General features: G+C 73.0%; 56 protein-coding genes and 1 tRNA gene (2 of these 57 cut by a window edge). 21 read left to right on the top strand and 36 right to left on the bottom strand.

Annotation, left to right across the window (positions count from 1 at the left end; translation table 11 throughout):
* Positions 1–577, bottom strand: the beginning of a protein-coding gene (locus tag ACZ56L_RS07320) for an NAD(P)-binding protein (protein ID WP_471062371.1). Its footprint begins 614 nt before the window's first position; the window shows 577 of its 1,191 coding nt (coding positions 1–577); its start codon is at positions 575–577; the stop codon falls past the left edge of the window.
* 131 nt (positions 578–708) lie between these two features.
* On the opposite strand from ACZ56L_RS07320, the gene ACZ56L_RS07315 reads away from it, so the two are divergent.
* Positions 709–1,383: a pentapeptide repeat-containing protein gene (locus ACZ56L_RS07315; protein WP_345221479.1), complete on the top strand. Its 675-nt coding sequence runs from the start codon at positions 709–711 to the stop codon at positions 1,381–1,383.
* Positions 1,384–1,416: 33 nt separating this feature from the next.
* Here the strand turns inward: ACZ56L_RS07315 and ACZ56L_RS07310 are convergent, their stop codons facing one another.
* Positions 1,417–1,917: a hypothetical protein gene (locus ACZ56L_RS07310; RefSeq protein ID WP_345221477.1), complete on the bottom strand. Its 501-nt coding sequence runs from the start codon at positions 1,915–1,917 to the stop codon at positions 1,417–1,419.
* Between the two features lie 134 nt (positions 1,918–2,051).
* On the opposite strand from ACZ56L_RS07310, the gene ACZ56L_RS07305 reads away from it, so the two are divergent.
* Positions 2,052–2,663, top strand: a complete 612-nt coding sequence (locus ACZ56L_RS07305; RefSeq protein ID WP_471062369.1) for a Uma2 family endonuclease — start codon at positions 2,052–2,054, stop codon at positions 2,661–2,663.
* Positions 2,664–2,681: 18 nt separating this feature from the next.
* Here ACZ56L_RS07305 and ACZ56L_RS07300 read toward each other — a convergent pair whose 3' ends face one another.
* Together ACZ56L_RS07300 and ACZ56L_RS07295 are read right to left on the bottom strand one after the other, a co-directional pair.
* Entirely contained in the window at positions 2,682–3,314 is a 633-nt protein-coding gene (locus ACZ56L_RS07300) for a response regulator transcription factor (RefSeq protein WP_345221473.1), read from the bottom strand.
* Complete coding sequence (locus ACZ56L_RS07295; RefSeq protein WP_471062367.1) at positions 3,311–4,849, bottom strand: sensor histidine kinase; 1,539 nt, start codon at positions 4,847–4,849, stop codon at positions 3,311–3,313. Before ACZ56L_RS07295 ends, ACZ56L_RS07300 begins: the two co-directional genes overlap by 4 nt.
* 363 nt (positions 4,850–5,212) lie before the next feature.
* Between ACZ56L_RS07295 and ACZ56L_RS07290 the strand changes: the two genes are divergently transcribed.
* Positions 5,213–5,770: a GlcG/HbpS family heme-binding protein gene (locus ACZ56L_RS07290; RefSeq protein ID WP_345221468.1), complete on the top strand. Its 558-nt coding sequence runs from the start codon at positions 5,213–5,215 to the stop codon at positions 5,768–5,770.
* 387 nt (positions 5,771–6,157) lie between these two features.
* Here the strand turns inward: ACZ56L_RS07290 and ACZ56L_RS07285 are convergent, their stop codons facing one another.
* Both ACZ56L_RS07285 and ACZ56L_RS07280 read right to left on the bottom strand, forming a co-directional pair.
* Entirely contained in the window at positions 6,158–6,640 is a 483-nt protein-coding gene (locus ACZ56L_RS07285; RefSeq protein ID WP_471062365.1) for a GNAT family N-acetyltransferase, read from the bottom strand.
* The gene (locus tag ACZ56L_RS07280; RefSeq protein WP_471062363.1) at positions 6,637–7,560 is read right to left on the bottom strand and encodes an aminoglycoside phosphotransferase family protein; all 924 of its coding nucleotides are present in this window, start codon (positions 7,558–7,560) and stop codon (positions 6,637–6,639) included. Before ACZ56L_RS07280 ends, ACZ56L_RS07285 begins: the two co-directional genes overlap by 4 nt.
* A gap of 73 nt (positions 7,561–7,633) precedes the next feature.
* On the opposite strand from ACZ56L_RS07280, the gene ACZ56L_RS07275 reads away from it, so the two are divergent.
* Positions 7,634–8,356 carry a rhomboid-like protein gene (locus tag ACZ56L_RS07275; RefSeq protein ID WP_345221461.1) on the top strand — a complete coding sequence of 241 codons (723 nt, stop codon included), beginning with the start codon at positions 7,634–7,636 and terminating at the stop codon, positions 8,354–8,356.
* On the opposite strand, the gene ACZ56L_RS07270 is transcribed toward ACZ56L_RS07275, so the two are convergent.
* Positions 8,277–9,455 carry a hypothetical protein gene (locus ACZ56L_RS07270; RefSeq protein ID WP_468686567.1) on the bottom strand — a complete coding sequence of 393 codons (1,179 nt, stop codon included), beginning with the start codon at positions 9,453–9,455 and terminating at the stop codon, positions 8,277–8,279. The genes ACZ56L_RS07275 and ACZ56L_RS07270 overlap by 80 nt on opposite strands.
* Positions 9,456–9,636: 181 nt before the next feature.
* On the opposite strand from ACZ56L_RS07270, the gene ACZ56L_RS07265 reads away from it, so the two are divergent.
* A complete protein-coding gene (locus ACZ56L_RS07265) occupies positions 9,637–11,043 on the top strand; it encodes an NAD(P)/FAD-dependent oxidoreductase (RefSeq protein ID WP_471062360.1) in 1,407 nt (468 codons plus the stop codon).
* An 80-nt stretch (positions 11,044–11,123) separates the two neighbouring features.
* On the opposite strand, the gene ACZ56L_RS07260 is transcribed toward ACZ56L_RS07265, so the two are convergent.
* Positions 11,124–11,200, bottom strand: a tRNA-Thr gene (locus ACZ56L_RS07260).
* Positions 11,201–11,383: 183 nt separating this feature from the next.
* On the opposite strand from ACZ56L_RS07260, the gene ACZ56L_RS07255 reads away from it, so the two are divergent.
* The 3 genes from ACZ56L_RS07255 (at position 11,384) to ACZ56L_RS07245 (ending at position 14,059) form a co-directional block, all read left to right on the top strand.
* Positions 11,384–12,520 carry an ABC transporter ATP-binding protein gene (locus ACZ56L_RS07255; protein ID WP_345221450.1) on the top strand — a complete coding sequence of 379 codons (1,137 nt, stop codon included), beginning with the start codon at positions 11,384–11,386 and terminating at the stop codon, positions 12,518–12,520.
* 276 nt (positions 12,521–12,796) lie between these two features.
* On the top strand, positions 12,797–13,213 hold the full coding sequence (locus ACZ56L_RS07250) for a hypothetical protein (protein ID WP_345221448.1): 417 nt from the start codon (positions 12,797–12,799) through the stop codon (positions 13,211–13,213).
* Positions 13,214–13,306: 93 nt separating this feature from the next.
* Positions 13,307–14,059 carry a nucleotidyltransferase family protein gene (locus tag ACZ56L_RS07245; RefSeq protein ID WP_468686561.1) on the top strand — a complete coding sequence of 251 codons (753 nt, stop codon included), beginning with the start codon at positions 13,307–13,309 and terminating at the stop codon, positions 14,057–14,059.
* Positions 14,060–14,150: 91 nt separating this feature from the next.
* Here ACZ56L_RS07245 and ACZ56L_RS07240 read toward each other — a convergent pair whose 3' ends face one another.
* The 11 genes from ACZ56L_RS07240 to ACZ56L_RS07190 form a co-directional block, all read right to left on the bottom strand.
* Positions 14,151–15,818 carry a DoxX family protein gene (locus ACZ56L_RS07240; protein ID WP_471062357.1) on the bottom strand — a complete coding sequence of 556 codons (1,668 nt, stop codon included), beginning with the start codon at positions 15,816–15,818 and terminating at the stop codon, positions 14,151–14,153.
* 166 nt (positions 15,819–15,984) lie between these two features.
* Positions 15,985–16,941, bottom strand: a complete 957-nt coding sequence (rlmB, locus tag ACZ56L_RS07235) for a 23S rRNA (guanosine(2251)-2'-O)-methyltransferase RlmB (protein WP_345221444.1) — start codon at positions 16,939–16,941, stop codon at positions 15,985–15,987.
* Between the two features lie 131 nt (positions 16,942–17,072).
* Positions 17,073–18,470, bottom strand: a complete 1,398-nt coding sequence (gene cysS, locus ACZ56L_RS07230; protein WP_345221442.1) for a cysteine--tRNA ligase — start codon at positions 18,468–18,470, stop codon at positions 17,073–17,075.
* Positions 18,471–18,552: 82 nt separating this feature from the next.
* Positions 18,553–18,957 carry a PPOX class F420-dependent oxidoreductase gene (locus tag ACZ56L_RS07225; protein ID WP_345221440.1) on the bottom strand — a complete coding sequence of 135 codons (405 nt, stop codon included), beginning with the start codon at positions 18,955–18,957 and terminating at the stop codon, positions 18,553–18,555.
* A gap of 50 nt (positions 18,958–19,007) precedes the next feature.
* A complete protein-coding gene (locus ACZ56L_RS07220; RefSeq protein ID WP_471062355.1) occupies positions 19,008–20,537 on the bottom strand; it encodes an MFS transporter in 1,530 nt (509 codons plus the stop codon).
* A complete protein-coding gene (locus ACZ56L_RS07215) occupies positions 20,534–22,300 on the bottom strand; it encodes an ABC transporter permease subunit (RefSeq protein ID WP_471062353.1) in 1,767 nt (588 codons plus the stop codon). The genes ACZ56L_RS07220 and ACZ56L_RS07215 overlap by 4 nt, the downstream gene beginning before the upstream one ends.
* The gene (locus ACZ56L_RS07210) at positions 22,297–23,823 is read right to left on the bottom strand and encodes an ABC transporter substrate-binding protein (RefSeq protein WP_468686551.1); all 1,527 of its coding nucleotides are present in this window, start codon (positions 23,821–23,823) and stop codon (positions 22,297–22,299) included. Before ACZ56L_RS07210 ends, ACZ56L_RS07215 begins: the two co-directional genes overlap by 4 nt.
* 30 nt (positions 23,824–23,853) lie before the next feature.
* Entirely contained in the window at positions 23,854–24,429 is a 576-nt protein-coding gene (locus ACZ56L_RS07205; protein WP_471062350.1) for a GNAT family N-acetyltransferase, read from the bottom strand.
* Positions 24,430–24,529: 100 nt separating this feature from the next.
* Positions 24,530–25,027 (bottom strand): 2-C-methyl-D-erythritol 2,4-cyclodiphosphate synthase, encoded by a 498-nt coding sequence (ispF, locus tag ACZ56L_RS07200; protein ID WP_345221433.1) that lies wholly within the window; start codon positions 25,025–25,027, stop codon positions 24,530–24,532.
* Complete coding sequence (gene ispD, locus ACZ56L_RS07195; protein WP_401754707.1) at positions 25,017–25,841, bottom strand: 2-C-methyl-D-erythritol 4-phosphate cytidylyltransferase; 825 nt, start codon at positions 25,839–25,841, stop codon at positions 25,017–25,019. The genes ispF and ispD overlap by 11 nt, the downstream gene beginning before the upstream one ends.
* 278 nt (positions 25,842–26,119) lie before the next feature.
* A complete protein-coding gene (locus tag ACZ56L_RS07190; protein ID WP_003953493.1) occupies positions 26,120–26,602 on the bottom strand; it encodes a CarD family transcriptional regulator in 483 nt (160 codons plus the stop codon).
* 569 nt (positions 26,603–27,171) lie between these two features.
* Here ACZ56L_RS07190 and ACZ56L_RS07185 point away from each other — a divergent pair.
* Positions 27,172–27,903 (top strand): copper chaperone PCu(A)C domain-containing protein, encoded by a 732-nt coding sequence (locus ACZ56L_RS07185; RefSeq protein ID WP_471062347.1) that lies wholly within the window; start codon positions 27,172–27,174, stop codon positions 27,901–27,903.
* 171 nt (positions 27,904–28,074) lie between these two features.
* Here the strand turns inward: ACZ56L_RS07185 and phoP are convergent, their stop codons facing one another.
* Entirely contained in the window at positions 28,075–28,755 is a 681-nt protein-coding gene (gene phoP, locus ACZ56L_RS07180) for a two-component system response regulator PhoP (RefSeq protein ID WP_189822183.1), read from the bottom strand.
* A complete protein-coding gene (phoR, locus tag ACZ56L_RS07175; protein WP_345221423.1) occupies positions 28,752–30,068 on the bottom strand; it encodes a two-component system sensor histidine kinase PhoR in 1,317 nt (438 codons plus the stop codon). The genes phoP and phoR overlap by 4 nt, the downstream gene beginning before the upstream one ends.
* A 231-nt stretch (positions 30,069–30,299) precedes the next feature.
* Between phoR and phoU the strand changes: the two genes are divergently transcribed.
* Positions 30,300–30,980 (top strand): phosphate signaling complex protein PhoU, encoded by a 681-nt coding sequence (gene phoU, locus ACZ56L_RS07170; protein ID WP_345221420.1) that lies wholly within the window; start codon positions 30,300–30,302, stop codon positions 30,978–30,980.
* Between the two features lie 159 nt (positions 30,981–31,139).
* Positions 31,140–31,289: a hypothetical protein gene (locus tag ACZ56L_RS07165; protein ID WP_345221418.1), complete on the top strand. Its 150-nt coding sequence runs from the start codon at positions 31,140–31,142 to the stop codon at positions 31,287–31,289.
* Between the two features lie 185 nt (positions 31,290–31,474).
* Here ACZ56L_RS07165 and ACZ56L_RS07160 read toward each other — a convergent pair whose 3' ends face one another.
* Both ACZ56L_RS07160 and ACZ56L_RS07155 read right to left on the bottom strand, forming a co-directional pair.
* Complete coding sequence (locus ACZ56L_RS07160; protein ID WP_468686538.1) at positions 31,475–31,690, bottom strand: hypothetical protein; 216 nt, start codon at positions 31,688–31,690, stop codon at positions 31,475–31,477.
* Positions 31,691–31,837: 147 nt separating this feature from the next.
* Complete coding sequence (locus ACZ56L_RS07155) at positions 31,838–32,599, bottom strand: phosphoglyceromutase (protein ID WP_345221413.1); 762 nt, start codon at positions 32,597–32,599, stop codon at positions 31,838–31,840.
* 159 nt (positions 32,600–32,758) lie between these two features.
* On the opposite strand from ACZ56L_RS07155, the gene ACZ56L_RS07150 reads away from it, so the two are divergent.
* Positions 32,759–34,042: an MDR family MFS transporter gene (locus tag ACZ56L_RS07150; RefSeq protein WP_345221411.1), complete on the top strand. Its 1,284-nt coding sequence runs from the start codon at positions 32,759–32,761 to the stop codon at positions 34,040–34,042.
* A gap of 148 nt (positions 34,043–34,190) precedes the next feature.
* Here ACZ56L_RS07150 and ACZ56L_RS07145 read toward each other — a convergent pair whose 3' ends face one another.
* Positions 34,191–34,703, bottom strand: a complete 513-nt coding sequence (locus ACZ56L_RS07145; protein ID WP_345221409.1) for a type III secretion system chaperone family protein — start codon at positions 34,701–34,703, stop codon at positions 34,191–34,193.
* Positions 34,696–36,045 carry a D-inositol-3-phosphate glycosyltransferase gene (gene mshA / locus ACZ56L_RS07140; RefSeq protein WP_401754718.1) on the bottom strand — a complete coding sequence of 450 codons (1,350 nt, stop codon included), beginning with the start codon at positions 36,043–36,045 and terminating at the stop codon, positions 34,696–34,698. The genes ACZ56L_RS07145 and mshA overlap by 8 nt, the downstream gene beginning before the upstream one ends.
* 156 nt (positions 36,046–36,201) lie before the next feature.
* Between mshA and ACZ56L_RS07135 the strand changes: the two genes are divergently transcribed.
* The 3 genes from ACZ56L_RS07135 (at position 36,202) to ACZ56L_RS07125 (ending at position 40,088) form a co-directional block, all read left to right on the top strand.
* Positions 36,202–37,044 carry a class I SAM-dependent methyltransferase gene (locus tag ACZ56L_RS07135; RefSeq protein ID WP_471062342.1) on the top strand — a complete coding sequence of 281 codons (843 nt, stop codon included), beginning with the start codon at positions 36,202–36,204 and terminating at the stop codon, positions 37,042–37,044.
* A 463-nt stretch (positions 37,045–37,507) separates the two neighbouring features.
* Positions 37,508–38,476, top strand: a complete 969-nt coding sequence (locus tag ACZ56L_RS07130) for a C40 family peptidase (RefSeq protein WP_468686947.1) — start codon at positions 37,508–37,510, stop codon at positions 38,474–38,476.
* 268 nt (positions 38,477–38,744) lie between these two features.
* The gene (locus ACZ56L_RS07125) at positions 38,745–40,088 is read left to right on the top strand and encodes a PP2C family protein-serine/threonine phosphatase (RefSeq protein WP_471062340.1); all 1,344 of its coding nucleotides are present in this window, start codon (positions 38,745–38,747) and stop codon (positions 40,086–40,088) included.
* Here the strand turns inward: ACZ56L_RS07125 and ACZ56L_RS07120 are convergent.
* From ACZ56L_RS07120 to ACZ56L_RS07105, 4 genes are all read right to left on the bottom strand, one after another.
* Positions 40,070–40,408 (bottom strand): DUF2516 family protein, encoded by a 339-nt coding sequence (locus ACZ56L_RS07120; protein WP_345221399.1) that lies wholly within the window; start codon positions 40,406–40,408, stop codon positions 40,070–40,072. The genes ACZ56L_RS07125 and ACZ56L_RS07120 overlap by 19 nt on opposite strands.
* Before the next feature lie 237 nt (positions 40,409–40,645).
* On the bottom strand, positions 40,646–41,269 hold the full coding sequence (locus ACZ56L_RS07115; protein ID WP_471062338.1) for a hypothetical protein: 624 nt from the start codon (positions 41,267–41,269) through the stop codon (positions 40,646–40,648).
* Between the two features lie 24 nt (positions 41,270–41,293).
* The gene (locus ACZ56L_RS07110) at positions 41,294–41,704 is read right to left on the bottom strand and encodes a helix-turn-helix domain-containing protein (protein WP_345221395.1); all 411 of its coding nucleotides are present in this window, start codon (positions 41,702–41,704) and stop codon (positions 41,294–41,296) included.
* A gap of 240 nt (positions 41,705–41,944) precedes the next feature.
* Positions 41,945–42,544: a TetR/AcrR family transcriptional regulator gene (locus tag ACZ56L_RS07105; RefSeq protein ID WP_468686526.1), complete on the bottom strand. Its 600-nt coding sequence runs from the start codon at positions 42,542–42,544 to the stop codon at positions 41,945–41,947.
* 62 nt (positions 42,545–42,606) lie between these two features.
* On the opposite strand from ACZ56L_RS07105, the gene ACZ56L_RS07100 reads away from it, so the two are divergent.
* From ACZ56L_RS07100 to ACZ56L_RS07085, 4 genes are all read left to right on the top strand, one after another.
* Positions 42,607–43,437: a class I SAM-dependent methyltransferase gene (locus tag ACZ56L_RS07100; protein WP_471062336.1), complete on the top strand. Its 831-nt coding sequence runs from the start codon at positions 42,607–42,609 to the stop codon at positions 43,435–43,437.
* 213 nt (positions 43,438–43,650) lie between these two features.
* The gene (locus tag ACZ56L_RS07095) at positions 43,651–44,355 is read left to right on the top strand and encodes a hypothetical protein (protein ID WP_471062334.1); all 705 of its coding nucleotides are present in this window, start codon (positions 43,651–43,653) and stop codon (positions 44,353–44,355) included.
* Positions 44,356–44,414: 59 nt separating this feature from the next.
* Positions 44,415–44,855 carry a helix-turn-helix transcriptional regulator gene (locus tag ACZ56L_RS07090; RefSeq protein WP_345221386.1) on the top strand — a complete coding sequence of 147 codons (441 nt, stop codon included), beginning with the start codon at positions 44,415–44,417 and terminating at the stop codon, positions 44,853–44,855.
* Positions 44,856–44,865: 10 nt separating this feature from the next.
* Positions 44,866–45,279, top strand: a complete 414-nt coding sequence (locus ACZ56L_RS07085; protein ID WP_401754763.1) for a VOC family protein — start codon at positions 44,866–44,868, stop codon at positions 45,277–45,279.
* A 42-nt stretch (positions 45,280–45,321) separates the two neighbouring features.
* Here the strand turns inward: ACZ56L_RS07085 and ACZ56L_RS07080 are convergent, their stop codons facing one another.
* Both ACZ56L_RS07080 and ACZ56L_RS07075 read right to left on the bottom strand, forming a co-directional pair.
* Entirely contained in the window at positions 45,322–45,831 is a 510-nt protein-coding gene (locus tag ACZ56L_RS07080) for a cupin domain-containing protein (RefSeq protein ID WP_471062331.1), read from the bottom strand.
* A gap of 91 nt (positions 45,832–45,922) precedes the next feature.
* Positions 45,923–46,291 carry a MerR family transcriptional regulator gene (locus ACZ56L_RS07075; protein ID WP_345226355.1) on the bottom strand — a complete coding sequence of 123 codons (369 nt, stop codon included), beginning with the start codon at positions 46,289–46,291 and terminating at the stop codon, positions 45,923–45,925.
* A gap of 76 nt (positions 46,292–46,367) precedes the next feature.
* Between ACZ56L_RS07075 and ACZ56L_RS07070 the strand changes: the two genes are divergently transcribed.
* Both ACZ56L_RS07070 and ACZ56L_RS07065 read left to right on the top strand, forming a co-directional pair.
* Complete coding sequence (locus tag ACZ56L_RS07070; RefSeq protein ID WP_468686516.1) at positions 46,368–47,639, top strand: MFS transporter; 1,272 nt, start codon at positions 46,368–46,370, stop codon at positions 47,637–47,639.
* A gap of 282 nt (positions 47,640–47,921) precedes the next feature.
* Positions 47,922–48,419 carry a hypothetical protein gene (locus tag ACZ56L_RS07065; protein WP_471062329.1) on the top strand — a complete coding sequence of 166 codons (498 nt, stop codon included), beginning with the start codon at positions 47,922–47,924 and terminating at the stop codon, positions 48,417–48,419.
* A gap of 179 nt (positions 48,420–48,598) precedes the next feature.
* On the opposite strand, the gene ACZ56L_RS07060 is transcribed toward ACZ56L_RS07065, so the two are convergent.
* The 5 genes from ACZ56L_RS07060 to ACZ56L_RS07040 all read right to left on the bottom strand — a co-directional run.
* Positions 48,599–49,261, bottom strand: coding sequence for a TetR family transcriptional regulator (locus ACZ56L_RS07060; RefSeq protein ID WP_345221375.1), 663 nt, complete (start codon positions 49,259–49,261; stop codon positions 48,599–48,601).
* A 116-nt stretch (positions 49,262–49,377) separates the two neighbouring features.
* On the bottom strand, positions 49,378–51,660 hold the full coding sequence (locus tag ACZ56L_RS07055; protein ID WP_345221373.1) for an aminoglycoside phosphotransferase family protein: 2,283 nt from the start codon (positions 51,658–51,660) through the stop codon (positions 49,378–49,380).
* 174 nt (positions 51,661–51,834) lie between these two features.
* On the bottom strand, positions 51,835–52,701 hold the full coding sequence (locus ACZ56L_RS07050; protein ID WP_471062327.1) for a winged helix-turn-helix domain-containing protein: 867 nt from the start codon (positions 52,699–52,701) through the stop codon (positions 51,835–51,837).
* Positions 52,702–52,960: 259 nt separating this feature from the next.
* On the bottom strand, positions 52,961–53,695 hold the full coding sequence (locus tag ACZ56L_RS07045) for an HAD family hydrolase (protein WP_345221369.1): 735 nt from the start codon (positions 53,693–53,695) through the stop codon (positions 52,961–52,963).
* Positions 53,695–54,487: the 3' portion of a winged helix-turn-helix domain-containing protein gene (locus ACZ56L_RS07040; RefSeq protein WP_468686506.1), read on the bottom strand. The gene runs 95 nt beyond the window's last position; the window shows 793 of its 888 coding nt (coding positions 96–888); its start codon lies beyond the right edge, outside the window; it ends in the stop codon at positions 53,695–53,697. The genes ACZ56L_RS07045 and ACZ56L_RS07040 overlap by 1 nt, the downstream gene beginning before the upstream one ends.

Genomic DNA, 54,487 nt, shown 5'->3' with positions numbered 1-54,487 from the left:
CCGCCCGCGCGACGAGCCGCACCACGACCGAACTCCAGCCGCCGACCGGATACCTGGCCTCCGGCGGCAGGGCCAGCACGCGCCGCAGCCGCTCCTGCACGAAGCGGGCGGAGAGCGCGCCGGGGTCGTGGTGGAAGAGGGCGACGGCGACGGCGTTGGCGGCGTACCGGGCGTGCCGCTCGCCGATGAGGGAGGCCGCCCAGGAGAGGAAGTCGCGGTCGACCGGGGTCTGTCGGGGGTCGCGGCGGCCGAGCCGGAGCACCGGGAGCGGGGGCGTGCGGCGCAGCGAGCCGTCGCGGTGGAAGCGGGTGCGGGCGGCGGCGGAGAGGGGCACGGCCGCGACGGGCCCGACGAGGTCGCGCTGCTGGAGCCAGGTCCACAGGGGGCCGCGCGAGTAGAGGGCGTGGGGGCCCTCGTTGGTCAGGTACGGGCTGCCGTCGGCGGTGCGGGCCCGGCCGCCGGGGTCGCGGTGGGACTCGTGCAGGGTGACGCGGGCGCCGGACTCGGCGGCGGTGACGGCGGTGACGAGCCCGGCGAGGCCGCCGCCGACGACGGTGAGGGGGGTGCTGCTGGTCATGGTGGGTGCTCCCGGTGGCTGGGGTCGTGCTGCCTGTGGGAGTGGGACGGACGGGGGCCGCCGGGATGTGACATCGGGCCGGGGAGAGCCGCGCGCGGGGCGTTGTCAGTGGGGTGGGGCAGCATGGGGGCATGGCACGCGCAGCGAAGAAGGACGGGGTCCCGGCCGTACGGCGCCCCGAGGTGCGGCTTCCGGAGCTGGAGCCGTTCGGGGGCGGGGAGCTGGAGCCGGAGGGGGACTACGACGGCCTGGAGTTCCGGGACCTGGACTTCGCGGGGCAGGAGGGCCGGGGCTCGCGCTTCCTGGACTGCGGGCTGTACGGGGTGGCGCTGGACGGGACGCGGCTCGGGCGGGCGCGGCTGATGGACTGCGTGCTGGAGCAGGTGCGGGGTGTGGGGACGCAGCTCGCGGAGGCGTCGCTGCGGGACGTGGAGGTGGTCGACGCCCGGCTGGGCGGGACGCAACTGCACGGGTCGGTGTGGGAGCGGGTGATGGTGCGGGGCGGGAAGCTCGACTTCGCGAACCTGCGGAAGGCGAAGCTGACGGATGTCGTCTTCGAGGGCTGCGTACTGGTGGAACCGGACTTCGCGGAGGCACGGCTGACGCGGGTGGAGTTCCGGGACTGCGTACTGAAGGGGGCGGACCTCACGGGGGTGACGATGCGGGACGTGGACCTGCGGACGGTGTCCTCCCTGGACATCGCCCGGGGCGTGGACCGCCTGCGGGGCGCGGTGATCAGCCCGGGGCAGCTGCTGGACCTGGCTCCGGTGTTCGCGGGGGCGATGGGGGTGCGGGTGGAGGGGTGAGGGCCCCCGGGCCCCCGCCCCGGGTCCCGGCCGTCAGCTCACGCGGGGGAACTTCGCCTGGAGGGTCCAGAGGGCCGGGTTGTCGGCGAGGCCCTCGTGCATGTCCGTGAGGTCGGCGATCAGGTCGTGCAGGAAGTCCCGTGCCTCCCGCCGCAGCAGCCGGTGGCTGAAGGTCAGCGCGGGCTCCTCGGCCGGCATCCAGTCGGCCTCCACGTCGACCCATCCGAAGCGCCGCTCGAAGAGCATCCGGTCGGTCGACTCCGTGAAGTCGAGTTCCGCGTACTGCCGGAGCGCCGACCGGTTCCCCCGGGGGTCCTGGTCGATCTGCTCCACGATGTCGCACAGCGCCCACGCGAAGTCGAGCACCGGCACCCATCCCCAGGCTGTGGAGATCTCCCGGTCCGCCTTGACGTCCGCGAGGTACACGTCCCCGCAGAACAGGTCGTGCCGCAGCGCCCGTACGTCCGCACGGCGGTAGTCCGTCTGCGGGGGATCGGGGAAGCGGCGGGAGAGGGAGTAGCCGATGTCGAGCACGTTCCCGATGGTCGCACGGGGAGGGGCGGGACGGAGAAACGTATCAGCGCACACGTTCGAGTGAAGGGGCTGAGGTTCCGGGATGCTAATCCGGCCTACGCTGGGAGAGTCGCGCTACGCGAAGGAGGTCCGCCATGGCACTGCCCGCACCGGAGTGGGACGCGTTCGAGGACGAGTCCGACGAGTTCCAGGACAAGAACCCGGCCATGTCGGTCGAGGAAGCCTTCGACATGTTCAGCGCCGTCGCCCCGAAGGGCTGGCGCGTGGAATTGATCGAAGGGGACATCCACGTGACACCTCCCGCCAACGGCGAGCACGAAGAGCTGGTCTCCGGAGTCGCGGAGCAGGTGATTCTGCGGCGCGAGGACCGTGTCCTCCGCCCGTACACCGGCATCGGCCTCGCCGTCCCCGGCGCTTCCCGGACCGGCAAGGTCGTGCCCGACCTCGTGATCGCCCCCAAGGGCAGCTTCGACGACGACCTGGAATGGCACGAGCCGTCACCGGTCGTCCTGGTCGCCGAGGTCACCTCCTCCTCCACCGCGGGCAACGACCGGGTGAAGAAGCTCCGGGGCTGTGCCCGCGCCGGAATCCCCGCCTACCTGCTCATCGACCGCGAGGCGGGCCGGGCCGTGCTGTGCACGGAGCCCGCCGGGGACGACTACGTCAACAAGGTCGCGTACGACATGCCGGGCAAGATCCCGCTGCCCGAGCCGCTCGGCTTCGACCTCGACACGAGCGAGTTCTGACCGCGCCTGCACCGAGGCTCAGGGCAGCAACCGCTGCTCCTTCGCCACCGCCACCGCGCCCGACCTCGTGTCCACCCCGAGCTTGGCGTAGATGCGGCCCAGGTGGGTCTTGACGGTCGCCTCGCTGATGAACAGCGCGCGGGCGATCTCCCGGTTGCCGAGACCGTGGGCGAGCTGGGCCAGGATGTCGGACTCACGGTCGGTGAGGGCGGGACGGCCGGCGCCCCGCAGTTGCGCCATGACCCGGCTGGCGACCGGCGGCGAGAGGGTGGTGCGCCCCTGGGCGGCGGAGCGGATCGCGGCGAACAGTTCCTCCGGCCGCTCCGCCTTCAGCAGATAACCGGTGGCCCCGGCGGCGATCGCCCGGGTGATGTCGGCGTCCGTGTCGTACGTGGTGAGGACGAGCACGTGGGGGCCGGTCCCGGCGATGCGGCGGGTCGCCTCGACGCCGTCGATGCCGTCCCCGAGCTGGAGGTCCATCAGCACGACGTCGGGCGCGAGCCGGGCGGCGGTGGCGACCGCCTCCTCCCCGCTCCCGGCCTCGCCGACGACCTCGATGTCCGGTTCGCTGGAGAGCAGGGCCAGCAGGCCCGCCCGTACGACCGCGTGGTCGTCGCAGAGCAGGACCCGTACGGCGGGAGGGGTCGTCATGGCTGGGGCTCCAGGGGTACGGCGAGGGGGATCGCGGCGGACAGGACCGTGCCCTCGCCGGGGGCGGACTCGACCGCGAGGGTGCCGCCGAGCTGCTGGACGCGGGCGCGGATCGCGGGCAGGCCGTGGCCCCGCACGCCCGCCGCGCCCCGCGGCGCCCGGGGGTCGAAGCCGCGGCCGTCGTCCGCGATGTCGAGGACCACCTGGTCGTCCAGGTAGGTGAGGGTGAGCGCGGTGGTGGTCGCCCGCGCGTGTTCGCGGACGTTGGCCAGCGCGCCCTGCGCGATGCGGAGCAGGGCGGACTGGACGCGGTCGGGGAGGGGCGCGGCGGGGGCGGCGCCGTCGATGTGGAGGCGGGCGTTCTCGCGGGCGGCGACGGCGCGGAGGGCCTCTTCGAGACCTCCGCTGCCCGCCTCCGCGAGGTCCGCGGGCGCGAGGTCGTGCACGAACCGGCGGGCCTCGGCGAGGTTGCGCTCCGCGATGGAGGTGGCGGTACGGACGTGGCGGCGGGCGGTCGCCGGGTCGGTGTCCCAGGTGCGGTCGGCGGCCTGGAGCAGCATCTGCTGGCTGGACAGGCCCTGCGCGAGGGTGTCGTGGATCTCGTACGAGAGCCGCTGACGCTCCGCGAGGGTGCCCTCGCGGCGCTCGGTGGCGGCGAGTTCGCGGCGGGTGCGGATCAGGTCCTCGATGAGGGCGCGCTGGCGGGCGGCCTGCCGCTGCATGTGGACGAAGGTCCCGGCGGCGACGGCGGCCACGGCGGGCGGCGCGAGCAGCAGCGTGGGGTCGAACTGCCCCTTGGCGAGCTGGAGTTGGGCGGCCACGACGAAGACGGTGAGGAGGGCGACGAGGGCGAGGGCGGTACGGGTGGGGAGGGTCCTGAGCCCGGTGTAGAAGAGCGGAACGGCACACCAGGCGAAGCTGGGGGCGAGGACGACGAGGACCACCCAGACGCCGACGACGATGCCCAGGTGAACCCGGGGCCGGGCCCGCCCGGGCCCCCGGCCCCTGCGGACCACGTAGAACAGCACGTGCAGGACGGCCAGCGCGACGCTCAGCCCGATGATCCACGGGGTGCGGGCCTCCCCCGGGTGACGCAGGAGGAACCGGGCGAGGGAACCGCCGAGGAGGAGGAAGAAGGCGACGTGCAGGAGAAGCGCGAGGGGCCGCGCGTCGGGATCACCGGCAGGCGTTCCCGGGGCGGCCGGGGCGGGGGTGTGGTGCGGGGTGGCCGGGGCGCCGGGGGTGGGGGTGCCGGGAGGGGTGGCTGAGGCGTCACCTGCGGCGGAAGTCCCGTGCGGGGCGGGCGGGGCGCCGCCCGGGGCGGAGGCCCCGGGCGGGATGGCCGAGGCGTCGCCCGGGGCGGGAATTCCGTGCGGGGTGGCCGGGCCGCCCGGGGCGGGAGTCCCGTGCGGGGTGGCCGGGCCGCCCGGGGCGGGAGTCCCGTGCGGGATGGCCGAGGCGTCGCCCGGGGCGGAAGTGCCGTGCGGGGCGTCGCCCGGGGCGGAAGTCCCGTGCGGGGTGTCGGGGTCGGGCATCGGATCCGTGTCCTCGTTCCGGTCGTGCGTGGTTCGGGTCGCGCCGCGCGAGGCCGTTCCCGGCCGGCCGGGAGCCCGCGTACCCCTCCAGCCGCGGACTCCGCTGCGCTGCGCGAGGCCGGCCATACCGTCCGCCGTACCCGGGACCCGGCGGGGCCGACAGGGCGGGCCGCACATCCATCCTCCCCCCATCCGGGACCACCCCCGCATCAACCGATCGGTCGACCCCCGTGTCGGCCGGGCGGCCCGCCGGGGGCAGCCGGTGCACCGACCGTACGGGCACGGTTCCCCGCCCAGGATTGAGGTCAGAAGGAGCCCGGCACTCCGCCGCTCCGGCAGCACCCCCCTCCCCTGGAGTCCACCATGCGCAAGCTCTCCGTCCGTGCCCGTGCCCTGACCGCCTCCGCCGTGCTCGCCGCCGTCGGCGCGGGCACGTTCGGCGCGGTGAGCGCCAACGCCTCCGCCCCGGCCGCCGAGTCGATCGCCGCCGTCAAGGCCGACGCCTCGAACCGCAACCTCCAGCAGTCCACGCACCTCACCGTCGCCGCCGCCACCAAGGCCGCCGAGGCCGTCCTGGACGCCGCGAAGAAGGAGAACCAGCGCGTCTCCGTCGCCGTCGTGGACCGCAACGGCAACACCATCGTCTCCCTGCGCGGCGACGGCGCCGGCCCGCAGTCGCCCGAATCGGCCGCGAAGAAGGGCTACACCGCCGTCGCCTGGAACGCCCCCACCTCCGAGCTGGTCAAGCGCCTCGCCCAGGCCCCGAACCTGAAGGACATCCCCGGCACCCTCTTCCTCGGCGGCGGCGCGCCGGTCCAGGCCAAGGGCGCGCCGATCGCGGGCATCGGTGTCGCGGGGGCTCCGAGCGGCGACCTCGACGAGAAGTTCGCCCAGGCCGGTGTCGCCGCTCTGGGCCGCTAGTCGCGGACGGCATCAACGGCGTACGGCCCGCACTCCGTGCCGGGGCACGGGCCTCCGCCTCCGCCCCCTTGGGCGACGGGGCCGCCCCAAGGGGGCGAGGGGGGTACCCCCTGCTCGAGCGAAGCCGAGAGCTTGGGGGAGGGCGGGCAAGGGGGCGGCCCCTCCCGCTCCCGGCCCGCCCGGGTGCCGCCCCCTGCGCAAGCGCCTGCGCCGGACGCACGACCCCGCCCAGGCCGAGACCCCAGCCCCGTACCGGACGCACAGCCCCGCCCGGCTCGGGCAGGAGAGGCCCCGGACCCGCCCCTCCACCTAAAGCGCTCGCCGCGCGGCCAAGGGGAACGGCTCCGTGCAGATCCGTCGTGGTTGGTCGCGCAGTTCCCCGCGCCCCTAAAGGGGCGTCGCCCCGCCCAGCCTCCCCAGCGCCTCGTCCGTCAGCCGGTACACATCCCACTCCCCCTGCCGCCGCGCCCCCACCGCCTCGTAGAAGTCGATCGCCGGCCGGTTCCACTTCAGCACCGACCACTCCAGCCGCTCGTACCCCCGCGCCACGCACACCCGCGCCAACTCCCCGAGCAGCGCCTTCCCGTACCCGCCGCCCCGCGCCGCCGGCCGCACGTACAGGTCCTCCAGGTAGATCCCGTGCACACCCCGCCACGTCGAGAAGTTCAGGAACCACAGGGCGAAGCCGACGACCTTCCCGCCCCCGTCCTGCGCCACATGCGCGAAAGCCGCCGGGCGCGCGCCGAACAGCGCCTCCCGCAGCTGCTCCTCACTCGCCCGGACCTCGTCCAACGCCTTCTCGTACTCGGCCAGTTCCCGCACCATTGCGTAGATCTCCGGAACGTCCCCGACCGTCGCTTCGCGAATCATGCCCGCACCCTAAGCAGGGCCTTCGCGACGACCACATGGACGTCCGGCATCCGGACCTCCCCCTCCGCCAGCTCCCACAAGCAGTCCTGCAGCACCCGCCCCAGCGTCCACGCCACCGCCCGGTCCCGCTCCAGCCCCATGACCTCCACCAGCACATCGAACCGCCGCACCACCTCCCCCGCGTCGAACCGGTTCCGGATCGCCGGGAGGAGTTCGAACCCCGGGTCTCCGGCGAGCGGCTTGGGGTCGATCACCACCCACGGCTCGCTCCGCCCCGAACCCGCCCTCGGCGCCAGCACGTTCTCCGCGTGCAGGTCCCAGTGCAGCAACCGGTCCCCGGCCTCCCCCGCCACCTCCCGCACCGCCCCCGCGCACCGCTCCAGCAGCCGCCGCTCCGCCCCGTCCGCCAGCGCCGGAAGCAGCCCCGGTGCGTCGTCGAGCAGGGCGGCGGCGATGTCCCCCAGCCGCCGCATCCCCGCCGGAGCGGTCACCGCGTTCAGCCTCGCCAGCGTCTGCGCGATCACCCGTACGCCGTCCAGCGCGTCCCGCACCCCGTCCAGCGGCCTGCCCTCGTCCAGCCGCTCCAGCAGCAGCGCGCCCCGCGCCTCGTCCGCCGCCAGCACCTCCACCACCCCGAGCCCCGCCCACGCCCGCAGCGCCGCCGCCTCCCCCGCGTTCTCCTCGTCCCGGAGCTGGAGCTTGAGCACCGCCGCGAGCCCGTCCCCCTCCCGCACCACCGGCACCACCAGCGCCGCCGCCCCGTGCATCACCGGGCCGTCCGGCCGCAGGCCCCACCCCGCCAGGCACTCCCGCACCCGCCCCGGCAGCCCGGCCACCCAGGCCCGCCCCGCCTCCCCGTTCCACCGCAGTTGCGCCGCCGCCAGCCCGGCCGGCACCCGCACCTCGTACCGCTCGCCCATCCCCGCACCACCTCACTCGCCGTACGGGCGGAGAATGCCCGAGCGAATCAGCTCATACCGCAACAATCGGACCATGCTCCGCCCCCTCCGCAGCGCCCTCGCCAGAGCACTCCACCACCTCCGCTCCGCCCCCGGCACCCACCTCTGGCTCCTCGTCCTGCTCCTGACCACCGTCGCCACGCGTCACATGGACCCCGCCTTCACCGACGCGTTCCTCCGCCAGCGGTCCACCAACATCCACCACCTCTCCCAGGACCCCAGCCGCGTCCTGATCACCTCCGCCCTCTGGCTCGACGGCGGCGGCTGGCTCCCGTACGCCGTCCTGTACTCCCTCTTCCACGCCCCCGCCGAACGCCGGCTCGGCACCCTGCGCTGGCTCGGGGTCGTCCTCGCCGCACACGTCGGCGCGACGTACCTGAGCGAAGGAGTCCTCGGCTGGGCGATCAGGCACGGCATCGCCCCGCCGGAATCCGTCAACACCCTGGACGTGGGGGTGAGTTACGCACTGGCCGGCGTCGTCGCGGTCCTCACCCACCTCATCCCGGCCCCCTGGCGGTACCCCTACCTCTTCGCCGTCCTCACCTTCTACGCCCTCCCCCTCGTCAACGGCCGCACCTTCACCGACGTCGGCCACCTCGCCGCCGCCCTCATCGGCCTCGCCTGCTACCCCCTCACCAGGAACCGCGCGACACACCGCGGCGGGCACGGCCGAGACCTCACAGGGAATCCAGCGCCGCGGCGTCCCCGGCAGCCCCGTACTCCTCCATCAGCTCCGCCCAGAACCCCAGCTCCCTGACCTCCGCGTGCCGCAGCCGCCTGCCCCCCGCCGTCGGCCGCAGCGCCTCGTACGCCTCCCGCAGCCCCTCCGCCACCCCCGCCGTCAGCAGCTCCAGCCGGTCCCGCACCAGCAGGTCCCAGTCCACCGCGCCCGGCCCCCGCCCCTCCCGGTGCAGCTCCACCAGCGGCAACTGCCGCCCCACCGCCCACACCGCCAACTGCGGCACGTCCCGCCACAGATGAGCGTGCCCATAACGCTTCCCGCGCCCCTTGCGCGCCACCACGCCCCGCACGCACCGGGCGATCTCCACCGCCCGCAGCACCCCCACCGCCTCCGTGTTCTCGTTGAACACCGCGCGGTACGACTCCCCGCTCCGGTCCGCCCACAGCCGCTCCCGCCCGGCGGCCCCGTCCGCCGCGTGCGCCACCTCCAGCCGGGCCCCCGGCGCCAGGCACGCCAGCGCCGACGTCGCCTCCTCGACCGACACGCACCGCCCGGCCCCGTACGGCTCCCGCACCTCCCCCCGGCGCACCGCGAAGCTGACCCCGTCCGCGCGGAACTGCCGCATCACCCGCAGCACGTTCGGATCCCGCACCAGCTCGTCCTGAGCGGTGGCCGGATTGCGCCGACGGTCCTCCGCGTCGAGTTCCCCCCGTACGACATCCACGGCAGGCCCCGTCACCAGTTCCACCCGCAGCAGCGACCGCTCCAGCGAACCGGCGGGCAGGCCCTCCGCGACCGCCCGCGCCAGCACGCCCAGCCGCTGCACCCCGTCCAGGACTTCGGGACCGGTCACCTGGACGGTCCCGCCGCCCCGCGGCCCCGTCGGCAGCACCCGCACCTCGTGCGCGCTCAGCACCACCGACCCCACCACCCCGAAGTCCCACGGCCGCTGCCACAGCAACTCCGTCAGCTCGACGTTCGCCGCGCTCGCCCCGAGGAAGCCGCGCCGGCCCCCCACCCACTCCCGGTCCACCAGCCGACCGGCGCCCACCCACACCGACCACCGGTGGTCACCGATCCGCTCCACCCTCTCCGACCTCAGAACCAGCCCGTCGAACGACGCGGGCACGGACGCCGCCACGAGCTGCGGCGGCAGAAAAAGAACCTCACTCATGCCCCGTCCAACGCCCCCGCCACCCACAAGGTCGCGCCCGCACATCCGCACCCCGGCCCCTCCCCCACCCCCCGACACACCGTCGAGCCGCACCCCCCGACCGCGCCCCCGACGCCCATTGCGCCCCCCACCCCCTCCCGTTAGCGTCCCGGCACCACCGCCGAACAGGACGAAGGCCACCATGCGCAGCGCCCCCACCTCCCGCACCACCAACGGAGGCATCTCCTTCTGGTACGCCGACCACGGCACACCCGACCCCCGCGAACCCCTCCCCGGCGACACGACCGCGGACGTGTGCGTCGTCGGCGGCGGCTACACGGGCCTGTGGACGGCGTACTACCTGAAGAAGGCCGCCCCCCACCTCGACATCACCGTCCTCGAAGCCGCGTTCTGCGGTTACGGAGCCTCCGGGCGCAACGGCGGCTGGCTCTACAACGGCATCGCGGGCCGCGACCGCTACGCCCGACTGCACGGCCGCGAGGCCGCCACCCGCCTCCAGCACGCCATGAACGACACCGTCACCGAGGTCGTCGACACCGCCGCCGCGGAAGGCATCGACGCCGACATCCACCGCGGCGGCGTCCTCGAAGTCGCCTACACCCCCGCCCAGTTGACCCGCCTGCGCGCCTTCCACGCGACCGAGACCGCCTTCGGGGAGAAGGACAGGGTCCTCCTCGGCGCCCGCGACACCGCAGCCCGCGTCAAGGTCGCCGGCGCCGTCGGCTCCACCTGGACCCCGCACGGCGCCCGTCTGCACCCGGCCAAGCTCGTCACGGGCCTCGCCGACACGGTCGAGGCCCTCGGCGTGACCATCCACGAGTCGACGCCCGTCACCGAGATCGCGCCCCGGCGCGCCCGCACCCCCTACGGCACGGTCCGCGCCCCGTACGTCCTGCGCTGCACCGAGGGCTTCACCCCGAACCTCAAGGGCCAGAAGCGCTCCTGGCTCCCCATGAACTCATCCATGATCGTCACCGATCCCGTCCCCGCCCACCTCTGGGAGACCATCGGCTGGGACGGCCGCGAGAACCTCGGCGACATGGCCCACGCCTACATGTACGCCCAGCGCACCGCCGACGACCGCATCGCCCTCGGCGGCCGGGGCGTCCCGTACCGCTTCGGCTCCCGCACCGACAACGACGGCCGCACCCAGCCCGCGACCGTCGCCGCCCTCCGCGCGGTCCTCACCCGCTTCTTCCCCACCCTCGCGGGCACCGGCATCGCCCACGCCTGGTCCGGCGTCCTCGGCGTCCCCCGCGACTGGTGCGCCACCGTCACCCTGGACCGCTCGACCGGCCTGGGCTGGGCCGGCGGCTACGTCGGCTCGGGCGTCGCCACCGCCAACCTCGCCGCCCGCACCCTGCGCGACCTCCTCCTCCAGGACTCCGGCCAGGGCGCCGCCACCGCCCTCACGACCCTCCCCTGGGTCGGCCACCGGGTCCGCAAGTGGGAACCCGAACCCTTCCGCTGGCTCGGCGTCCAGACCCTGTACGCCGCCTACCGCGAGGCCGACCGCCGCGAACTCACCGCCCGCACCGCCACCACCCACCCCATCGCCACCCTCGCCAACCGCATCGCGGGCCGCTGAGGGCCCGAGGGCGCGAAGGCAGCGCCTCTTCGCAGAAAGAAATCACCCCGCACGGCAGCCGTGCGGGGTGATTTCCCAGGTGGAGCCCCCTATCGGATTCGAACCGATGACCTACGCATTACAAGTGCGTTGCTCTGGCCAGCTGAGCTAAGGAGGCATGCAGCAGCAGTCTAACCGGACCGGCCGTCCCCGTGGACAGCGGATTTCCCGGGCCAGGACTACTGACAGATGCCCGCCGCCCGGGTAGCGTCACACCCGGTCCCGCACATTGGACCAGACCACTTCACTCCCTTACTCGGATCGTCCGGCACGTTCCTGCCGGTGAAGGAGACGCATCGCCATGGCGACAGTCACGTTCGACAAGGCCACCCGCATCTACCCGGGCTCCACCAAGCCCGCCGTGGACCAGCTCGAGATCGCGATCGAGGACGGCGAGTTCCTCGTCCTCGTCGGCCCGTCCGGCTGCGGGAAGTCCACCTCCCTGCGCATGCTCGCGGGCCTGGAGGACGTCAACGGCGGTGCGATCCGCATCGGCGACCGCGACGTCACCCACCTGCCGCCGAAGGACCGGGACATCGCCATGGTGTTCCAGAACTACGCGCTCTACCCGCACATGTCCGTCGCCGACAACATGGGCTTCGCCCTGAAGATCGCGGGCGTGAACAAGGCCGAGATCCGCAAGAAGGTCGAGGAGGCCGCGAAGATCCTCGACCTCACCGAGTACCTCGACCGCAAGCCGAAGGCCCTCTCCGGCGGTCAGCGCCAGCGTGTCGCGATGGGCCGCGCCATCGTGCGCGAGCCGCAGGTCTTCCTCATGGACGAGCCGCTGTCGAACCTCGACGCCAAGCTCCGCGTCTCGACCCGTACGCAGATCGCGAGCCTCCAGCGCCGCCTGGGCATCACCACCGTGTACGTCACGCACGACCAGGTCGAGGCCATGACCATGGGCGACCGGGTGGCCGTGCTGAAGGACGGCCTGCTCCAGCAGGTCGACTCGCCGCGCAACATGTACGACCGCCCGGCCAACCTCTTCGTCGCCGGCTTCATCGGCTCCCCGGCCATGAACCTGGTCGAGGTCCCGATCACCGACGGCGGCGTGAAGTTCGGCAACAGCGTCGTCCCGGTCTCCCGCGAGGCGCTCAGCGCCGCCGCCGACAAGGGCGACACCACCGTCACGGTCGGCGTGCGCCCCGAGCACTTCGACATCGTCGAGCACGGCGGCGAGGCCGCGAAGACCCTGACGAAGGACTCCGGCGACGCCCCGGCGGGCCTCGCCGTCTCCGTCAACGTCGTCGAGGAACTGGGCGCCGACGGTTACGTGTACGGCTCCGCCGAGGTCGGCGGCGAGCACAAGGACCTCGTCGTCCGCGTCAACGGCCGCGCCGTCCCGGACAAGGGCACCGAGCTGCACGTCGTCCCGCGTCCGGGCGAGCTGCACGTCTTCTCGACCAAGACCGGCGAGCGTCTCAGCGACTGATTCCCGCACCGCACACGGAAGGGCCCCGCACCGGACTGCGGGGCCCTTCCGCATGTGTGCCACCGCCTCACCGGACCGCCGACCCGTCACCCCGCCCACGCGCTTCCCCAAGCGCGTCCCGTCCCACGTTTAGCCGCCACCCACTCGAAATACCCCGGCACACTGGGCATTTCGAGCCCCGTACGTCAACCCCTCATTCGAAAAAGGACATCGAACCATCCCCCATGAGGGTGACTGAATGTCGCCAAATCGTCACCGGCCGCTACGCTCACTCGCGTGACCCACTCAGCACGCCGTATCGGCCGAACCCTCGCCCTCGTCCTGCCCGTCGTCCTGGTTCTCTCCGGGACCCTGGCCGTCACCCGCGTCCCGTGGGTCGCCGGCACTCCCGAGTCCCAGATGCTCACCGCATCCGCCGAAGGTGTCTCCCAGCAGGCCAAGTCCCGTGCCCCGCAGGATATTCTGCGCGACCGGCTTCTGGTGGAACTTCAGGAGAAGGACCCCGGAACGGCCCTCACCCACCTCCAGCGCGAGGTCGAGCGCCGCCCGTCCCTCGCCAAGCACTGCATGAACATCGCCCGCGCCCTCGGCCGCGCCGCCGTCACGCACTACGGCCCGACCCGCGCCCAGTCGTACTCGCGGCCCGTCTGCGACACCTCCTTCGCCTCCGGCGTCGCGAACCACCGCCCCTGACCCGCCCGAGACCACGGACCCGGACACGACCGACAGAGCTGACAGTCCTGCCCCTCGCCGGCGGCGCCCCGCGCGCCGCATATCGTCCCCTGCATGACCCCCACCCCCAGCCCCCTCACCGCGACGTCCGCCGTACCGACGCAGGCCGTCGTCCTGGCCGGTGGCCAGGGCTCGCGACTGCGCCCGTACACCGACGACCGCCCCAAGCCGATGGTCGAGATTCCCGGCACCGGAACCCCGATCATCGGCCATCAGCTGTCCTGGCTCGCCGCCGAGGGCGTCACTGACGCCGTCGTCTCCTGCGGCCACCTCGCCGAGGTCCTCCAGGACTGGCTCGCCGACCGGGCCTCCGAACTCCCCCTGCGCGTCACGACGGTGGTCGAGACGGAGCCCCTGGGCCGGGGAGGCGGCCTGAAGCACGCGGCGCAGCACCTCCCCGAACCCGGACAGCCCTGGTACGCCGCCAACGGCGACATCTGGACCCGGTTCTCCCTGCGCGACATGGCCGCCTTCCACGCCGAGCGCGACGCCACCGCCACCCTGGCCCTGGCCCGACCGCGCATCCCGTGGGGCGCCGTCGAGACGGACACCTTCGGCAACGTCACCGACTTCATCGAGTCGCCGCCCTCGCCGTACCTCATCAACGCGGGCGTGTACGTCTTCTCCGCCGCCTTCACCGCCCTGCTGCCCGACCTCGGCGACCACGAGCGCACCACGTTCCCCCGCCTGGCCCGCTCCCGCAGCCTGGCCGGCTACCCGATCCCGCAGGGCGCCTACTGGCGTGCCATCGACACCGCGAAGGACCTCACCGAGGCCGCCAAGGAGCTGGCCGCCCAGCGGGGTTGAGGCTCCCACGCACGCACGCACGCATGCGGGAGGGGCCCGGCACCATCGCGGTGCCGGGCCCCTCCGTTCAGCCGTGCGTACGCCTGTCGGCCTACCCGAGCAGTCCGCCGATCACCTTGTCCGCACCCGAACCGCCGCCGGAGCTGCCGCCGTTGGAGCCGCCGCCCGAGGACGAGCCGCCCGAGGAGGACCCGCCGGTGCTCGAATCGCCGGTGCTGCCGCCACCGGAGGCGGTGCCGCCGCCGCTGGAGGACGGTCCCGCCGTGGCGGTCGGACCGGCGGTGCTCGCCGCCGGGGGGGTGTTCCGGGTGGGCGTGCGGCCCGTGGAACCCTGCTTCCGGCTCGGGCCCGCGGTCGTGCCCGCGGTGGCCGTGGCCCGCGGACCGGCCGACGTGCTGGGCCTCGCCGACGGCTTGACCGAGGCGGAGGCCGAGGGCCTGGGCGCCTTGCGCTCCGGGGTCTTGGGGGTGCGCTGGACGCCGGGCTCCTTGGGGAGCGGACGGCCGGGCAGGTGGTTCGCCGGGTCGTCCTCGGGTCCGGGCACGACGACCTCCGCCGAGCGGACCGCTCCGCCGAGCACCGAGCCGACCAGCAGGGTGAGGCCGACGACCAGCGTGACCATCAGGAAGCCGCGCCGCAGCACCCGCCGCCGCAGCTCCCACACCTCGCTGCGCGGGCCCAGCGTCCGCCAGGCCTCGCCCGTGAGCCGGGAGTCCATCGAGTAGACCGGAGCGCCCGCGATGATCAGCGGCGACCAGGCGGCGAGGTAGATGATGTCCGGCGCGTCGTAGGCCGGGACGCTCTTCCAGCTCACGGTCAGCAGCAGCGCCGCCGACAGCAGCGTCCCGACGACCGCCGCGACCCGCTGCCACAGCCCCAGCACGGTGAGCACGCCCACGATGACCTGGAGGAAGGCCACGCTGAGCCCCGCGCCCACCGGGTGCTGGAGCGCGAAGTCGCGCAGCGGCTCGGCGAGCGGCCACGGGTGCAGCGCGTTGAGCCACTTGACCATGGAGCCGCGCTCGCCGCCGTCGAAGAAGACGGGGTCGCAGAGCTTGCCCATGCCCGCGTAGATGGAGATGAAGCCGAGGAAGACGCGCAGCGGCAGCAGCACCACGCCGAGGTTCATCCGCCGGTCGGGGTAGAAGGAGTGCCGCGAGCGCCCGTCGGCGCGCTCGTCCGGCCTCTCGTCCTCGTCCTCGTACGGGACTTCCTCGTCGGTCTCGTACGTGTCGTACGCGCCCTCGGCCTGCCGCATGCGGGGCAGCATCCGGGGGGGCTCGCCCGTCGCGCCGGCGACGGCCGGGGTCTGCATGGTGTCGTCGGGGAGCCGCCCCGGCGGCCCGACGCGCGGGATGAGCTGGGTCGCCCCGGCGTCGAGGTCGTCGGACGCGTCGAGGGGGCGGGTCGCGGTCGAGTCGCGCACGGCCTGGAGGAGTCCGCCCGCGCCGGGGTCGCCCGGCTCGGACCTGCCCGTCCACACGACGGGCGTCCGGCGGCGTCCGGCCGCCGCGCCCGCCGCCGCTCCGACGGCCGCTCCCGCCCCGCTGAGGGCTCCCGCCCCGCTGAGCGCGGGGATCCTCGCCGTCCGGTCGTCCAGAGCACCCCGCACCACGGTGGGGCGCGCGCTCTGGCTCGGGGCGAGCTGCACGCGGAAGCTGGCGTGGTTGACGATGACCTGCGCCGGGTCGCAGGGCACCTTGACCATGCTCAGTGCGGGCTGATCGTCGAACCCGGGTGTTCTGGTGTCCACACTCATCTAACCGAGTGAAGTGTGTTGAGGACACTGCCTTGACGCCTTCGATCTGTCCGAGACCCGTCAAACTGACACGATCTCGCCCCGTTCCCGCCGACACCGCAGGTCACCACAGGTGGACGAGAAGGGCCCCGGACGGAATCCGGGGCCCTCGGCACGACCGGACGCGCTACTTCCGGCGACGCGCCGTCTCGTACAGGACGATCCCGGCCGCGACACCGGCGTTCAGCGACTCCGCGCCGCCCGGCATCGAGATCCGCACCCGGTAGTCGCAGGTCTCGCCGACCAGGCGGCCCAGGCCCTTGCCCTCGCCGCCGATGACGATGCAGACCGGGCCCGCGAGCTGCTCCAGGTCCTCGACCTTGTGCTCGCCGTCGGCGGCGAGGCCGACGACCGTGACACCGGCCTTCTTGTACTCCTCCAGCGCGCGGGTCAGGTTGGTGACGCGCGAGACGGGGGTGCGGGCGGCGGTGCCGGCGGAGGACTTCCACGCGCCGGCGGTCATGCCGGCCGCGCGCCGCTCGGGCACGACGACGCCGTGGCCGCCGAAGGCGGAGGTGGAGCGGATGATCGCGCCGAGGTTGCGCGGGTCGGTCACGCCGTCCAGCGCGACGACCAGGGGCTCCTCGTGGTTGTCGTACGCCGCGTCCAGCAGGTCCTGCGGGTGGGCGTACTCGTACGGCGGGACCTGGAGGACGACGCCCTGGTGGTTGAGGCCGTTGGTCATCCGGTCCAGCTCGGCGCGCGGCGCCTCCATGAGGTTGATCTTGCCGCGCTCGCCGGCGAGCTGGAGGATCTCGCGGACCCGCTCGTCGTTGTCGATGTACTGCTGGATGTAGAGCGTGATGGCGGGGACGCCGTCGCGCAGGGCCTCGTAGACCGGGTTGCGGCCGACGACCATCTCCGAGGTGCCCTTGGCGCCGCCGCGGCGCGGGGCGGGGCGGCGGGCCTGGGCGTGCTTGGCCTTGGCGGTGGCGAGACGGTTCGCCTTGTGCTTCTTGCGGTCCTCCGCCTTCGGGGTCGGGCCCCTGCCCTCGAGACCCTTGCGGCGCTGCCCGCCGCTGCCGACCTGCATGCCCTTCTTGTTGGACGTGCGTCGGTTCCTGCGCTGGCTGTTGCCGGCCATGACTACCTGTTTCCTGTGGATCCGGCGATCCACATGGTGATGCAGATCGTCTATGCGTCGTTCGTGTGTACGTCAATGAAGTGTGCCGCCCGGGAGCCCGGGCGGCACGTCGGTAAGCCCTGGGACAGCCCCTAGCGGGGCCCGAGCGTCCACCTCGGTCCGGCCGGGCTGTCCTCGATGACCAGGCCCGTCTGCTGGAGCTGGTCGCGGATGGCGTCGGCCGCCGCCCAGTCCTTGCGCTCGCGCGCGGACTGGCGCTGGTCGAGGACGAGCCGTACGAGGGTGTCGACGACCCCGTGCAGGTCCTCGCCGCGGTCGGACTCGCCGGCCCAGTGCGGGTCGAGCGGGTCCAGGCCCAGGACACCGAGCATGGCACGGACCTCGGCGAGGCGGGCCACCGCGGCTTCCTTGTCGTCGGCGGCGAGGGCGGAGTTCCCCTGGCGGACGGTGGTGTGGATGATCGCGAGGGCCTGCGGGACGCCGAGGTCGTCGTCCATGGCCTCCGCGAACGCCGGGGGCACCTCGGCGGCGGGCTGGACCGGCCCCGCCTTCTCCACCACGCGCTGCACGAAGCCCTCGATGCGCGCGAAGGCGGACTCCGCCTCGCGCAGGGCCTCCTCGCTGTACTCGATGGCGGAGCGGTAGTGCGGGGTGCCGAGGTAGTAGCGCAGCACGATCGGCCGCCAGGTCTTGACCATCTCGGAGACGAGGACCGAGTTCCCGAGGGACTTGGCCATCTTCTCGCCGGCCATCGTCACCCAGTGGTTGTGCACCCAGAAGTTCGCGAAGTCGTCGCCGAACGCCTTGGCCTGGGCGATCTCGTTCTCGTGGTGCGGGAAGATCAGGTCGATGCCGCCGCCGTGGACGTCGAAGGCCCGGCCGAGGTACTTGTGCGCCATGGCCGAGCACTCCAGGTGCCAGCCGGGACGGCCGCGGCCCCAGGGGGACGCCCAGCTGGGCTCGCCCGGCTTGACGGCCTTCCACATGGCGAAGTCGCGGGGGTCGCGCTTGCCGGTGATGCCCTCCTCGGCGGGCTGGCGCAGTCCGTCGAGCTCCTGGTTGGAGAGCTCCAGGTAGCCGTCGTACGAGCGGACGTCGAAGTAGACGCTGCCGTCGGCCTCGTACGCGTGCCCGCGCTCGATCAGGCCCTGCATCATCTCGACCATCTCGGTGATGTGACCGGTGGCGCGGGGCTCGTAGGTGGGCGGCAGGCAGCCGAGAGCGGTGTAGCCGTCGTTGAAGACGCGCTCGTTCTCGTAGCCGATGGCCCACCACGGGCGGTCCTGCTCGGCCGACTTCGCGATGATCTTGTCGTCGATGTCGGTGACGTTGCGGACGAAGGTCACGTCGTAGCCGCGGTGGGCGAACCACCGCCGCATGATGTCGAAGTTCAGTCCCGACCGGATGTGCCCGATGTGCGGGGCGGCCTGCACGGTGGCGCCACACAGGTAGATCGAGACACAGCCCGGGACGAGCGGGGTGAAGTCACGCGTCTGCCGGGCGCTGGTGTCGTACAGGCGAATAGTCACCTCTCAAGGGTACTGAGTGTTTGCCGTGCCACGGGCCCGTACCCCGCGCGGAGGCCCGGCGGGACACGGGCCGGGGCGCCCGTCAGATGTTGCCGACGACCTTGCGGGCCCGCACGCGGACGACGACGCGCTCGGTGTCGTCGACGGCGGTCGGGTTGAACTCGGCGTACTTCTTGCCGGTGTACTTCACGGACAGCTCGTCGATGAGCTCCTGACCGCCCTCGGTCGTCAGCTCGGCGGTGCCGCGGATCTCGGCGTAGGAGTAGGGGGCGTCGAAGGGCTGGAGGAGGACGGTGACGCGGGGGTCGCGCCGCAGGTTCTTCTCCTTCCGCCTGCCGAGCGTCGTCGAGAACAGCACGTCGTCCCCGTCCCGCTTCACCCAGACCGGTGAGACCTGGGGGCTGCCGTCGGGCTGGATGGTGGCGACGGAGATGAAGACGGGGGTGTCGAGGAGTGCCTTGAGCTGGTCGCTGAGTGCGGCGGTCACGGTGTTCGCGTCCTTCCGGGGGTCACGGGTACGGCTTGGCCTCTCTACGTCTACCCGGTCGCCCGCTCCCCATGGCGGAGGCAGCGCGCGAGAAGCGCTCCGGCCAGTGGCACGGCGGCCAGGACGCTCCACAGGACCACGCCCCCGCCGGCCGTCAGCGTGCCGGTGGCGGAGCTCCCCACCAGCACGACCAGCCCCGACACGGAGGACAGCGCCCCCATGGCGAGTCCGAGGTGCCGGTCGTCGACGAGGTCGGGCACGAGGGCGCGGGCGGCGGGCACGAGCAGCATCTGCCCGAGCGTGACGGCGACGACGAGGAACGCGCCGGGAAGCAGTCCGGCGGCCCCGGTGAGGCGCAGGGGCACGGAGGCGGCGACGCCGAGGAACCCGGCCCCCACCACGCACAGCCCGCTGACCAGCGCGGTACGCAGTCCCAGCCGCCGGCCCGCCCACCGGGTGACGGGAAGCTGCACGGACACCACCAGCAGCGAGGACAGCGCGAACAGCCACCCGAGCGCGGCCTGCGAGCCGGTCGCCCGCTCCACCTCGGCGGGCAGGGAGAGGTAGAGCTGGTTGTACGCGACGAGGTAGGAGCCGTACGCCAGGCACACGACGGCGAAGCCGGGGCCGGCCAGCAGCGCCCGCACCCCGCCCCGCCGGTGCTCCCGCTCGTGCGCCCCTTCGCGGGCGGGCATCAGCCGCCAGTGCCCGGCCAGCACGGCCACGAACACCGCGGCCCCCGCCAGACAGACCGCCCGGAACCCGGCCCCCAGCAGCAGGGACCCCAGCAGCGGCCCGAGGAACGCGCCCGCCTGCCCGGCCGCCGAGAACACGGCCAGCACCTGGGCCCGGGGCGTCCCGGTCGCCGCCTCGAACCGCACGGCCTCCCGCGCGGTCTCCGACTCGACGGCGGGCGAGAACAGCGCCGCCGCGAACCCGATCAGCAGGACGGCCCCGACCACGGTCGCCGTCTCCCCCGCGAACGCCAGCCAGCCGAACCCGGCGATCCGCAGCACGCACCCCACCAGCACCACGGGCCTCGGCCCGTACCGGTCGGTGAGGGCCCCGCCGACGACGAACAGCCCCTGCTGGCTGAAGGTGCGCAGCCCCAGCACGAACCCGACCGCCCACCCGGCCATTCCGAGCACCGTGCCGAGATGCTGCGCCAGGTACGGCAGCACGGCGAAGAACCCCACGTTGAACGCGAGCTGCGTCCCCACCAGAAGCCGCAGGTACGCCGGCAGCCCCCGCACCTCCCGGAACACCCGCCACCGGCCCCGGGGCGCCGGGGCGGTCCCCTCCGCCCCGGTCCTCTCGGGCGACGGGGCCGCCTTCCCCGCCGTCCCCGTCCCCTTGGGCTCCCCCGTCCCCTTGGGCGACGCTCCCCCCGCCCCCTTGGGCGACAGGGCCGCCCCCAGGGGGCGGAACGGGCGGGCGAGAGGGCGGCCCCGCCCGCTCCCGGCCCGCCCGGACGCCGCCCTCCGGCCCGCCCCGGCGCCGGTCGCCGCCCTCTCGTCGGGGCCGCCGGGGTCCGGGCCCGCCCCGGCCCCGCCGCAGCCGCCCCCGTCCGGCCCCCTCACACCCGTACCTCCGCGACCCCTTCGTCCACAGCTGTGGACGACCGCCCGCGCCGTCCGCCTCCCACGACCGCCGCCCACAGCACCGCCCCCGTCCCCAGCGCCACCAGCGCCCCCGCAGGTCCCAGCACCGCCCACGGCGCCCGTTCCGCGTACGGCATGTTCTCGGCCAGCATCCGCCCCCACTCGGGGGCCGGCGGCGCCGCACCCAGTCCGAGGAAGCTCAGCGAGGCGAGGGCCAGGGCGAGCGCCGGAACGCGCAGCACCGCGTGCCGGACGACCCCCGGCAGCACCCCCGGCAGGATGTGGTAGCGCAGCACCCACCCGGGCCCGGCCCCCGCCGCCCGGGCCGCCGCCACATGCGGAGCGGCCCGTTCCTGCTCGTACAGCGCCCGGGTGTGCGCGGCCAGCGGCGCCCAGGCCACCACCGACACCGCGACCGCGGCCGCCACCGCGCCCGGGCCCGCGACGCCCGCGACCACCAGGCCCGCGACGATCGCGGGCAGCGCGTTGACCATCTCGGTGAAGCCCCCGGCCCCGGGGACCAGTCCCACCAGCACCCCGATCACCAGTGTCACCGCGGAGACCGCCAGCGCCGCCAGCACCGTCCGTCCCGCCCCGTGCCCGAGCCGGGCCAGCGTGTCGCGGCCGAGCGAGTCCGTGCCGAGGGGATGCCCGGCCCCGGGCCCCGCCAGCCGGGCCGTCACGTCGATGGCGTACGGGTCCCGCAGCAGCCCCGCCACCACCACCCCCACGAACACCAGCGTCACCAGCACGGCCCCCCACCGCACCGCCCGCCCCGCCGCGAGCCGGGGCCTGACCAGCGTCGGCAGCGCACCGTCCCGCAGCGCGGGCCCGAGGAGCAGCCGCCCGAGCCCCCGCACCACGAGTCCCGCCGCCACCCCGAGCAACAGCAGCACCAGCACGGCCGCCTGAAGCACCGGCAGGTCCTGGGCCAGGGCGGCGCTCAGCGCGGTGCCGCCGAGACCCGGAATCGCGAAGAGGGTCTCCACCGCGACCGCCCCGCCCGTCAGCCCGACCACCACGAACCCGAACTGCGGCAGCACCCCGGGCAGCGTCCGGCGCAGGGCGTGCCGCGCCACCCGGGCGCCGGGAATGCCGCGGGCCGCGGCCGCCCGCGCCCAGGGCTCCGCGAAGGCCGCCGGCAGCGCGTCGTCCAGCAGCCGCCCGAGCAGCGCGCCCGCCGGGACGCCCATGGCGACGGCGGGGAGGACGGCCGAGGAGAAGGTCCCCCAGCCCACCGCGGGGAACCACCCCGCCTGCACGGCGAAGACCGTCGCCAGCACCGCCGCGACCAGGAACTCCGGCAGCGCGGCGAGCGCCGCCCCGAGCACGCCCGCCCGCGCCCGGACGAGCCCGCGCCGCGCCCCGAGCCGCAGCGTCCGCAGGCACAGCAGCCCCGCCAGCACCACGGCCACCAGCAGCGAACAGCCCATCAGGGTCAGGGAGACCCCGAGGGCGGCCGTCACGTCCGGGCCGACGGGCGCGCCCGACACCCACGACACCCCGAAGTCCCCGTGCGCGACCCCGCCCAGCCAGTCGCCCAGCACCTGCGGCGGACCGCCGTCGAGGCCGGTCTCCGCGCGGATCGCGGCGAGCACCCCGGGGGTCGGCGGCCGGTCGGCGTACCGCGCGTGCAGGATGGTCAGAGCCGGATCGTTCCTGGTCAGCCAGGGCAGCAGCCCGACGGCCAGCACCATGCCGACGAGGGCGGCGGCCCTCCCGGCGAGCCCTCCCAGCCTCATCCGATGCGCGTGTCGGCGGTGACCAGCGTCCGCTCCGTCGGGTCGAGCGAGACGCCCTCGACGCCCTTGCCGACGCCCTGCACGAACCGCTCGTGCACCAGCGGAACCACCGCGTCCGTGCGCAGCACGGCCGCCTCGGCCTTCATCTCGGCGGCCTGCCGGTCCGGGGTCCCGGCGGCGGAGACGGTCGCGGCGACGGCCGCGTCGACCTGCTTGTCGCAGAGCTGGGCGATGTTGAAGGACCCGGCGCAGGTGAAGTCGCTGGCCAGGTACGAGGACGGGTCGCCGGTGTCGAGCAGGGTGTTGCGCGGCAGGATGAACGCGTCGAACTTCCCGCCGAGCGCGTCGGCCTCCATCTGCGCGTAGTCCCGGACCACCTGGCGGACCCGGAAGCCCGCCTTCTCCCACTGCTGCTGCACGGCCGTGGCGACCTCGGGCAGCTCGGGCCGGTTGGTGTAGGTGGCGAGGACGATCTCGCCGGCGGCCGTGACCTCGTCCTTCGGTGCGGGGGCGGTCCGGTCCGCGACGGGCACGCGCTGCTTCGCCGCCCAGCCGACGCCCGGCCCGAAGAGGCCCTGCGCGGTGTCGGCCCGGCCCTCGTACACGCCCTCGACCAGCGCCTTGCTGTCGACGGCGGTGCGGGCGGCGGCCCGCAGCGCGGCGTCCGCGAAGGGGCCCTTCCGGGTGTTGAGGTACAGGCTGTTGGTGCGCGCGGTGGGCACCTCGCGGACCTGCCCCTCGTCCAGCAGGGAGGCCTGCGAGACGGGCACGTACTCGGCGATGTCGGTCTGCCCGGCGCGCAGGGCGTTGGCCCGCGCCTTGCCGTCGGCGACGAACTTCACATCGACGCCGGGGGCCTTGGCCTTCGTGCCCCAGTAGGAGTCGTTCCTGGTCAGGGTCGCGCTGACGGCGCCGTTGAGCTCGGTCAGGGTGAACGGGCCGGTGGCGTGCCCGGCGGGGTTCACCTTGCCGCCGCCGTACGCGCCCGCCGACAGGATCGCCAGCGAGGGGTTCGCCAGGCGCTGGGGCAGCAGCGGGTCGGCGGTCTTCGTCGTGATGCGTACGGTCTGGGCGCCGCCGGAGACGACGGCCTCGGCCTCGATGTCCGTGTCGCTGAGCACGCGCGGCTTGGGTGAGGCCTGTTCGGCGGCGGCCAGCGCGCGCACGACGGACTCGGCGTCGACCGGCTTGCCGTCCTGGAAGACGGCCTTACGGAGGGTGAAGGTCCAGGCCCTGTCGCCGTCGGGCTTCCACCCGGTGGCCAGCGCGGGCAGCGCCTCGCCGTTCCTGCCGAGCGCGGTGAGCCCCTCGACGACCGCGAGACGGCTGAGGGTCACGGCGTCGTCGCCGTACGGGGACATGGCCTGCGCGGGCGGAAAGGCGAGCGAGACCCGCAGCCGTCCGCCGTCCCCCGAGCCCGTCGCACTTCCGGAACCACCGCCTCCGCAGGCCGTGACGGTCAGGGCGAGCGTGGCGGCGGTCGCTGCGAGGGGCAGCGCGGCACGACGGCGTATCGAGGACATGTCACGACCCTACCTGAAAACGATTGTCACCTAGCGGGCGGCGATCTCCGCGACGGGCAGCTCGAAGTGGACGATGCCCTGCCCCCCGCCGGGCAGCTTCCGCTCGTCGCAGACCTCGGTCGCCAGCGAGCGCCAGAACGGCTCGGCGCCCGGAACGGCGGGGTCGGTGTGCAGATAGACCGCCTCGTACCCGCCGGCCTTGACGACAAAGTCGCACAGTTCACTCACCAGCGCGCGGGCGAGCCCGTGCCGCCGGTGTTCCGGGCGGACGTAGATCCGGCACAACTGGGCGGTGGTCCCGGACGGGAAGCGCTCGGCGACCCATTCCGGATTGGGCGGCGCCTGGGGCCCCTGGTCGCGGACGGCTCCGGTGGCGACGATCCCGCCGTCCTTCTCGACCACCAGGAGGGTGCGCCGCTCGGGGCGCAGATACGTTCCGTCGGGGTCGATGATGTCCGCGTGCCAGCGCGGGACGTACCCGGACCCCAGGTCGCGGTAGACGGTGTCCAGCATGACGGCGCGGGCCCCGCCGACGTCCTCGGGGGTCGCGGGCCGCAGCACGTATCCGGCGGGGACGCCGGTCCTGACCTCGGTCGCCACCGTCACCGTCGGCCTCCACTCCTGTCGCACGCCTTGCCGTACCAGCGTACGTGCAAGGCGTGCGCAAGAGCGGAACGGGAGGTTCAGCCGCACCGGGCACGCGGCCTCAGGCGCGGTGGACCAGCGCCGTGGCGATCGCCGCGAGACCCTCGGCGCGCCCGGTGAGCCCGAGCCCGTCACTGGTCGTCCCGGACACCGAGACCGGTGCGCCGACCGCCGCGCTCAGCACCTTCTGGGCCTCCTCGCGCCGCTTGCCGATCTTGGGCCGTACGCCCACGACCTGCACGGCGACGTTCCCGATCTCGAAGCCCTCGGCCCGTACGATCCGGGCCGCCTCGGTGAGCAGCGTCACCCCGGACGCGCCCGCCCACTCCGGGCGCCCCGTCCCGAAGTGCGCCCCGAGGTCGCCGACCCCGGCGGCGGAGAACAGCGCGTCGCAGGCGGCGTGGGCGACGACGTCCGCGTCCGAGTGCCCGGCCAGCCCGAACTCCTCGTCCGGCCAGTGCAGTCCGGCGCACCACAGTTCGCGGCCGCGCTCGAAGGCGTGGATGTCGGTCCCGATGCCGACCAGCGGCATGACCGGCCTGTTGTCCTCAGAAGCCATCGTTGGCCCTCCTCCGTGCGAGTACCGCCTCGGCCAGCACCAGGTCCAGCGGCCGGGTCACCTTGAACGCCTCTTCGTGCCCGGGCACCACCACGACCGGCCGGCCGAGCCGCTCGACCATACCGGCGCAGTCCGTGGCCCCGTCCCCGGCGGCGGGGACGGTCGCGTGGGCGTGCGCCAGCACGGCGCGGTCGAAGCCCTGCGGCGTCTGCACGGCCCGCAGCAGCGCCCGCTCGGGCGTCGCGACGACCGGTTCCGGCGTGCCGTGCGGCCTCGGCTCGACCTGCTTGACGGTGTCGGCGAGCGGCAGCGCGGGCACCACGGCGACGGCCCCGTCGCGTACCGCCTCGACGACCGCGTCCACGGTGTCCACCGGGACGAGCGGCCGTGCCGCGTCGTGCACCAGTACGGCGGCGATGTCGTCCGGCAGCGCCTCCAGACCCAGCCGCACGGACTCCTGGCGGGTGTCGCCGCCGGGCACGACCAGGAACTCGGTGCGCTCGGGCAGCGCGTGCTCGTACTCGTCGAGCAGGCTCTTGACCTCGCCCGCACCGTCGGCGGGGGCCACCACGACCACCAGGGAGACGTACCGGGAGGCGGCCATCGCGCGCACGGCGTGCACCAGCATGGGGGTTCCGTTGAGGGTACGGAGCGCCTTGGGGGCGCCGGGGCCCAGGCGGACACCACGGCCGGCGGCCGGGATGACGGCCGCGGTGCGGGTGGGGCGCGCGGGGTTCGCGGCGGTGTCCGCGGAGCTCGCGGCGGGGCTCTCGCGGGGGCTTTCGGAGGGCGCAGAGGGGTGTTCGACTGTCATGGACTACTCCGGAGGTTTGTGTCCTCGTCCCCCATGGGTATGGCCACAGCGAGCCGGGCGCGACGCCCTGACCGGACCCCTTCCGTGACAGTCGGACGGGGCGGCGCATCGGCAGCGCGAAAAAAACCGCATGCGGGATCAGGCGCGGGGAACGTAGAAAGAAGAATGCCGCGGTGTCCGAACGGCCGACTGCGGACACAGTCGGTCGCCGGGCACCACGGCATCACTCACACCATCAACGCACGCACCCGGGTGCAGCCGGGCACGTGAACAAACGGTTACGACGCGAGAACCTCGTCCAGCAGGGCCTCGGCCTTGTCCTCATTGGTGTTCTCCGCGAGCGCCAGCTCGCTCACCAGGATCTGGCGTGCCTTCGCGAGCATGCGCTTCTCGCCGGCGGAGAGACCGCGCTCGCGCTCACGACGCCACAGGTCGCGCACTACCTCGGCGACCTTGATCACGTCGCCCGAAGCGAGCTTCTCCAGATTCGCCTTGTAACGACGGGACCAGTTCGTGGGCTCTTCCGCGTACGGTGCGCGCAGCACCTCGAAGACCCGGTCCAGCCCGTCCTGGCCGACCACATCGCGTACACCGACGAACTCCGCATTGTCCGCAGGCACACGAACAGTCAAGTCGCCCTGGGCGACCTTGAGCACCAAGTAGGTCTTGTCCACGCCTTTGATCTGACGAGTCTCAATGGCCTCGATCAGCGCGGCCCCGTGATGGGGATAGACCACGGTGTCGCCAACCTTGAACGTCATGTGACAGGTACCCCTTCCGTGGCTATCCAGAGTAACACGGAAACTGCTTGTTCTGAATGGCGTTTCCGCAGGTCAGGGCATATCTCGGGGCTTGACAACTACGACAGGAACGTGCTGCGGAGGCCTTCCGGAAGACGGTATTCGCAGGTGGGAGCGGCTGTGCGGGCGACGAGAAACGTGTACGTTACGCGCACCACAGAGCCCTGCGGAGCGCCCGAAAGTCCCGGTTTGCCGGGTTCCACGAGGTGAACTTCACCTACTCCGTTCGGAGATCGATCACCCGTCCGGCGGCAATGCGGGCCGGCTCCCCGCCCACTGCGCGCCAATCCCGAATTGATCACGGTCCCCTTGATCAATTCCGTGGGCAATATCCCGCCATTGAACGCTGTACGAATTCCGCCAGCCGTTCGCGGCCGCGCGGGGACGGCGACCGCCGGGGCCGATCGGGACCGCCCCGGCACGCCGACCGGCGCGGGGGGCGGGTCGGGTGCGGAGGCGGGTCGGCGAGTCGATAACCTAAGCCGGAATCAAGTCCCCCCGTCCGTAACGTCCAAGGAGTTGCCGCCGCCGTGAGCCGCAGCCTTCGACGCGGCACCCTCGCCGCCACCGCCCTCGCGTTCTCGATCGTCTCGCTCGCCGCATGTGGCGCCGGCAACGACGCACAGACCCTGCAAGTCAAGCCGGACAACGCCGCGATCTCCGTCGACAACGGACAGATCAAGATCCAGAACGCGCTGGTGATCACCCAGCCGCTGGACGAGAAGACCAAGAAGGCCGGCAAGGGCGACGCCGTGGTCTCCGCGACCGTCTTCAACGACGGCGACAAGCCGCAGACCCTGGACTCCGTCAAGCTCGGCGACTCCGCCGCCCAGGTGAAGCTCACCTCCGGCAAGGCGCAGGGCGGCAAGCCCGGCCCGATCACCGTGCCGGCCGGCGGTTCCGTGATCATCGGCGGCAAGGACAACGCCTCCGCCGTCGTCGCGAACGGCAGTGAGGCCGAGGGCCCCCAGCTCGGCAAGGCACAGCCGGTCACCTTCTCCTTCAGCGAGACCGGCGACGTGACGCTGAAGGCGTTCGTCGTCCCGGCCGTCGGCCACTTCGAGGGCTTCGGCCCGGACAAGGTCCCGGCCGCCCCGTCCGGCACCCCGTCCCCGACCGGCTCGCCCTCGGGCACCCCGGCCTCCGGCGCCCCGACCGGCACGCCCGCCGGTTCGCCCTCGGGCACCCCGGCGAAGAACGGCGCCGCGAAGAACACTCCGCCGGCCAACGGCGCGGCCACCGGCGCGGGCACGGCTCGCTGACGCCGCCGCAGCCGTCCGTACGACGAGGGGCCCCGCCGGAATCGGATTCCGGCGGGGCCCCTCGTCGTACGCGGTACGCGGTACGCGGTGCGCGTGCGGCGGTGGCAGGCGCACGGAAGTCGTACGCGCCCGGCGGTCGTACGCACCCGGCGGTCATGCGCGTGCAGCGGTTTACGGCTCGAACTTGTAGCCCAGGCCCCGCACCGTGACCAGGTAGCGCGGGGCGCCCGGGTCCGGCTCGATCTTGGCCCGCAGGCGCTTGACGTGGACGTCGAGGGTCTTGGTGTCGCCGACGTAGTCCGCGCCCCAGACCCGGTCGATGAGCTGCATGCGGGTCAGCACGCGGCCCGCGTTGCGCAGCAGCATCTCGAGCAGGTCGAACTCCTTGAGGGGGAGGTCGATCTTGGCCCCGGCGACGGTGACGACGTGCCGGTCGACGTCCATCCGTACCGGACCGGCCTCCAGGGCGGCCGGGGTGACCTCCTCCGGTTCGCCCCGGCGGCGCAGGACGGCGCGGATGCGGGCGATCAGCTCGCGGGAGGAGAAGGGCTTGGTGACGTAGTCGTCGGCCCCTATCTCCAGGCCGACGACCTTGTCGATCTCGCTGTCCTTGGCGGTCACCATGATCACGGGGACGTTGGAGCGCACCCGGAGCTGGCGGCAGACCTCGGTGCCGGGCAGGCCGGGCAGCATGAGGTCCAGGAGGACGAGGTCGGCGCCGTTGCGCTCGAACTCGTCGAGGCCGTCGGGGCCGGTCGCCGCGATCGCGACCTCGAAGCCCTCCTTGCGGAGCATGTAGGACAGGGCGTCGCTGAAGGATTCCTCATCCTCGACGACGAGCACTCGGGTCACGGAAGGACCTCCGGGGCAGGGGTGATCTCACGGATGGGGGTCTTGTGCGCGGGGTCGGCGGCGGCCGGGGCTTCGTCGTCGAAGCCCTCGACCGCGTCGGCGTCCCCGGGCCCGACGAGGGGACGGCCGGGGGTGTGCTCCACCCTGGTCTCGCGGACGGAGCCCGCTTCGGGCAGCCGCAGGGTGAAGGTGGAGCCCTGTCCCTCGGAGCTCCACACGGTGACCTCGCCGCCGTGCGAGGCGGCGACGTGTTTGACGATGGCCAGGCCCAGGCCGGTGCCTCCGGTGGCGCGGGAGCGGGCCGGGTCGACGCGGTAGAACCGCTCGAAGACGCGGTCGCGGTCGCGTTCGGAGATGCCGATGCCCTGGTCGGTGACGGCTATCTCTATGAGGTCGCCGCCGACGGCGGGCACCCGGCGGGCGGCGACGGCGACCTTGGTGCCGGCCGGGCTGTAGTTGACGGCGTTCTCCACCAGGTTGCCGAGGGCGGCGGCGAGCTGGCCGCGGTTGCCCCAGACGTGCAGGCCGGAGGTGCCGCCGGCCTGCATGGCGATCTGCTTGGTGGAGGCCGTCTGGCGGCTGCGGTCGATGGCCTCGGCGACCAGCTCGTCCACCCGTACCGGTTCGGAGTCCTCCAGCGGGTCGTCGTTCTGCACCCGGGAGAGGTCGATCAGCTCCTGGACCAGGGAGGTCAGGCGGGTCGCCTCGATCTGCATGCGGCCGGCGAACCGGGTCACCGCCTCCGGGTCGTCGGAGGCGTCCATGACGGCCTCCGACAGCAGGGACAGCGCCCCCACCGGGGTCTTCAGCTCGTGGCTCACGTTCGCGACGAAGTCGCGGCGCACCGCTTCGATGCGACGGGCCTCGGTGAGGTCCTCCACCAGGAGCAGCACGAGCCGCGAACCCAGTGGCGCGACCCGGGCGGACACCGCGAGCGCCTCGCCGCGGCCGGTGCCGCGGCGCGGCAGGTCCAGCTCGACCTGGCGTATCTCCCCGTCGCGTCGGGTGTCGCGGGCCATGTGGATCATCGGCTCGACCGCCAGCTTTCCGCCTCGGACCAGGCCCAGGGCGTACGCCGCCGAGCTGGCCTTCACCACGTTGTCGCTCTCGTCGAGCACCACCGCGGAGGAGCGGAGCACGGAGAGGACGGTGTCCACTCCCGGCGGCAGCGTGGCGTTCACCTCGGGGCGCACGGCGGCGCGGGTGGGACGCTTCTGTTCGCGTTCGCTCCAGCGGAACGCCAGCATGGCGATGATGCCGGTGCACAGACCGGCTATCGCTGCTGCTGCGGCCACTGCCGCGTTCACGTCCATGTGCACAAGGTTATGCCTGGTCACCGACACTGCCCCAAGCGAATGGGTGCGGCCTCGAACGTTCGTCGCCCAGAGTTCACCAAGGGGATGGGGGTGGTTCACTTCGGCGGCCGGAACCGGACGCGTATCGGACGGATGGTGGGAGGGTGGGGACCGGAGCCCCGCCAGCCCCCGGAAGACACCGGCCCGCTCCGCAGTGGAGCGCGCCGCTCTCAGAAAGCAGGAACCCCCATGCGGGACGCGTACCACGAGGAACTGGACTCGATCGGTGAGGACCTGGTCGAGATGGCCCGCCTGGTCGGCTCTGCGATAGGGCGCGCCACGACCGCCATGCTGGACGCCGACCTGAAGCTCGCGGAGAGCGTCATCGCGGCCGACCAGAAGGTCGACGACCTCCAGCACGACCTGGAGGCGCGCGCGATCGCCCTGCTGGCCCGCCAGCAGCCGGTCGCCACCGACCTGCGCATCGTCGTCACCTCGCTGCGCATGAGCGCCGACCTGGAGCGTTCGGGCGACCTCGCCCAGCACGTGGCGAAGCTGGCCCGGCTGCGCTTCCCGGCCACGGCCGTGCCCAACGACCTGCACGCGACCATCCTGGAGATGGGCCAGCTCGCCCAGCGCCTGATGGCGAAGGCGGCGGAGGTCATCATCACCAAGGACGTCGACCTGGCCCTCCAGTTGGAGCAGGACGACGACGAGATGGACCTGCTGCACCGCACGCTCTTCACGCACCTGATGGACGACCGCTGGAAGCACGGCATCGAGACCGCCGTCGACGTCACCCTCCTCGGCCGCTACTACGAGCGCTTCGCCGACCACGCGGTCTCGGTCGCCAAGCGCGTCGTGTACCTGGTGACGGGCGAGCACGCGGACGACGTCCAGGCGGCGCAGGAGAACACCGCACAGGCGTGACCGGACGAGCCCGTGCAGGACACGTCGACACCCGTGCTTCCGCGCGCTGTTGATGCGCCCGCCCATCGGGCATGCAATGGGTGGGGGGAGACCGCCCGTCTCTCCTGCCGTGCCTTCGGGCATCGGGCCAGTGATCCATCGAGCACCCGAGGAGATCCCATGGCCGACACCCCCGCCACGACCGACACCCCGCCCGAGCCGGGGGAAGTGACCCGCCTGCCGCTGCTCGGCGCCTGCGGCTGCGGCTCGGGCTGCGGCTGCGGCTGCCAGTCCGGCGCGCCGTGCCAGTGCGGCGGCTGCTGCGGCTGACCGTCACGCGGTACGCACGGAGGGCCCGCCTGCCACGGGCGGGCCCTCGTCATGTCGCGCGCGCCGGCGGCGGCGCGGTGTCCTCGTCATGTCACGGGCGTCGGCGGCGGCGCGGTGTCCTCGTCATGTCACGCGCGCGGCGGCGCGGTGTCCTCGTCACGTCCGTAACGCCCTGCCGGACCGCCTCAGTCCCGCTCCTCACGGCGTCGCCGCCACCGGTCGGCCGCCCACCCGCCGCCCACGGCGGCTCCGGCGGCGGCGGGCCAGGTCACCGCGTCGGGGACGCCCAGGGCGGACAGGAACAACCCGACCAGTCCGCACGCGGCCAGGGCCCCGGCGATCCACACGGCCATCCGCAACTGGCCGTGCAGCCACTGCCGGTACTCGGGTTCCGGGCTCATCCGGCTGCTCCCCTCCGACGACGACCACCGCCGCACCCGCGTACCCGCCCCCGACGGTTTCAGTACGGCCGGCCACGCCCCCGGAACGGCGAGGAGCCCCCGGCCGCGGACTTCCGCGGCCGGGGGCTCCTCGCGTACGGGAGGGGGCTACTTCTTCTTGCCCTGGTTCTTGACCGCCTCGATGGCCGCGGCGGCCGCGTCCGGGTCGAGGTACTTGCCGCCCTTGGTGAGCGGGCGGAAGTCGGCGTCGAGCTCGTAGTAGAGCGGGATGCCGGTGGGGATGTTCAGGCCGGAGATGTCCTCGTCGGAGATGCCGTCGAGGTGCTTGACCAGGCCGCGGAGGCTGTTGCCGTGGGCGGCGACCAGCACGGTCTTGCCGTCCAGGAGGTCCGGGACGATGCCGTCGTACCAGTACGGCAGCATGCGCTCGACGACGTCCTTGAGGCACTCCGTGCGGGGGCGCAGCTCGGAGGGGATGGTCGCGTAGCGGGGGTCGTCCGACTGCGAGAACTCCGTGCCGTCCTCCAGGACCGGCGGCGGGGTGTCGTACGAGCGGCGCCACAGCATGAACTGCTCCTCGCCGAACTCGGCGAGCGTCTGCGCCTTGTCCTTGCCCTGGAGGGCGCCGTAGTGGCGCTCGTTCAGGCGCCAGCTCCGGTGGACCGGGATCCAGTGGCGGTCCGCGGCCTCCAGCGCGAGCTGCGCGGTGCGGATGGCGCGCTTCTGGAGGGAGGTGTGCAGCACGTCCGGGAGGAGACCGGCGGCGGTCAGCAGCTCACCGCCCCGCACTGCTTCCTTCTCGCCCTTGTCGGTGAGGTTGACGTCCACCCAGCCGGTGAACAGGTTCTTCGCGTTCCACTCGCTCTCGCCGTGGCGGAGGAGGATCAGCTTGTACGGTGCGTCGGCCATGCGTACGAGCCTAATGGACATTCCGGGAACCTCGCGCGTGCGGGCGCGCGGGGATGGATTGACGGTCCGCGTCAAATGAATGGCGGGCCGGAGACGGGCTTACGTAAGGTTCGGTTACTTGCCGAGCCACTTACACCACTTGCATCCGGGGGGATGTCCATGTCCGCGACAGGTCTGCGGCGCGCCGTGCGCGAGAGCGTCTCGGGGCTCCCCCGGGAGTTCTGGTGGCTCTGGACGAGCACGCTGGTGAACCGGATGGGGGCGTTCGTCGCCACGTTCATGGCGCTGTACCTGACGCTGGACCGGGGGTACTCGGCCACCTACGCCGGACTGGTCGCCGCCCTGCACGGGCTCGGCGGGGTGGTGTCGTCGCTGGTGGCCGGGGTCATGGCGGACCGGCTCGGGCGGCGGCCCACCATGCTGGTCGCGCAGGTGTCGACGGCGCTGTCGGTGGCGCTGCTCGGGTTCATGGAGCATCCGGTCGCCATCGCCGGGGTCGCGTTCCTGGTCGGCATGGCGTCCAACGCCTCGCGGCCGGCCGTGCAGGCGATGATGGCCGACATCGTGAAGCCGGCGGACCGGGTGCGGGCCTTCTCGCTCAACTACTGGGCGATCAACCTGGGGTTCGCGATCTCCTCGACGGGCGCCGGGTTCCTCGCCGAGTACAGCTACCGGGCCGGTTTCCTCATCGAGGCCGCCATGACGCTGGTGTGCGCGGTCGTCGTCTTCGTGAAGCTGCCGGAGTCGCGGCCCGAGCGCACGGTCCAGCAGAAGGCGGACGAGGCGGGCGTCGGGCTCGGAACCGTACTGCGCGACGGGCGCTTCATGAGCGTGGTGGGGCTGTCGTTCCTGGTGGCGCTGATCTTCCAGCAGGGGTACGTGGCACTGCCGGTGGCGATGGGGACGGACGGGTTCTCCAGTTCGGACTTCGGGACGGCGATCGCGGTCAACGGCGTGCTCATCGTGGCGCTCCAGATCCCGGTCACGCGCTTCATCGAGCACCGGGACCCGCGGCGGCTGCTGGTCGTGTCGTCCCTGCTCGCGGGGTACGGATTCGGGCTGACCGCCTTCGCGGGGTCGCTCGGGGTGTACGTCCTTACCGTCTGCGTGTGGACCCTGGCCGAGATCGTCAACTCGCCCATCCAGACCGGGCTCGTGGTGCGGCTCTCGCCGGTGCACGGGCGGGGGCGCTACCAGGGGATGTACACGATGTCCTGGGCGGTGGCGGCGCTGGCGGCCCCGCTGCTGGGCGGTTACGTCATCGACCGGTTCGGCAGCGCGTGGCTGTGGGGCGCGTGCGCGGTGATCGGCATGGTGGCGGCCGCCGGGTACTGGCTGCTGATGCGGGGGCTGCCGGCGGACGCGGAGCCCGAGGTGGAGCAGGTCTCCGTGCCGGAGGGCGGCGCGGCGGCGAAGGCGGGGGAGGTCGCGCCGGCCGCGTAGGTCCTCGTATCGGGTGGCAGCACGCGAGGAGTCGCCCGGGGAAGTGCCCGTGGAGAAGACCCGTCCGGGACGCCCCGGGCCGTCCGGCCGGGGTTCGTCACACGGGCCGGCCGGCTCGTACGGCGGCCAGGGCAGAGCGAGGGCGGTGTCAGGTGCGCGGCCGGGTCAGGTGGGCGAAGGCGTCCAGGTTGCGGGTGGACTCGCCGCGCGAGACGCGCCACGCGTACTCCTTGCGGATGGCGGACGCGAAGCCCAGCTCCAGGAGGGTGTTGAAGGGGCCGTCGGCGGCCTCCAGGACCGAGCCGAGGAGGCGGTCGATCTCGTCGGGGGTGACGGCCGCGAGGGGGAGCTTCCCGGCGAGGTAGACGTCGCCGAGGGAGTCGACGGCGTAACTCACGCCGTACAGGCGGAGGTTGCGCTCCAGGAGCCAGCGGTGGACGGCCTCGTGGTTCTCGTCGGGGTGGCGGATCACGAAGGCGTTCAGCGAGAGGGAGTGCCGACCGACGATGAGGGAGACCGTGGTGGAGAGCTTGCGGGTGCCGGGGAGGGTGACGACGTAGGAGCCGGGTGCGGGGTTCTCCCACTCCAGGCCGGCGTCCTTCAGGACCGCTTCGAGGACGTCCCGCGCCGCTTTCTCCGCCTGCTCAGCTTTGTCAGCCATGGTGCGAGCGTACGTGACGGCGGTGTTCGTGCACCGCCGCGGTGTAGACGTCCGCGGTGGCCGCCGCGGCGGTGTCCCAGCCGAAGGCCTGCGCGTGCCGGGCGGCGGCGGCGCCCATGGTGTCGACCAGCTCGGGGTGGTCGATGAACCGGCGCAGCGCCCGGGCGTACCCGGCCGGGTCGTGGCCCGCTATGAGGAAGCCGGTCTTCTCGTCGCGCACGGCCACCGGCAGGCCGCCGACGGACGCCGCGACGACCGGGGTGCCGGTGGCCTCGGCCTCGATGGCGACCAGGCCGAAGGACTCGCTGTAGGACGGCATGACGAGGGCGGAGGCGGCGCGGAACCAGTCGGCGAGGCGGTCCTGGCCGACCGGCGGGCGGAAGCGGACGACGTCGGCGATGCCCAGGCGCGCGGCGAGCTTCTGGAGCTTCTCGGGCTTGGCCAGGCCGCTGCCGCTGGGGCCGCCGACCACCGGGACGACCAGCTTGGTGCGCAGGCTCGGGTCCTCGGCGAGGAGGACGGCCACGGCCCGGAGCAGGACGTCGGGGGCCTTCAGGGGCTGGATGCGGCCCGCGAAGAGGGGTATGAAGGCGTCCTGCGGCAGGCCCAGGCGGGCACGGGCGGCGGCCCGGCCGTCGCCGGGGCGGAACCGGTCGAGGTTGACGCCCGGGTGGACGACGGCGACCCGGGCGGGGTCGGCCTCGTAGAAGCGGACCAGTTCGTCGGCCTCCTCGGCGGTGTTCGCGATGAGGCGGTCGGCGGCGCGGACGATCTGGGTCTCGCCGATGACACGTGCGGCGGGCTCGGGGGTGTCGCCCTCGGCGAGGGAGGCGTTCTTGACCTTGGCCATGGTGTGCATGGCGTGGACCAGGGGCACGCCCCAGCGCTCGGCGGCGAGCCAGCCGACGTGGCCGGAGAGCCAGTAGTGGGAGTGGACCAGGTCGTAGTAGCCGGGGCGCTGGCCCGCCCAGGCCCGCATGACGCCGTGGGTGAAGGCGCAGAGCTGGGCGGGCAGCTCCTCCTTGGCCAGGCCCTCGTACGGTCCGGCGTCGACGTGGCGGACCAGGACGCCGGGGGCGAGCTCCACGCGGGGCGGCAGGCCGCCGGTGGTGGCGCGGGTGAAGATCTCGACCTCGATGTTGATCGCGGCCAGGCGCTTGGCGAGCTCGACGATGTAGACGTTCATGCCGCCCGCGTCGCCGGTGCCGGGCTGGTGCAGGGGTGAGGTGTGCACGCTGAGCATGGCGATGCGGCGCGGCTTGCGGGGTGTGCCGGGCAGCCGCAGGCGCGGCGGGGTGGCCGCGGCCAGTGTGCCGGTGAGTCGGGAGACGTACTGGCTCACGTCGACGGTCCTCTCGGCTGACTGCGCGGGCATGCCGAAGGGGGGCGGTGCCGCCCTTCCGAAGGTCGAGAACAGCGGAACGTTCTGTTCCATTTCCACTTTGCCAAATCATTGCCGTACGGGTCGGCGCGTTCCGCGCGCTTTAGGATTTCGTCCATGGCCTCCCGCACCGCTTCCTCGCGCCCCGTCGGCGCCGTCACCCGCGGGACCACCAACCCGAACCGGCTGCGGCGCATGGACCGCTGGATCGCCGCCGTGCACGGGCAGGCCCTGCGGCGCACGGACGGGGCGGTGGCCGTCGACCTCGGGTACGGGGCCGCGCCCTGGACGGCGGTGGAGCTGCTGGGGCGGCTGCGGACGGCCGCGCCGCGGGTGGAAGTGACCGGTGTCGAGATCGAGCCCGCGCGGGTGGCGGCGGCGAGGCCGTACGAGCGGGACGGGCTGACCTTCCGGCACGGGGGCTTCGAGGTGCCGCTCGACGGCGGGCGGCGGCCGATGCTGATCCGGGCGGCCAACGTCCTTCGGCAGTACGACGAGGAGCAGGTGGCCGCCGTCTGGGCGCGGCTGCGCGGCCGGCTCGCCCCGGGCGGGCTGCTGGTCGAGGGGACCTGTGACGAGATCGGGCGGCGGCACGTGTGGGTGGCGCTGGGGGCGGAGGGGCCGCGGACGGTGACGTTCGCGGCGCGGCTGGCGTCGCTGGAGCGGCCGTCGGACCTGGCGGAACGGCTGCCGAAGGCGCTGATCCACCGGAACGTGCCGGGCGAGCCGGTGCACGCATTCCTGCGGGACTTCGACCGGGCCTGGGCGGCGGCGGCGCCGTTCGCTTCGCTGGGGGCGCGGCAGCGGTGGGTGCGGGCGGTACGGGACCTGGCCGCCGACTGGCCGGTGACCGGCCCCCACTCCCCCACCGGGCACGCCCCGGCGGACGGGGAGCGGCGCTGGCGGCAGGGGGAGGTCACGGTGCGGTGGGAGGCGCTGGCGCCGATGGGGTGGGGGTAGGGGGGCGGGGTGCGCCGGGGCGCCGCGGCGGCCCGGAACGCCACGTACCGATGGACGCGGAACACCACGCACCAGCGGCCCGGAACGCCACGTACCGGTGAATAACGCGGGACTTTTCGCCGCGGGGAGCTTTTCGGGGAACGGGATTTCGATCTCGTTCGTCGGACGGGATGTGCAGGGAAGGGCCGGAAGGTTCTCGGGGGTTGTGAGGGGACGCTGTTGCGGCCTCTGTCGCTTTCGCGGCGGGCGTGGCAGCATCTCGGCAGAGTCGCCAGGTTACTGACGGTAAATCAGATGTCGTGCCGGTCGCAGGGACCGGGCACGGAACTCGTTCCGGGGGGAGCTCGTGTACCGACGCCGCAGCAGCAGCCGTGCCGCGGACAGCAGGGCCGGCGGTCTTCGTGTCACGACCGCCCTCGCGCTGGCCTGCGCGCTGAGTGTGCTGGTACTGCCGGGCCAGGCGATGGCCGTGCCCGAGCCGCCGCCCGCCCCCGGTGGGGACGCGAGTCTCGAACAGGTACGGAGAGAGATCGACGAGCTCTACCGCAAGGCCGCGGTCGCCACCGACGCCTACAACCTCGCCGAGGACCAGGCGCAGGGGCAGTCCGGCGAGATCGTGAAGCTGGCACGGACGATCGTGGCCGGCGAGCGGAAGATCAACGAGCTGAAGGACCGGCTCGGCGCGCAGGCCCGCGCCCAGTACCGTACGGGCGGGGTGCCGCAGAGCGCGCAGCTGATGCTGAGCGGGAGCCCGGACCTCTTCCTGCGCGGCGCGGGCCGCATGCAGCAGGGGCAGTCGGCGGTCAAGAACATGCTGGACGAGCTGCACCGCACGCAGGAGGACCTGCGCACCTACTCCAAGGACGCCAGTACCCAGTGGACCAGGCTGGAGGCGAACCGCAAGAACAAGGAGAAGGCACGCAAGGAGATCAAGAAGCAGATCGACGCCGCCGAGAAGATCGAGTCCCGGCTGGCCGGCAAGGACCGCGACCGGCTGCTGGAGCTGGAGCGCGACGCCCAGCAGCGCGCGCAGTCCGCCTGGGTGGGTTCCGGGGCCCTGGGGGGAGGCGGCGGCGCGGCGACGCAGCAGGGCAAGCAGGCCGTGGACTACGCGATGGCCCAGCTCGGCGACCCGTACGTGTGGGGCGCGGAGGGCCCGTACGCCTTCGACTGCTCGGGGCTCACCCAGCAGGCGTGGCGAGCGGCGGGGCGCGGGATACCGCGGACCTCGCAGGAGCAGTGGCGGCTGCTGCCGAGGGTGCCGGTGTCGCAGATGCGGCCCGGGGACCTCATCGTCTACTTCTCCGACGCGAGCCACATCGCGATGTACCTGGGCAACGGCTCGATGGTCCACGCCCCGCGCCCGGGGCGGAACGTGACGGTGGCGGGCGCCGGCTCGATGCCGATCCTGGGGGTCGTACGGCCCGGCTGAGGCGGGGACCCGCTCCTCGCCGGGGCGGGCGCTCCCACCCCTGGGAGCGCGTGATCTTTGTCATGGGAACGGGTTCGCGGCGACCGCCCTCGGGCCCCCGCCGGAACCCGGTCATGCCGGGCCGCAAGCGGTGAAAACTCCCGGCATATGACCCGGGCGGATTCGTGAACGGCATTCCGCTCGTCCGCCGGGTACCGCTAAGGTCCCCGTTTGGCGGGGCGTCGCCCGGCGTCCCACCGCCCTCGGGGGGAGGGAAGGAACCGAACCGATGCCCGTACCCATACCGCGGCAGAGAGCAGTGCCCGCCGTGGAGAGCGACGGACGGGGCGGCTCTTCGCAACCCGCCGAGCACTCCACGCCCCAGCAGCCGGCCGACCTGACGCTGCTGGTCGTCGAGAACGACCCCGCCGACGCCGTCGCCGTCCCCGACCTGCTCGACCGGGACACCGCGAACGGCGGCCGGGTCCGGGTGCGCACCGCCCGCAACCTCACCGAGGCCGCCCGTCTGCTCACCGACGACGTGCACTGCATCCTGCTCGATCTGGCGCTGCCCGGCTGCGGCCAGTGCCCCGAGTGCGCCGAGCCCGGCCACGCGCTGGGCGCGCTGCACGACGTCCTGCGGATGGCCCCGCACCACGCGGTGCTCGCGCTCACCCCGTCCGACCGCCCGGAGCACGCCGCCGACGCGGTACGGGCCGGGGCGCAGGACTACCTGTTCCGCGACGAGCTCGACGGGCGGCTGCTGAGCCGGGCCATCCGGTACGCGGTGGAGCGCAAGCGCGCCGACACCGCCTCGTACAAACTGGCCGAGTCCCGGCTGCACGCGCAGGAGAACGCCCGCCTGGAGCGCGGACTGCTGCCCACGCCGCTCCTCGAAGGCTCGGACCTGAAGTTCGCCGCCCGCTACCGCCCCGGCCGCTCCCGGGCGCTGCTCGGCGGCGACTTCTACGACACCGTGCGCACCCCGGACGGCACGGTCCACGCGATGATCGGCGACGTCTGCGGCCACGGCCCCGACGAGGCGGCACTCGGCGTCGAACTGCGCATCGCCTGGCGGGCGTTGACCTTCGCGGGCCTGTGCGGGGACGAGCTGCTCTCCACCCTCCAGCGGGTCCTGGAGCACGAGCGCGAGAGCGAGGAGATCTTCGCGACCCTCTGCACGGTCGACATCGCCCCCGACGGCCGCCGCGCCGGTCTGTGCCTGGCCGGGCATCCCGCGCCGCTGATCGCCCGGCAGGGGCAGCTCGCGCAGCTCATGCCGTTCGACGGCGGCGGCCCGGCGCTCGGCCTGCTGCCGCACGCCCGCTGGCCGCGCAGCCAGGTGCAACTGGGCGGGGCCTGGAGCCTGTTGATGTACACGGACGGCTTGATCGAGGGCAAGATCGCGGGCCCGGACGGCTCGGGCCGCCCCGGGCGGCTCGGCCAGGACGGCATGGTCGCGATGATCAACCGGCAGTTGGCGGACGGCCTGCGCGGGGACGAGCTGCTCGAAGCCGCCATGACGCGCGTCCGCGAGCTGAACGGCGGCGAACTCACCGACGACGTCGCCCTGTTGCTCCTGGACCGGGACCGCGGCGAGACGGGCGGCAGGGTTCAGCGGCCGCCGTTGTAGGGCCCGTACGGTCCGTCGCTGCTGCTGCCGCCGCTGCGCCGGCCGCCGCCGGAGACCTGGCGGAGTGCGGGACGCACGTCCACCAGGAAGACGATCGACGCGACCAGGCCGGCGATCTGGAGGAACAGCATCGGCACCAGCAGGTTCACCACCGCGGTGATGCCGAGGATGATCAGCCAGAAGTTCTTGGACTGCTTGTCCGCGGCCCGGTAGGCGTCCGCCCGCGCGGTCGCCGCCATGACGAGCGCGACCACCGCCGTGATGAGGAAGACCCAGCCGACCACGAACATCAACGTGGCATCGAATCCCGTACGCAACATTTCGAGCACCGCCTCATCGGTTTGACCGCCTGGTGAACGCCCCGCGTGACCGCTTCGCGCGACCGGCTTGCGCGATGGCCCCGCGCGGACGCGCCACACGAACGGGCCGCGCGAACGCACTGCGCGAGCGCATTGCGCGAACGCCCTGCGTGATGGCCCTGCCCAAGGTACCGAAACGACGGGCCGGACGCCCTCGCGGCGACGCGGCCCGTCGTGTCCGGTCCGTGAACCGGGCTGTTACTTCTCCTCGGTCGCCCCGGCGAGCCCACCGGCCGGGCCCGCCTTCTTGGCAGCGGCCTTGCGGGGCGCCGGGGTCTTCTTGCCCTGGGCGTCCTCGGCCGTGGCCCCGCCGACGACGCCGGCCTCGGCCTCCACGACCGGCTCGGCCTTCACGACCGGCTCGGGCTCCACGACCGGCTTCGGCTCCGGGTCCGGCTCGACCGCGACGGCGATCTCGTTGATCTCCTCGGCGGCCTCGCCGCGCCACTGCTTCACGGCCTGCTCGCCGTGCTCGGCGACCCTCTCGTACGTCTCACGCGCCTTGACCGCGTACTCGGCGGCCACGCCCACGCTGCGCAGGGCGAGGTCCTGGGCGGTCTCGCCCAGCTTCTTCAGGTCGGTGTCGAAGGAGCCGACGACCTCGGAGAACTTGGCCTGAAGGGTGGCCTGCGCGCCCTTGGCCTGCGACGTCACCTTCTCCTGGACGACCTTCGGGTCGGTCTGGCGCACCTTCTCGAAGCGCTCCGGCGCCTCGTCGGCGAGCTTCTTGGCCTGCCGCGCGGCGAGGTCGGCGGTGCCGGCGAAGAAGTAGAGGGGGGTGGGGTCGGTGAGGGTCTTTCGCAGGTCATCGCTGATGGCCATAACTGGGGTCCTCCCGGATCGCATTCAGTGTGAGGGTGTCGCTTCACTGCCGGAACCGCGGTCGCCGGGGGCGTCCTCGTTCGCACTCTCCGCCGCGTTCTCCTTGCGGAAGGACTCGTAGATCTGGAGCAGCACCTGCTTCTGCCGCTCGTTGATCAGCGGGTCGGCCAGGATGACGGCGGGCGTCTCCAGCTCGTCCCGGTCCTTCTCGTCGAGGATTCCGGCCTGCACGTACAACGTCTCGGCGGAGATCCGCAGCGCCTTCGCGAGCTGCTGGAGGATGTCCGCGCTGGGCTTGCGCAGGCCACGTTCGATCTGGCTGAGGTACGGGTTGGACACCCCGGCCGCATCGGCGAGCTGCCGCAACGAGAGCTGCGCGTTGCGGCGCTGCTCCCGCAGGTACTCCCCGAGGTTGCCGACGTTCAGTGAAGCCATGCCTCGATGGTGCACCCCTGCGCTAACTTTTGCAAGCATCCGCTTGCAAAAGTGGTCCACGCCACGGAGCCCGCCGCGGCCCGGGCCATCGCCGGATCGCACCGCCGCCCTCCGCCGCAAGCGCCCCCGCCGAGTACCGGCCGCAGATCACTGAGCACGATCATCGAGGTCGCCGTCAGACAGGCCGAAGGGCTCCTGGGGCAAGGGCGGGCGGGCCGACACGGACCCCGGGCTCTCGGGTCACGGCCGGGCCGGACGCAAGGCGTCGGCCATGACGGTGGTCACCATCTTGCGGACGGTGTCGGGCTGCGGTGGGGCGCTCGTCCGGTCGGCGAACAGCAGGTGGCCGGCTCCGACCAGGGTGGGGGCCAGGGTGTCGATGTCGGCGGCAGCGGCCAGACGGCCCGACTCGCGCTCGGCGGTGAGGTACGCGGCGATCATGGCCGTGCCCTGCACGACCAGGGGGATGCCGGTCAGGCCGGCCTCGCGCAGCCGGGCGCGGAGGCCGTCGCGGAAGGTGATGAGCGCGACGATCGCCACCGTGACCGGCCCGAACAGGTCCTCCAGCGCGTCGACGAGGTTGTCCACCACGCTCCCGGTGCCGGTGGCCGCGCGCAGCGTCGTGGTCCGGTCCTCGATGCCGCGGACGCGGGTGAGGACCAGTTCCGCCAGGAAGGCGTCGAAGTCGGTGAAGTGCCGGTGCAGCACGCCCTTGGCGCAGTTCGCCTCTTCCGTGACCGCCCGGCTGGTCAACGCGTCGGGCCCGTCCCGAAGCAGGACCCGCTCGGCGGCCTCGAACAACTGGCCGCGCACGTTGTGGATGTGCACCCCTGACGGCATGGTCTCCCTTTTTCCGTGCTGCCCGCTTCCGTGAGTGGGCAACCGCCCATTAGGGTGGGCGCATGCCCATTTTAGCGCGGGGACAGTCGGACGGGTCCGGCCCCGAGCCCCACCGCCACCGGCGGACGGCCGAGTCGTTCGGAGTGGACGCCGAACGCTACGACCGCGCCCGACCGCCGTATCCCCAGGCCCTGGTGGACAGGATCGTCATGGCGAGTCCCGGTCGGCGCGTGCTCGACGTCGGGGCCGGGACCGGCATCGAGGCCCGGCAGTTCCAGGACGCCGGGTGCACCGTGCTCGGTGTCGAGCCCGACGAGCGGATGGCCGCCTTCGCGCGACGCAGCGGTGTCGAGGTCGAGGTCGCCAGGTTTGAGGACTGGCCGCCGGCCGGGCGGCAGTTCGACACGGTCGTCGCCGGCACCGCCTGGCACTGGGTGGACCCCGTCGTCGGCGCGGCCAAGGCGGCACAGGTGCTCCGCCCCGGCGGCCGGCTCGCCCCCTTCCACCACGTCCCGCAGCTTCCGGCCGAGATGATCGACGCCCTCGCCGGAGCACTCCGACGGGTCGCCCCCGGCTCCCCGTTCAACCCCGGCCTGCTGCGGGACTCGGCCGTGGAGGCCTACCAGCCGCTGTTCGCGAGGATCGCCGACGGCATCCGGCAGTCCGGCAGGTTCAGCGAGCCGGAACAGTGGCACTTCACCTGGCAGCGCACCTACTCCCGGGCGGAGTGGCTCGACCAGCTCCCCACCTTCGGCGGCCTCACCCAACTCCCCGCGGACCGACTGGCGGAGGTCCTGCACAGTGCCGGGTCCGCAATCGACGGGCTCGGCGGCCACGTCACCGTGCCCTACACCTCGGTCGTGATCACCTCGACCCGCTCCCCTGCCGCCTGAACCACCGCCGCAGATGCCGGGCCTCGCCGGGTGCGGGCGGGCGGGTCCGGCACCGGCGCCTCGGACAGAGGCGGTTGCCTGCGGGAAAGTAGGACATCGGTCCGCCGATCTGTCCCACTTTCCGGCCCCCTTGCCCATCCCGCTCATCCGCAGGCAGCGCAGGGCAGGGTGAAATCGTTCGACGGGACGTGCCGGAAGCGCCATGATCCGGCGGTGACGACATCGCAGCAGCACCTGGTCCTGGCCGCGGCCCGCAACAACGCCGCATGGTGTGCGGCGATGAGCCGCTCGCACGGCCTGGCGGGCGAGTTCGGAGACCGTGCCTGGTCCGCCCCCGCCCGTACGCCGCTCTACTACCCCGACGCGGTGACGCTGGCCCCGCACGTCGTGCCGGAAGCGCTTGTCTCCCGTATCGACACGGCAGCGCCCGGCGCGTCCGTCAAGGACAGCTTCGCCGATCTCGACCTGGCGGGGAGCGGTTTCGGGGTGCTCTTCGAGGCGCAGTGGATCCATCGCCCCGCCGGGGCGGCCGTCCCCGCGCCGGAGTTGTCCTGGCAGGTGGCGGACAGCCCGGAGGAGCTGCTCGCCTGGGCGCTGGCCTGGGACGGAGGGGCGGGCAACGCGGACCTGTTCCGGGCCGAGTTGCTCGACGACCCGGACACCTTCGTGGTCGCCGTACGGGACGCCGGGGGCGGTGTGGCCGCCGGGGCGGTGGTCAGCCGCAGCGACCGGGTGGCCGGAGTCTCCAATGTCTTCGGCAGTCCGGCGGCGGCCTGGCCCGCCGTGCTGCACGCGGTGGGCTCGCTCCTCCCCGCCCTGCCGGTGGTCGGTTACGAGCAGGGCGAGGACCTCGCCGCCGCCCTCCGCCACGGCTTCGAACCGATCGGCCCGCTGCGGGTGTGGCTGCACGACCTGTAGTACGGGGCCGGCACGGGAGCGGGCGGCCGTTGTCGGTGCCCCGTGCCATGCTGGAACACGTGGATCTGGAGGATGTGGCGCGGCTGCGGCGAGCGCGGGACACGATGGACCGTTTCTACGCGCAGCCCCTGGACGTGCCCGCCCTGGCGAAGGCCGCGCTGATGTCGCCGGGGCACTTCTCGCGCAGTTTCCGCGCCGCGTACGGGGAGACTCCGTACAGCTACCTCATGACCCGCCGGATCGAGCGTGCGAAGGCGTTGCTGCGCCGTGGGGACCTGAGCGTGACGGAGGTCTGCTTCGAGGTGGGGTGCACGTCGCTCGGGTCCTTCAGCTCGCGGTTCACGGAGCTGGTCGGAGAGTCGCCGAGCGCGTACCGGGCCAGGTCGCACGGGGCGCGGGGGTTCGTCCCCGCGTGTGTGGAGAAGGTGGTCACGCGGCCGGGCGGGCGGCGCGGGAAAGCGGTCAGTTCTGGAGAAGCGCCGGGCGGGGCGTCGCCGTAACGTCGACGCCATGGACATCAGCCTCTCCCAGTGCTTCATCGCCGTCGACGACCACGACAAGGCGCTCACCTTCTACCGCGACGCCCTCGGCCTCGCCGTGCGCAACGACGTCGGTTACGAGGACATGCGGTGGGTGACGCTGGGCTCTGCCGACGAGCCCGGCGGCGTCGAGATCGTGCTCGAACCCCCGCTGGCCGACCCGAACGCCCCGGCCGCCGACCGCAGGGCCATGGCCGAACTGCTCGCCAAGGGTTTCCTGCGCGGGGTGATCTTCTCGACCCCGGACTGCGACGCCACCTTCGAGAAGCTGCGGCGGGCGGGCGGCGAGGTCGTGCAGGAGCCCGTCGACCAGCCGTACGGCGTCCGCGACTGCGCGTTCCGCGACCCGGCGGGCAACATGATCCGCTTCACGCAGGCCAAGTAGCCCGCCCCCGCCGGAAACGCCCCGGCCCGGTTCCCGGCGGCCTCACTCGGACGCTTCGAGGGCCGCGCGCCAGACCGGGCTGTCGACGTAGTGGTTGTCGTAGAGCTCGGAGGAGTTCTTGATCTCGTCCGGGCTCGCCTCGCCGCGCACGACGCGGTTGAGCAGGCGCAGGTAGTCGAAGCGCGGCATGCCGGGCGTGAAGACGAAGAGGACGTCGGCGGTGGAGCCCGGTGCGGCGGCGAAGGCGTGCGGGGTGCGCGGCGGGACGATGAGGAAGTCGCCCTGGTGCAGGGTCTCGACGGTCTCGTCGAGGAGGACCCGGAGCGAGCCGCCGACTACGAAGAACATCTCCGAGGCGCGGGTGTGGAAGTGGGCGGGGGCCCCGACCGCGCCGGCGGCGAAGGTGGACCGGTAGGAAGTGACCGGGCTGCCGTCCGTGCCGCAGTCGGCGAGGAGGGTCATCACGCTGCTCGGGTCGCTGGTGGTCTCGGCGGTGGCGGCGCGGGTGAGGAGGGGGCGGGGGGCTTCGGTGCGGGTCTGCGTGGTGTTCATGAGGACAACCCTAGGCAGCCGAAAGACCCCGTACCGGGTTCATTTCAGGGGCAGTTCGGGGGGTCAATCCTGGCGGGTCCGTGCGCCTCGCTCATGCCTCGGCCCTCGGGCGCACCGCCTCCAGGTACTCCGCGATCGCGTCCCGGTTGCGTTGCAGGCACTCCACTCTCGCCTGCATCCGCGCGAGTTCCGTCTCCAGCGTGCTCAGCATTTCCGGGGTCGCGTCCGGGAAGTGGATGGTGCGGGGTTTGTCGAGGCACGGGAGGATCTGGCGGATGATGCGGGTGGGCAGGCCGGCGTCCAGCAGGCCGCGGATCTGGGCGACCCGGTCCACGAAGCGTTCGTCGTACGAGCGGTAGCCGTTGGCCGTGCGCTCGGCCGCGATCAGGCCCTGTTCCTCGTAGTAACGGAGCATCCTGCGGGGGGTGTTGGTGCGCTCCGAGAGTTCGCCGATACGCATGCCGCCGGCCATGTGACCCACCTCACAGATCGTCGCGTTGACCTTCACACCAATGTAAGGGTTCGAGCATACGGGCATGACAACCGCACACGCCACAAAGCCAGTTGGGGCCACGCCGGAACCCACCACGGAACCCGCCGCACGGCTTCCCCTCGCCGCCCTGCTCGCCCTCGCCACCGCCGTCTTCGTCACCAGCCTCACCGAGACCCTGCCCGCCGGCCTGCTGCCCGCGATGAGCGCCGACCTCGGCGTCAGCGAATCCGCCGCCGGACAGACGGTCACGGTCTACGCCCTCGGCACCGCCCTCACCGCCATCCCGCTGTCCGCCGCCACCGCCGGCTGGCGGCGCAAGCGGCTGCTGCTGACCTCGATGGCCGGGTTCGCCGCCGCCAACACGGTCACCGCGCTCTCCACCGACCACACCCTCACGATGGCCGCCCGCTTCCTCGCCGGAGTGGCGGCGGGCCTCGCCTGGGCCCTGCTCGCCGGGTACGCCCGTCGACTGGCCCCCGCCCACCTCCAGGGCAAGGCGATCGCCGTCGCGATGGCGGGCATCCCGGTGGCCCTCTCGCTGGGCGTCCCCGCCGGCACCTTCCTCGGCGAGGCGCTGAGCTGGCAGGTGGCGTTCCTGGCGATGACGGGGCTGACCGTCGCCCTGCTGGGGTGGATCGCGGCGATCGTGCCGGACCAGCCGGGCCGGGCCCGCACGCCGCGCGTCACGGCCGAGGGGACCGGGACGCCGGGCGTCTTCCGCGTACCCGGCGTCATGCCCGCCCTCCGGGCGCCCGGCGTGACGCCCGTCCTCCTGGTCACCCTCGTCTTCGTCCTCGCGCACACCGTCCTCTACACCTTCGTCGCCGCCTTCCTCGCCGAACTGGGCATGGGCGACTCCGTCGACCTGGTCCTGCTCGTCTTCGGCGCGGCGTCACTGGTCGGCATCTGGGCGGTCGGCACGCAGATCAACCGCCGCCTGCGCAGCCTGATGATCGCGGGCATCCTGCTCGTCGCCCTCGCCGCCGCCCTCCTCGCGCTCCTGGCCGACAGCGCCGCCGTGGTGTACGTCGCGGTGACGCTGTGGGGCCTGGGGTGGGGCGGTGCGCCGACCCTCCTCCAGACCGCCGCGGGCGATGCGGCCGGCGAGCACGCCGATGCCGCGCAGGCCGTGCTGGTCACCCTCTGGAACGCCGCGATGGCGGCCGGCGGAGTCGTAGGCGGAATCCTGCTGGGGCTGCTCGGACCGGCCTCCTTCCCGTGGAGCGTGCTGGTCCTGCTGGCGCCCGTCCTGGTCATCGTGCTGGTCGCCCGGAGGCACGGCTTCCCCAAGAGCCGTACGGAAAGCGCAGGTTGAGCCGCACTTTCGGCCGGGCGAACGGACGGCGAACCGGCCCCGCGCGTCCTGCCCCGCACCCATGCCGACGTCGAGCGCCTCCCCCGGAGCGCTCGGCGCCGCCGCGCGTTCCACTCGGAACCGGAACTGACCGGAACATGACGACGGTTGACCGATTCGGGCACATCCGGCAATTGGCCGAAAAGCCCATCTAGTCACCAGAACGGTCCCTCTGCTGAGCTGTAGGCGGTCACGTCATCGCCCGCACCGGCGGGCAGGACCACACCGAAAGGCAGGGACCGGATGAACCCGATGAAGCGCGTCGGCACGGCGGTGGCGGCGGGCACACTGCTGGCGGCCTCACTGCTCGGCATGACCAGCGGCACGGCCACCGCCCAGGGGCCGGCGGCCGGAAGCGGCCTCGGCGAAGTGCGGGCGACCGTCGCCTCGGTGATGGGCGCGGACGTCGCCGCCCAGGGCCGCCAGGTCGACGCGAAGACCATCGACTACGGCGGCTTCACCGCCACCAGGGCCGACAAGGACGCCAAGGGCGTCAACGTCAAACTGACCTGCCGTTACGGCTACCTCTGCATGGAGGTCCGCGGCACCGTCTTCAACTACTACAAGTGCCAGACCTGGACCGTCTCCAACTGGTACGGCACCGGCCCGTGGATCAACAACCAGACCTCCGGCACGGTCGCCCGCTTCTACGGCAAGTCCGGCAACCAGCTCTGGACCTCCACCGCCTACAGCAGCGGTACGGCCGACTGGGCGCCGGTCTACTCGCTGCGCCCCTGCTGACCGACCCCGTCCGAGGGCCCGCGCGCGACGCGGGCCCTCCCTTCGGGACGCACCCCCCGGCCCCGCCGACAGCGGCACCGCGAACGCGCGCATCACCGGCTGCCGCCGAAGGGACAGGTGCCGAACACGGAGGTTCGCGGAGCATGTGCGGAGGGGGGCGGGGCGAGGGAGCTGGGCGATCAGGCGCGGGGGCCGGGCGAGGAGGCGCGACGCGGCGCTCCCAGGTCCAGGTCCAGCCCTTCCCGCAGTTGCCGGAACGCGGTCCCCGCCTCCTCCACGGCCATCTCGTGCACCGCGTCCGCACTCGCCCCCGCCTCGATCCGCCGCCAGTTCTCCAGCGCGAGCACCCGCAGGACGACCCCGATCTGCCCGGCGGCCACCCGTGCCCGCACTCCCGCCCCGAGCACCTCCCCCAGTTCCTCCGCGAGAGCCGCCTCGGACCGGCGCAGGTAGGTGAACAGGCGGGCCTCCAGGCTCGGCGTCCCGTACAGCATCCGCTGGTACGCGAGCACGCCCGGGTCGTCGCACAGCCCGGTGATCGGGTCCCGCGCGGCCAGCCGCTCCCGCAGATGCCGCTCCAGCGCGTCGAGCGCCCCGACCCCCGCTGCCCGGCCCGCCCGCACGACCCGCGCCGACTCGTCCTCGTGGTCGGCGAACCGGTACAGCGCGAGGTCCTCCTTCGCCGGGAAGTACCGGAACAGCGTCGGCTTGGAGACCTCGGCGGCGGCGGCCACCTCCGCCACCGACACGGCGTCGAAGCCCCGCTCCAGGAACAGCCGCACGGCCGCGTCCGAGATGGCCTCGTACGTCCGCTGCTTCTTCAGCTCCCGCAGCCCGCTCACCGCACACCCCCTCGCTCACCCGTCCCGGCTCGACGGTCATCCTAGTTCTGCGTACGGCTTACGCAGTGGCACGCGCCGACCCGCCGGCCCCCGTCACGCCCGCCCCGGCGGGCGATTCAGCACGTGGCCCCCCGGCCGCCGATACGCGGGCCGTCGTGTTCGCCTCGCGTCAGCACCAGGGCGAGGTACGGGTTCTGCACGCGCGCGTGGCCCAGCCCGAGTGCCTCCGTGGCAGCGCGCAGGGTCATGGAGTACGCGTTCACCGCCCGGCGCACATTGGGGGCGTCCAGGCTCGCGCCCGTGACCAGCCTGTCGAGGTCCACGTAGGCCGAGCGGACCAGCTCGATCCACCGGTAGGTGTGCACGTCGCCCGCCCAGCCGGCCGCGTACTCCGGGGACCGCTTGCGCAGCGCGTCCGCCCAGCGGTTCAGCATGCGCTGCCGGATCTCGCCCTGGTGCGGTGTCAGGTGGAGGTGCCGCACCAGGTCGTAGAGGGGGTCACCGGCCACGGCCATCTCCCAGTCGATGACCTCGAGCTGGCCGAGCTGCGGGCCCCGGACGAGGTTCCAGGGGTTCAGGTCGCCGTGCAGCAGCACCGGGGCCCGAGGGGTGACGCTGCGTCGTAGCAGAAGCCCCCGCAGCAGGGCCGCGTCCGGCAGCCCCAGTTCGCGGGCCAGCCGGAGCGACTCCGGCGGGAGCGAGGCGACCAGCTCCACCAGTTGGTCGCACAGCCACCGGTAGAAGGCCCCCGGCGGGAGCCGCGGCTCCATCCCGTCGACGTCCACCTCGGTGAGCGCGGCGAGCTGGTCGACCAGGTCGTCGGCCTCGTACGGCGACAGTCCGTCGACCGGGTGCGAGGGAGAACCGCCGAAGGTCCCGGAGTAGGTGAGCACGGCGAAGGCGTCCGACGGGGCGCTCTCCCCCAGTGCCAGCAGCCTCGGCGCCCGGACCGCCCCGACCCGGGCGACGGCCCGCAGCACCTCCGACTCGTCGTTGAAGCACTGCTCGCGCCGGGCCGCCGAGCGCAGCCGGCGGCGTACGACCAGCCTCCTGCCCCGCACGTCCACCACCGTGTTGAGGTGCCCGGTGCCCTTGAAGACGCGCTCCGAGTAGGCCGCGCCCTCGGCCACGAGGGTGTCGGCCACCGTCTCCCGAGCCGCGTCCTCGTCGGGGAACTCCTCCGCGTTCACCCATGCCGTGACCACCCCGGCGAACGGTCCCCGCGTCCGTTGCCCGGCCTGTTCCATGCGGGCCATGTGCCAGCGCCGCAGGATCTGCGCGGCCCCCACGACGTCCGGCACGCCCGACAGGCGCAACGGCTCCCGCGCCGCCTCCATGGCCCGTACCACCGCCTCCGCCGCTTCGCGCAGGTCCGCGGGCGCGCCGGCGGCCCCCAGCGAGCGCGCGGCACGCATGACGTCCGGGAAGACCGACTGGGCGCGCTCGAAGTCCAGGTAGTGCCGCAGGTCGGTCTCCAGCCCCCGGGCCGCCTCCGGGCGCCGCGCCTCCATCGCCCGGGCCCAGACCTGCTTGACCTCGTCCTGCTGGGAGGGCGGGTACTGCATCCGCACCAGATGCGTCGCCAGGTCGTGCAGCGGATCGCCGAGCGTCGCCAGTTCCCAGTCCACGAAGATCAGCGGAGGGGCCGCGACGTAGGAGACGATCACGTTGTCCCGGTGCAGGTCGGTGTGGAGCAGGCCGAAGGGCCGCGGCACCATGGGCGGCACCCGGCCCGCGAAACCTGCCATGGAGTCCGCCGGAATGCCCAGCGCGGCGAAAAGACCGCCGAATTCGGCCCAGTTGGGCCGACGGACGTGCCGGTCGGTCAGCAGTGCCAGATGGCGCAGGAAGGCGCGGCTCTGCCGGTCCCGGGGCCAGCCCGTCGGCAGCCTGGGGAGTTTGCTCTGACCGATCCTGGCCATCTGCGCGAGCTGATCGACCAGCGCCTCCACCAGCAGATGGTCGACCGGTTTGCCGTTCTGGCAGATGCTGGAGAGCGGCACGCCCTCCACATAGCTGAGGACCGTCGAGCTTCCGGCCTTGGCCAGGCAGCGCGGTACGTCCGGCAGGACGCCGCGCAGGGCGTCCAGGATCTGGGTCTCGTCCTCCCAGGTCCTGATGACGACGGAGAGCGCCTCCCGCTCGCGCAGCCGCACCGTCACGGTCTCCCCGGCGGGCCTGCCGACCGCCCGCGCCATCGGCTCGGTGAGCGGCGCCAGGTAGTTCCGGTTGTGGAACCCGCCACTCACCTCGCCCCGGCGGATCGCGGAGTCGACGAACGCCGGATAGACGTGCACCCAGGCGGGCTTGGGCGCCGTCGGCTTGGGGGCCGAGGGTTTCGGCGTCCGGGGCACGGCGGGGGCGTGCGTGCCGAAGACCGTGGCGGGGGAACCTTGCACAAGCCACTCCCGGCGTATCGCACAGTGAAGTCCAAGACGCGACACATTAGTGGCCGGAAGGGGTTTGAGCGCGCCGTGTTACCCGATTGGCAGACGGTCTGTACGTCGTTGAGATGAACGGGAACCGCTCCCGGGGGCACGGGCGGCCGACGGCCCGACGGGAGTGCGACGGGACTACGCGTCGGAGACGGCCAGCAGGTCCCAGACGGAGTCGAACCACTCCTGGGAGTCCGCGACGAAGACCGACCCGAGCGAGGCCGGGTCGCCGTCCTTCACGTACCGGAACAGCATCGCCCGCAGCCCCAGTACGTCGATGGTGTCCAGCTCCTCGCCGTCCGCCAGCTCGATGCGCCGCTCCACGATCTTGTAGTAACCCTGGAGCGCGGTCGTCCCGTTGAACAGGTACAGCTTGGCGTGCGGCGTGAGCGGAACCCGCCTGATCTCCTCCGACACCTCGGCCACCAGCCGCTCGCGCCGCAGCCCTTCCAGGCTGGTGCGGATCAACTCGCTGTGCAGCGCGCTGAGTTCGTGCATCCGGGCCGCCAGCCGGGCGTCGCCGGGGCCGTCCTTGGGGCTCGGGTACGGCATCTGCATCTGCGCGTCGGGAAGCAGCAGGCGCACCTTGATGCTGCTGGGGGAGATCTCCCCCTCGCGCACCCGTCGCACCTGCTCGGCCAGGTGCCCGCTCAGGGTCTCCGCCGTCAGGCTGAAGACATCCATCGTGACGTGGTCGGCGGCGAACGTCTCCCCCACGACGGTACGCAGCAGCCCCGGGCCTCCCGACTGTCCGGGGTGCACCCGCTGCACCTTGACCACCCGGGTCCCGCTGCCGACCCGCCCCTCGATCCAGCCCTCGCCGGCCAGCTCGTTCATCACCCGCCGGATGGTGTCCTTGGCGACCCCGAAGCGCTCGGCCAGTTCCCGCTGCGGCGGCAGCAGGGAGCCCACCGTGTACGTGCCGTCGGACATGGCCGTGCGCAACTGCGCGGCGACACGCCGGAAGACCTCACCGCCGCCGTCGCCGCCCGAAGGATTCGTCACGGTGGAAACGTACCTCCGGGCGACCGGATGCAACCCAACTGCGGCCCAACTGTGGTCCAGGAAAAGGATATTGGTGCGGTCCGTTAGTCGATCAGCCCAACCGGAAAGAAGCCAGTCAGGTCGACCAGCCCAATTGGACCGAGAGTCGACCGGAGAGGGACGATTCCCGTGAACTTCCTCATCCTTCTGGCCGATGAACTCGCCCGGTTCCACGAGGGCCAGGTCTTCCTGTTCGGCCTGGTCGTCGGAGTCCTGCTGCTCAGCCGGCAGAACCCCCGATGAGCTCCAGCACCTCCCCCAACGATCCCACCACCGCCTCCGCGCCCGCCTCCCTCAGCCGTGTCACCCGTCGTGCGTCCTTCGCGTAGCCCAGGAAGGCCACCCCGGCGCGGCCGGCCGCCTCCAGGTCGGACGGGGTGTCGCCGATCATCAGGGACTTCGCCGGGTCCGCGTCCAGCGCCCGCAGTGCGCGGTTGAGGCAGTCCGGGTCCGGCTTGAGGCGGTCCAGGTCGGCGGTGCGGCCGTAGACGTGGCGGTCGAAGCAGGGGGCGAGGCCGCGCTGGGAGAGGTAGGCGTGGGCCGCCCGGGGGGAGTTGTTGGTGGCGATGGCCAGCGGGGTGCCGCGTGCCGACCACTCGCGTATGAGGTCGTCGACGTGCGGCGTCGGCGCGGCCGTCCGCGCGGCCCGCAGTTCCTCGTCGGTCAGGGCCGCCTCCAGTTCGCGCACCAGCCCGGAGTCGGGGTGGCTGTCCCCGATCGCTCTCAGCACGGCGTGCGGGTCCTGCCGGTCCTCCTGCGGCATCCGGACCGCCAGGCCCCGGCGGGCGAGCCAGGCGATCAGCCGGTCGGCTATGTCGTGCGCGCGGTGTTCCGCGAAGAGCCCGCAGATCGGGCCGTCGAAGTCGAAGAGGACGCAGGTGGCGCCGGTGATCGCCTGTGCTGCCCGCTCGATCACCGGCGCCGCCTGTTCGAGGTCTGTGGTTTCAGAGGCCATTAGGAGAGTGTCAGGTCCGAGGTGACGGTGTTCCAGAGCGCGTCGAACCACTTCGCGGATTGTTCGACGAAGGCCGCGTCCCGCAGCCCCGTCTCCGCGTCGAAGGCGAAGAGGACCGACTCCGCGCCCAGCGCGTCGTACATCTCCAGGTTGGTGTCCCCGATCTCCTCCTGGCGCCTGATGACCTTGTAGTACGCGAAAAGCGCCTCGGCGCCGTTCAGTACGTACAGCTTCAGGGGCGGGGTGAAGGGCAGCGCCCGGAAGGTCACGTCCACGTCGATGCCGTGCGAGCGGCGCAGGCTGCGGAGGTTGTGCAGCAGCACCTGCCCCTGCGCGTTGCGCTGCTGGAGCCAGCGGTGGTGGACCAGCCGGGCTTCGTCCGGCTCGACGCCGCGGGGGAAGGCCAGCTCGATGTTGCGGGCCGGCAGCAGGATGCGGACGGTGACGGAGGCCGGCTTCAGACGGTTCTCGTGGATCAGCTTCAGGGGGTCCGCGATCGCCAGCAGCAGCGACTCCGAGGTCAGGCTCAACGCGTCGACGCGGACCTCCTCCGCCTCGAAGGCCCGTGCCAGCCGCGGTCCCAGCGCGCTCAGCGTGGGCTGCGGACTGCCGCCCCGGGGGTCGCCCTCCGCCGTCACCGGGGAGGCGGCCGCCACCCTCGCCGGCGCACCCCGCGTCGCCTCCGTGAGGAGGCCCTCCGCGTGGAGGACGCGCAGGGCCTGGCGGATGGTGCCGCGTTCCACGCAGAACTCCTTGACGAGCGCCGCCTGTGTCGGCATCGGCTCGCCGGCC

This window comes from Streptomyces sp. NPDC039736 (assembly GCF_055596485.1).
The sequence above is the reverse complement of the archived record's forward strand: the minus strand, read 5'-3'. Positions and strand labels throughout refer to the sequence as shown.

What these genes read in the sequence shown, in the direction of transcription:
- ACZ56L_RS07145 (WP_345221409.1), bottom strand. Translation starts at nt 34,703, where the DNA reads ATGGCTGACAAAGCTGAGCAGGCGGAGAAAGCGGCGCGGGACGTCCTC.
- ACZ56L_RS07115 (WP_471062338.1), bottom strand. Translation starts at nt 41,269, where the DNA reads ATGGCCATCAGCGATGACCTGCGAAAGACCCTCACCGACCCCACCCCC.
- rlmB (WP_345221444.1), bottom strand. Translation starts at nt 16,941, where the DNA reads ATGGCCGGCAACAGCCAGCGCAGGAACCGACGCACGTCCAACAAGAAG.
- ACZ56L_RS07240 (WP_471062357.1), bottom strand. Translation starts at nt 15,818, where the DNA reads ATGAGTGTGGACACCAGAACACCCGGGTTCGACGATCAGCCCGCACTG.
- ACZ56L_RS07135 (WP_471062342.1), top strand. Translation starts at nt 36,202, where the DNA reads ATGGCCTCCCGCACCGCTTCCTCGCGCCCCGTCGGCGCCGTCACCCGC.
- ACZ56L_RS07290 (WP_345221468.1), top strand. Translation starts at nt 5,213, where the DNA reads ATGCGCAAGCTCTCCGTCCGTGCCCGTGCCCTGACCGCCTCCGCCGTG.
- ACZ56L_RS07065 (WP_471062329.1), top strand. Translation starts at nt 47,922, where the DNA reads ATGAACCCGATGAAGCGCGTCGGCACGGCGGTGGCGGCGGGCACACTG.
- ACZ56L_RS07210 (WP_468686551.1), bottom strand. Translation starts at nt 23,823, where the DNA reads ATGTCCTCGATACGCCGTCGTGCCGCGCTGCCCCTCGCAGCGACCGCC.
- ispF (WP_345221433.1), bottom strand. Translation starts at nt 25,027, where the DNA reads ATGGCTTCTGAGGACAACAGGCCGGTCATGCCGCTGGTCGGCATCGGG.
- phoU (WP_345221420.1), top strand. Translation starts at nt 30,300, where the DNA reads ATGCGGGACGCGTACCACGAGGAACTGGACTCGATCGGTGAGGACCTG.
- ACZ56L_RS07125 (WP_471062340.1), top strand. Translation starts at nt 38,745, where the DNA reads ATGCCCGTACCCATACCGCGGCAGAGAGCAGTGCCCGCCGTGGAGAGC.
- ACZ56L_RS07270 (WP_468686567.1), bottom strand. Translation starts at nt 9,455, where the DNA reads ATGAGTGAGGTTCTTTTTCTGCCGCCGCAGCTCGTGGCGGCGTCCGTG.
- ACZ56L_RS07085 (WP_401754763.1), top strand. Translation starts at nt 44,866, where the DNA reads ATGGACATCAGCCTCTCCCAGTGCTTCATCGCCGTCGACGACCACGAC.
- ACZ56L_RS07045 (WP_345221369.1), bottom strand. Translation starts at nt 53,695, where the DNA reads ATGGCCTCTGAAACCACAGACCTCGAACAGGCGGCGCCGGTGATCGAG.
- ACZ56L_RS07130 (WP_468686947.1), top strand. Translation starts at nt 37,508, where the DNA reads ATGGCCGTGCCCGAGCCGCCGCCCGCCCCCGGTGGGGACGCGAGTCTC.
- ACZ56L_RS07105 (WP_468686526.1), bottom strand. Translation starts at nt 42,544, where the DNA reads ATGCCGTCAGGGGTGCACATCCACAACGTGCGCGGCCAGTTGTTCGAG.
- ACZ56L_RS07120 (WP_345221399.1), bottom strand. Translation starts at nt 40,408, where the DNA reads ATGTTGCGTACGGGATTCGATGCCACGTTGATGTTCGTGGTCGGCTGG.
- ACZ56L_RS07315 (WP_345221479.1), top strand. Translation starts at nt 709, where the DNA reads ATGGCACGCGCAGCGAAGAAGGACGGGGTCCCGGCCGTACGGCGCCCC.
- ACZ56L_RS07280 (WP_471062363.1), bottom strand. Translation starts at nt 7,560, where the DNA reads ATGGGCGAGCGGTACGAGGTGCGGGTGCCGGCCGGGCTGGCGGCGGCG.
- ACZ56L_RS07070 (WP_468686516.1), top strand. Translation starts at nt 46,368, where the DNA reads ATGACAACCGCACACGCCACAAAGCCAGTTGGGGCCACGCCGGAACCC.
- ACZ56L_RS07080 (WP_471062331.1), bottom strand. Translation starts at nt 45,831, where the DNA reads ATGAACACCACGCAGACCCGCACCGAAGCCCCCCGCCCCCTCCTCACC.
- ACZ56L_RS07155 (WP_345221413.1), bottom strand. Translation starts at nt 32,599, where the DNA reads ATGGCCGACGCACCGTACAAGCTGATCCTCCTCCGCCACGGCGAGAGC.
- ACZ56L_RS07110 (WP_345221395.1), bottom strand. Translation starts at nt 41,704, where the DNA reads ATGGCTTCACTGAACGTCGGCAACCTCGGGGAGTACCTGCGGGAGCAG.
- ACZ56L_RS07165 (WP_345221418.1), top strand. Translation starts at nt 31,140, where the DNA reads ATGGCCGACACCCCCGCCACGACCGACACCCCGCCCGAGCCGGGGGAA.
- ACZ56L_RS07295 (WP_471062367.1), bottom strand. Translation starts at nt 4,849, where the DNA reads ATGCCCGACCCCGACACCCCGCACGGGACTTCCGCCCCGGGCGACGCC.
- ACZ56L_RS07150 (WP_345221411.1), top strand. Translation starts at nt 32,759, where the DNA reads ATGTCCGCGACAGGTCTGCGGCGCGCCGTGCGCGAGAGCGTCTCGGGG.
- ACZ56L_RS07160 (WP_468686538.1), bottom strand. Translation starts at nt 31,690, where the DNA reads ATGAGCCCGGAACCCGAGTACCGGCAGTGGCTGCACGGCCAGTTGCGG.
- ACZ56L_RS07245 (WP_468686561.1), top strand. Translation starts at nt 13,307, where the DNA reads ATGACCCCCACCCCCAGCCCCCTCACCGCGACGTCCGCCGTACCGACG.
- ACZ56L_RS07255 (WP_345221450.1), top strand. Translation starts at nt 11,384, where the DNA reads ATGGCGACAGTCACGTTCGACAAGGCCACCCGCATCTACCCGGGCTCC.
- ACZ56L_RS07285 (WP_471062365.1), bottom strand. Translation starts at nt 6,640, where the DNA reads ATGATTCGCGAAGCGACGGTCGGGGACGTTCCGGAGATCTACGCAATG.
- ACZ56L_RS07100 (WP_471062336.1), top strand. Translation starts at nt 42,607, where the DNA reads ATGCCCATTTTAGCGCGGGGACAGTCGGACGGGTCCGGCCCCGAGCCC.
- ispD (WP_401754707.1), bottom strand. Translation starts at nt 25,841, where the DNA reads ATGACAGTCGAACACCCCTCTGCGCCCTCCGAAAGCCCCCGCGAGAGC.
- ACZ56L_RS07190 (WP_003953493.1), bottom strand. Translation starts at nt 26,602, where the DNA reads ATGACGTTCAAGGTTGGCGACACCGTGGTCTATCCCCATCACGGGGCC.
- ACZ56L_RS07305 (WP_471062369.1), top strand. Translation starts at nt 2,052, where the DNA reads ATGGCACTGCCCGCACCGGAGTGGGACGCGTTCGAGGACGAGTCCGAC.
- ACZ56L_RS07300 (WP_345221473.1), bottom strand. Translation starts at nt 3,314, where the DNA reads ATGACGACCCCTCCCGCCGTACGGGTCCTGCTCTGCGACGACCACGCG.
- ACZ56L_RS07275 (WP_345221461.1), top strand. Translation starts at nt 7,634, where the DNA reads ATGCTCCGCCCCCTCCGCAGCGCCCTCGCCAGAGCACTCCACCACCTC.
- phoR (WP_345221423.1), bottom strand. Translation starts at nt 30,068, where the DNA reads ATGGACGTGAACGCGGCAGTGGCCGCAGCAGCAGCGATAGCCGGTCTG.
- ACZ56L_RS07075 (WP_345226355.1), bottom strand. Translation starts at nt 46,291, where the DNA reads ATGCGTATCGGCGAACTCTCGGAGCGCACCAACACCCCCCGCAGGATG.
- ACZ56L_RS07265 (WP_471062360.1), top strand. Translation starts at nt 9,637, where the DNA reads ATGCGCAGCGCCCCCACCTCCCGCACCACCAACGGAGGCATCTCCTTC.
- ACZ56L_RS07215 (WP_471062353.1), bottom strand. Translation starts at nt 22,300, where the DNA reads ATGAGGCTGGGAGGGCTCGCCGGGAGGGCCGCCGCCCTCGTCGGCATG.